Consider the following 57,671-nt stretch of genomic DNA (forward strand, 5'->3'; position numbering starts at 1 on the left):
CCCGCGCTGGGTCAGCGGCCTGCGGCCGGTGCGGGCCTGAGAGCTGCACCTGGCCCGGGGGCGGCGTCCGGCGGGCCGTACCGCTCGACGAGGTCCCGGAAGGACGCGGCGGCGACCGCCCGCGCGGCCGCACGGTCGCCGTCATGCCGGTCCCCTGCCGCGGACGCGAGGGACAGCTCCTCGGACACGAACCGCGAGAGCGGAACCGGCACCGCTCCCGCGCCCATCTCGCGCGAGACCGCCTTGCGCGCGACCAGGTCCGACGCCGCGCGCACCACGTCGTCCGGCACCTCACCCTCCACGAGCAGGGTGGCGAGGTCCATCGGCGGCACCGCGTCGTCCCGACGAACGCGCAACCATCGCGACGTCGCCGCGGGGCGCACGGCGTAGAAGACCTTCTTGAGCGGCACCTCGCGGTCCGTCCACCACCGGTCCCGCTGACCGAGCGCGACGTGCAGGTAGTGCCTCCGCAGCGCGTCGCGGTCGACCACCCGCCCCGCGAGCGCGAGCAGGTCGGCCCGGAACTCGGCGTCCCCCCGGTACACGATCGGCGACCGCAGCCACTCGAGCAGCGTCGCGTTGCCGCGCACGAGCAGGCGCACCGCCTTGATCAGGTCCCAGCCGTTCACGTCGAGCACCGCGTCCAGCGGCGTCTCGACGACGTCGCGCCGCGGCCACGGGTCCAGGTAGTCCGCCACCGGCCGCACGTAGACGAACCGGCAGTCGTAGTCCGAGTCCGGCGAAGGGAACCCCCAGGCACGGCTCCCGCTCTCCACCGCGAGCGGCATGGCGACCTGCTCGTCGCGCACGACCGCGTCCAGCCGTGCGTCGACCCGACGCACGACCGCAGGTTCCAGGGAGTCCGGCACGGCACGCATCCCGCGACGGTAGGGCCGCGACGAGCTCCGTGTCGCGCGCTTTCCGTGCCCGGCGACGCACCGGAGGCGACGGCCCGGGCCTCCTCCTCGGGGCGACCCGCCGGGGCGGCTCGACGACACTGCCGGACCGGGAGACGACCGACGGCGGCGCCCCCGGGAAGGGGCGCCGCCGTCGGGCTCTGCGCGAAGACGCGCCCTCACGGGCGCGACCGCGTCAGGCGCGCGTGTCGGAGTGGTCGCCGATCTTGTGCACGAGGATCGAGTTCGTCGTGCCCGGCTGGCCCACGGGGGCGCCGGAGACGACGACCACGAGGTCGCCGACCTCGGCGAGGCCGTTGGCCTGGAGGGTCGTGTCGACCTGGCCGACCATCGCGTCCGTGTTCTCCACCTCGGGCACCTGGTACGTCTGGGTGCCCCACGTGAGCGACAGGACGTTGCGCACGTGCTCGCGCGGCGTGAAGGCGAGCAGCGGGATGGACGAGCGCAGGCGCGACATGCGGCGCGCGGAGTCGCCCGACTGCGTGAACGTCGCGAGGTACTTCGCGCCCAGGATCTCGCCGATCTCGGCAGCGGCACGCGTGATGGCGCCACCGCGCGTGTGCGGGGTCGAGCCGAGCGGCGCGATGCGCTCGCGGCCGGCCTCCTCCGTCGCCTCGATGATGCGGGCCATCGTCTGGACCGTGAGGATCGGGTACTCGCCCACGCTGGTCTCGCCCGAGAGCATGACCGCGTCGGCGCCGTCGAGGACGGCGTTGGCGCAGTCGGACGCCTCGGCGCGCGTCGGGCGCGGCGAGTTCGTCATGGACTCGAGCACCTGCGTCGCGACGATGACGGGCTTGGCGTTGCGACGCGCGAGCTCGACGATGCGCTTCTGGACGAGCGGGACCTGCTCGAGCGGGAGCTCGACCGCGAGGTCGCCGCGGGCGACCATGACGCCGTCGAACGCGTCGACGATCTCGGCGAGGTTGTCGACGGCCTGCGGCTTCTCGATCTTGGCGACGACGGGGACCGTGCGGCCCTCCTCGTCCATGATCCGCTTGACGTCCTCGAAGTCCTTCGCGGACCGCACGAACGACAGCGCGATGATGTCGGCACCGAGCTTGAGCGCCCAGCGCAGGTCGTCCTGGTCCTTCTCGGACAGCGCCGGCACGGAGACGGCGACGCCCGGGAGGTTCAGGCCCTTGTTGTTCGACACCGGGCCGGCGACCTCGACGCGCGTCACGACGCGCGGGCCCTCGACGGCGGTGACGCGGACGAGCACCTTGCCGTCGTCGATGAGGATCGGGTCGCCGACGCGCGCGTCGCCGGGCAGGCCCTTGTGCGTCGTGGAGACGAGCTCCTTGGTGCCGACGACGTCCTCGGTCGTGATCGTGAAGGTGTCACCCTCCTCGAGCCAGTGCTTCTCGTCGCCCGCGAAGCGGCCCAGACGGATCTTCGGCCCCTGGAGGTCGACGAGGACCGCCACGGAGCGGCCCGACTCGGCGGCGGCCTCGCGCACGCCGTGGTAGACGGCCGCGTGCTCCTCGGCGCTGCCGTGGCTGCGGTTGATCCGCGCCACGTCCATGCCCGCGTCGACGAGCGCGCGGAGCTGCTCCTTCGACTCGGTCGCGGGTCCGATGGTGCAGACGATCTTTGCTCTGCGCATATCTCCAGCCTCTAGTCTTCCGACCGGCCGGGAGCCGGTCGTCGCGGGGTGCCCCTCCCTAGGATGCCCCGCTCATCGTCCCGGCGCCGGACACCCGACGTCGGGGTGCACGTCAAGCGCGCAAGGACACGGTGTTCGCGCGCACGGGCGCGGGCAGCTCGGTCCCTCCCTGAAGGTAGGCGTCGACGGAAGCCGCCGCCGCCCGACCCTCGGCGATCGCCCACACGATCAGCGACTGCCCACGACCCGCGTCGCCGGCCACGAAGACCCCCGGCAGCGACGACGCGAAGTCGTCGCCGCGCGCCACGAGGCCGCGGCTCGTGAGGTCCGTGCCGGCCTGGGTCGTGATGGTCGCCGTCTCCGGCCCGGTGAAGCCCATCGCGACGAGCACGAGGTCCGCGGGGATCTCGCGCTCGGTGCCCTCCTTGGGCACGCGACGGCCGTCGGGCAGGTACTCGGTCTCCGCGACGCGCAGCGCGCGCACGGCTCCGTCCTCGTCGCCCAGGAACTCGACGGTCGACGCGAGGAACTCGCGCTCGCCGCCCTCCTCGTGGGACGAGGACACCTCGAACAGGATCGGGTCCGTCGGCCACGGCTGGGTCGCGGACCGCTCGAGCGGCGGCTGCTTGCCGATCGCGAGCGTCGTCACGCTCGCCGCGCCCTGGCGCAGCGAGGTGCCGAGGCAGTCCGACCCGGTGTCGCCGCCACCGATGACGATGACGTGCTTGCCGGTGGCCGTGATCTGGTCGGCCACCTCGCGACCGGCCACGACGGCGTTCGCCTGGTGCAGGAAGTCCATGGCGAAGTGGATGCCGTCGAGCTCGCGACCGGGGATCGACAGGTCGCGCGGGACGGTCGCGCCCGTGGCGACCACGACGGCGTCGTACCGTGCGCGCAGGTCGTCCCACGTGATGTCGACGCCGATCTCGACGCCCGGGCGGAAGCGCGTTCCCTCGGCCTCCATCTGCGCGACGCGTCGGTCGATGTGCAGCTTCTCGAGCTTGAAGTCGGGGATGCCGTAGCGCAGCAGCCCGCCGATCGCGTCGTCCCGCTCGTACACGGCGACCGTGTGGCCGGCGCGCGTGAGCTGCTGCGCCGCGGCGAGCCCGGCGGGACCGGAACCCACGACGGCGACGGTCGACCCCGTGAGGCGCTGCGGCACCTGCGGCGTGACGTAGCCGCGGGCGAACGCCTCGTCGATGATCGAGACCTCGACGTTCTTGATGGTGACGGCCGGCTGGTTGATGCCGAGCACGCAGCTCGACTCGCACGGTGCCGGGCACACGCGACCGGTGAACTCCGGGAAGTTGTTCGTCTCGTGCAGGCGGTCGATCGCGTCCGCCCACTGGTCGCGGTAGACGAGGTCGTTCCACTCCGGGATGAGGTTGCCGAGCGGGCACCCCTGGTGGCAGAACGGGATGCCGCAGTCCATGCAGCGTCCCGCCTGCTCCTTGAGGAAGACCTGGCCCTCCTCGAGGTGCGCGTGCACGTCCTTCCAGTCCCGCAGGCGCACGGCCACCGGGCGGTTGGGCGGGAGCTCACGCTCCCGCACCTTCAGGAATCCGCGGGGGTCAGCCACGGGCCACCTCCAAGATCTGGTCCCACACACCCGGAGCCGCGGGGTCGAGCCCGGCCGACTCGGCCTTCTCGAGCGCCGAGCGCATGCGGGCGAAGTCGGTCGGCAGCACGCGCGTGAAGCGCTGGACAGCCGCGGGGAAGTCCTCGAGGAGCTCGGCCGCGAGCGGCGACCGGGTCTCCTCGTGGTGACGACGCACGAGCTGCTCGACGAGCGCCACCTCGGCGTCCTCGAGCGGGCTCAGACCGAGCTCGCCCGTCGCGAGCGCGCTCGTGTTCACGGCACCCTCCCGCAGGTCGAGCACGTACGCGGTGCCGCCGGACATGCCGGCGCCGAAGTTGCGCCCGGTCGGGCCGAGCACGACCACCGTGCCGCCCGTCATGTACTCGCAGCCGTGGTCGCCCACGCCCTCGACGACGAGGGTCGCGCCCGAGTTGCGGACGCCGAAGCGCTCCCCGACGCGACCGCGCAGGAAGATCTCGCCGGATGTCGCGCCGTAGCCGATGACGTTGCCCGCCACGACGTTGCTCGACCCGGTGAGGACCGCGTTGCGGTCCGGGCGCACGACGATCCGCCCGCCCGACAGGCCCTTGCCGACGTAGTCGTTCGCGTCGCCGAACAGGCGCAGCGTGACGCCGCGCGGGAGGAACGCGCCGAGCGACTGGCCGGCGGACCCGGTGAGGGTCACGTCGATCGTGTCGTCGGGCAGGCCCTCACCGCGGAACCGCTTGGTCACCTCGTGACCGAGCATCGTGCCCACGGTGCGGTTGACGTTGCGCACCGGCAGCGAGATCCGCACCGGCTCGCGCCGCTCGAGCGCGTCCTCGGCCAGCGCGACGAGCTGGTTGTCGAGCGCCTTCTCCAGGCCGTGGTCCTGCGTCGTGGTGTTCCGCAGCGACGCGCCCTCGACGGGGACGGGCTTCTCGAGGATGGGCGCGAGGTCGAGACCCTGCGCCTTCCAGTGGTCGATCGCCTGCCGCGTGTCGAGGTACTCGACGTGGCCGATCGCCTCCTCGATGCTCCGGAACCCGAGGCGCGCCAGGTACTCGCGCACCTCCTCCGCGATGAACTCGAAGAAGTTCACGACGAACTCCGGCTTACCCGTGAACCGCGCCCGCAGCTCGGGGTTCTGCGTCGCGACGCCGACCGGGCACGTGTCCAGGTGGCAGACGCGCATCATGACGCAGCCCGAGACGACCATGGGGGCGGTGGCGAAGCCGAACTCCTCGGCGCCGAGCAGCGCCGCCACGACGACGTCGCGGCCGGTCTTCATCTGGCCGTCGACCTGGACGACGATGCGGTCGCGCAGGTTGTTGAGCACGAGGGTCTGCTGGGTCTCGGCGAGGCCGATCTCCCACGGCGTGCCCGCGTGCTTGAGCGACGTCAGCGGGCTCGCGCCCGTGCCGCCGTCGTGGCCCGAGATGAGGACGACGTCCGCGTGCGCCTTGGACACGCCCGTCGCGACCGTCCCGACGCCGAACTCGGAGACGAGCTTGACGTGGATGCGCGCCGCCGGGTTCGCGTTCTTCGCGTCGTGGATGAGCTGCGCGAGGTCCTCGATCGAGTAGATGTCGTGGTGCGGCGGCGGCGAGATGAGCCCGACGCCCGGCGTCGAGTGCCGGGTCTTGGCGACCCACGGGTACACCTTGTGGCCCGGGAGCTGACCGCCCTCGCCGGGCTTGGCGCCCTGGGCGAGCTTGATCTGGATGTCGTCCGCGTTCGTCAGGTACTCGCTCGTGACGCCGAAGCGCCCCGACGCGATCTGCTTCACCTTGGAGCGACGCTCCGGGTCGTACAGGCGCTCCGGGTCCTCGCCGCCCTCGCCGGTGTTCGACCGGCCGCCCAGACGGTTCATCGCGATCGCGAGGGTCTCGTGCGCCTCCGCGGAGATCGACCCGTAGGACATGGCGCCCGTGTTGAAGCGCTTGACGATCTCGCTCACGGGCTCGACCTCGTCGAGCGGGACCGCGGGGCGCTCGCCCTCCCGCAGCGCGAGGAGGCCACGCAGCGTCATGAGCCGCGAGGACTGCTCGTCCACGCGGTGCGTGTACTGGCGGAAGATGTCGAACCGGCGCTCGCGCGTCGAGTGCTGGAGGCGGAACACCGTCTCCGGGTCGAACAGGTGCTCCTCGCTGTCCCGGCGCCACTGGTACTCGCCGCCCGTCGTGAGGCGCACGTGCGGGCGGTGGTTGCCGGACTTGGGGTACGCGTCGACGTGGCGCGCCGCGACCTCGGCCGCGACGACGTCGAGCCCGATGCCGCTGAGGCGCGACGTCGTGCCCGTGAAGAACGCCTGCACGAGGTCGTGGGACAGGCCGACCGCCTCGAAGACCTGGGCGCCGCGGTACGAGGAGATGGTCGAGATACCCATCTTGCTCATGACCTTGAGCACGCCCTTGCCGAGCCCCTTGATGAGGTTCGCGACGGCCTTCGCCGGGTCGACCGTGAGGTAGCCGCGGCGCGCGAGGTCCTCGACCGTCTCCATGGCGAGGTACGGGTTGACCGCGGCCGCGCCGTAGCCGATGAGCAGCGCGACGTGGTGCACCTCGCGCACGTCGCCGGCCTCGACGACGAGCGACACCTGGGTGCGCGTGTGACGGCGCAGCAGGTGGTGGTGCACCGCGCTCGACAGGAGCAGCGACGGGATCGGGGCGTGCTCGGCGTCCGAGTCGCGGTCCGACAGCACGATGAAGCTCGCGCCCGCGGCGACGTGCTCGTCGACCTCCGCGAAGATCTCCTCGAGCCGGGCGAGCAGCGACTCGCCGCCCCCCGCGACGCGGTACAGGCCCTTGATCGTCACGGCACGGAAGATGCCGGCGAGCTTCGGGTCCTTGTCGACGCGGATGATCTTGGCGAGCTGGTCGTTGTCGAGCACGGGGAACGGCAGCATGAGCTTGCGCGCGTGCTCGGGCGTGTCGACGAGCAGGTTCGGCTCCGGGCCGATCGCGCCGCCGATGGACGTGACGAGCTCCTCGCGGATCGCGTCGAGCGGCGGGTTCGTCACCTGCGCGAACATCTGCGTGAAGTAGTCGAACAGCAGGCGCGGCCGCTTCGCGAGGACGGCGATGGGCGTGTCCGTGCCCATCGCGCCCAGCGGCTCCGCCCCCGTGTTCGCCATCGGGGTGAGGATGACCTTGAGCTCCTCCTGCGTGTACCCGAAGGCGCGCTGGCGGCGCTCGACGGACGCGGGGCTGTGCGCGACGTGCTCGCGCTCGGGGAGCTGGTCGAGGTAGACCGCGTTCTCCGCGACCCACTGCGCGTACGGGCGCTGCGCGGCGAGCTGGGACTTGATCTCCTCGTCCTCGATGATCCGGCCCTGGCCGGTGTCGACGAGGAACATGCGTCCCGGCTCGAGGCGGCCCTTGCGGACGATCGTCGCGGGGTCGAGGTCGAGCACGCCCGCCTCGCTCGCCAGCACGACGAGGCCGTCCTCGGTCACCCAGTACCGCCCCGGGCGCAGACCGTTGCGGTCCAGGACCGCGCCGATCAGCGTCCCGTCGGTGAAGTTCAGGCACGCCGGGCCGTCCCACGGCTCCATGAGCGTCGAGTGGTACTCGTAGAACGCGCGCAGGTCCGGGTCCATGTCGGCGTGGTTCTCCCACGCCTCGGGGACCATCATGAGCACGGCGTGCGGCAGCGAGCGGCCCGACAGGTGCAGGAGCTCGAGCACCTCGTCGAAGCTCGCCGAGTCGCTCGAGCCCTCCGAGCACACCGGCAGGAGCGGCGCGAGGTCGCCGACGGCGTCGCTCGCGAGGGTGCCCTCGCGCGCCGCCATCCAGTTGCGGTTGCCGCGCACCGTGTTGATCTCGCCGTTGTGCGCGATCATCCGGAACGGCTGCGCGAGCGGCCACGACGGGAACGTGTTCGTCGAGAACCGCGAGTGCACGAGCGCGATCTCGCTCGCGTACCGCGGGTCGGACAGGTCGGGGAAGAACGGCTCGAGCTGCGCCGTCGTGAGCATGCCCTTGTACGTGAGGGTGCGTGCCGAGAGCGAGGCGAAGAACAGGCCGAGCTCGTTCTCCGCCCGCTTGCGCAGGCGGTAGGTGCGACGGTCGAGCTCGACGCCGGACAGCTCGCGCGCGGGGTCCGCGACGACGACCTGGCGGAACAGCGGCATGGACGCGCGGGCGCTCGGGCCGACGAGGTCGGCGGTCACGGGCACGTCGCGCCACGCGAGGACCTCGAGCTTCTCCTCGGCCGCGATCGCCTCGACGCCGCGGGCCGCCTCCGCGGCCGCTCCGGCGTCCTGCGGGAGGAAGGCCATGCCGATGGCGTAGTGCCCGGCGGGCGGGAGCTCCGCGTCGACCACGTCGCGCACGAACGCGTCGGGGATCTGCGTGAGGATCCCGGCGCCGTCGCCGCTGTTCTCCTCGGCGCCGACGGCGCCGCGGTGGTCGAGGTTGAGCAGGGCCGTCAGGCCCGCGTCAACGATGTCGCGTCCGGGCGTGCCGCGGAGCGTCGCCACGAAGGCGACGCCGCACGCGTCGTGCTCGGCGGCGGGGTCGTACAGACCGGATGCCGTGGGAGGGGCGGACAGGGCAGGTGCCCGGTGCGCGTCCCGATACTGCGGCGTGGTCATCAACACCGTCCTCACAGGCGCCCGACCGAGACGGCCGGGCTGGTTCCAGCTGGGGGATTCGGGACGTCGTCGGCCCTATGGACATGACAGAACCCACCGGGCGGTCGCCCGGCGGATTCGCCTATGAATGACGGATGCTCAGCGACCGGGGTCTGGTCGCGCGGCATCTGCCTGCTCGGACTCCTCCGAGTCGTCGGAGTCCTCGGTCGTCGAGGGGTCCTCGTCGTCGGTCGACTCCTCGACCGGCTCCTCGGACCCCGTGGTGGACGCCTCGTCCGGAGCGTCGAGGGACACCGTCTCCTCGCGCCCGGGGTGGCGACGCCCGACAACGATAAACGCAATCAACGCACCGACGCCGACCAGGATCGAGGTCCAGACGTTCAGCCGGAGGCCGAGGACGAGCTCGGCCTCGTCGATGCGCAGCATCTCGATCCACACCCGACCGAGCGTGTAGACGAAGACGTAGAGCCAGAATACCCGACCATGACCCAGCCGGAACCGACGGTCCAGGTAGATCAGGAGCAGGGCAGCACCGATGTTCCAGACCATCTCGTAGAGGAACGTCGGGTGGAACAGGGTGCCCGGCGGATAGCCCGCCGCGGCGGCCACGGAGTCGTCGACGCGCAGCCCCCAGGGCAGCGTCGTGGGCCCGCCGAAGAGCTCCTGGTTGAACCAGTTGCCGAGGCGGCCGACGGCCTGCGCGAGCAGCAGCCCGGGCGCGAGGGCGTCCGCGAACGCCGGGAAGCTCACGCGCTGGCGGCGGCACCCGATGTACGCGCCGACCGCACCCAGCGCGACAGCGCCCCAGATGCCGAGGCCGCCCTCCCAGACGTAGAGCGCGCGGACGGGGTCGCCGTTCGGGCCCCAGTACGGGTCCGGCGTCGAGAACACGTGGTACAGACGTCCGCCGACGATCCCGAACGGGACCGCCCAGAAGGCGATCTCCAGGACGTCGTCCGCCTCTCCCCCGCGCTCCACCCAGCGGCGCCGCGTGAGCCACAGGGCCACGGCGATGCCCGCGAGGATCGCGAGCGCGTAGGCCCGGATCGGGAACGGCCCGAGGTACCACGTGTGCTGCGGGGGGCTCGGGATCGCGGCGGGCAGGGCACCGGCGGCCTCCACGAGCTGCCCGACGGCGAGCGCGGCGCTCATGCGACCACCTCTCCGGACGTCGTCGTGGCGGCCGGGACGTCGCCGCCGGCCCTCTCCCGCCCGGAGCGCACGCCCGCGGCGAGCCCCGCCGCGACGACCTTCAGGGCGGCGATCCGCTCGTCCCACGGCGCGTCGGCGAGCAGGGGACGGACGAACGCGGAGCCGACGATGACGCCGTCGGCGTAGCGGCCCACCTCGGCGGCCTGCTCGGCCGTCGACACGCCGAGCCCGACGCACACGAGGTCGGCTCCTGCGGCGCGCGTGTCGGCGACGAGGCGTGCCGCCTGCGGCCCGACGGCCGCCCGCACTCCCGTGACGCCCATCGTCGAGGCGGCGTAGACGAACCCGCGCGACGCGCGCGCGGTGAGCTGCAGCCGCTCGGCCGTGGAGCTCGGCGCGACCAGGAAGACGCGGTCGAGCCCGTGCGCCTCCGAGGCGTCCAGCCAGGCACGGCCCTCGTCGGGGATGAGGTCGGGCGTGATGAGCCCGGCGCCCCCGGCGGCGGCGAGGTCGCGCGCGAACGCGTCGACGCCGTAGCGCAGGACCGGATTCCAGTACGTCATGACGAGCACGGGGACCCGCCCGCCGGTGCGCTCCGTGACGGCCGCGACGACGCGGAACACGTCCGCGACGCGGACGCCCGCGTCGAGCGCGGTCTGCGCGGCGGCCTGGATGACCGGGCCGTCCATCACCGGGTCGGTGTACGGGATGCCGAGCTCCAGCACGTCCACGCCCGACTCGACGAGCGCGAGCGCCGCCTCGATCGACCGGTCGACGGTCGGGAACCCGACCGGCAGGTAGCCCACGAGCCCGGCACGGCCCTCCGCGCGGAGCTCGAGCAGGCGACGCGCCGTGACCGACGTCGTCCCCGCCGTCGGCGCCCCGGGGGCGTCCTTGGTCTGCGCCGCGCTCACAGCTGTCCCTCCGTGCCCGTCGCCGTCTCGGCGATCGCGTCGTCGTCCACGAGGTCGAACCACCGGGCGGCGGTCGCGACGTCCTTGTCCCCGCGCCCCGAGAGGTTCACCAGGATCACGTGGTCCGTGCGGCCGGCCTCGGCCGCCCGGCGGCCCACCCGCAGCGCGCCCGCGAGCGCGTGCGCCGACTCGATCGCGGGGATGATGCCCTCCGTGCGGCACAGCAGCCGGAACGCGTCCATCGCCTCGGTGTCGGTCACGGGCTCGTAGGTCGCGCGACCGAGGTCGTGCAGCCACGAGTGCGCCGGGCCGACGCTCGGGTAGTCCAGCCCCGCCGACACGGAGTGGCTGGGCAGGGTCTGGCCGTCGTCGTCCTGGAGCAGGTACGAGCGAGCACCGTGCAGGACGCCCGGGGCGCCGCCGCTGAAGCGGGCCGCGTGCCGACCGGTCTCCACGCCCTCGCCCCCCGCCTCGAAGCCGTAGAGCTCGACCGCGTCGTCGTCGAGGAACGCGTTGAACAGGCCGAGCGCGTTGGACCCGCCGCCGACGCACGCCGCGAGCGCGTCCGGCAGGCGACCGATGCGGTCGAGGATCTGCGTGCGTGCCTCCTCGCCGATGACGCGGTGGAACTCGCGCACCATCTCGGGGAACGGGTGCGGTCCCGTGACCGTACCCAGGAGGTAGTGGGTCGTGTCGACGTTCGCGACCCAGTCGCGCAGCGCCTCGTTGATCGCGTCCTTGAGCGTGCGCAGCCCGATCGTCACCGGGACGACCTCCGCGCCGAGCAGGCGCATGCGGGCGACGTTGAGCGCCTGGCGCTGCGTGTCCTCCTCGCCCATGTACACGACGCACTCGAGGTCGAGCAGGGCCGCGGCCGTGGCCGTCGCGACGCCGTGCTGGCCCGCCCCGGTCTCGGCGATCACGCGCGTCTTGCCCATGCGCTTGACGAGCAGCGCCTGGCCGAGGACGTTGTTGATCTTGTGCGAGCCGGTGTGGTTGAGGTCCTCGCGCTTGAGGAAGACGCGCGAGCCGCCCGCGTGCTGGGCGAAGCGCGGCACCTCGGTGAGCGGACTGGGGCGCCCGGTGTACTCGCGCTGGAGACGCGCGAGCTCGTTGACGAACGCGGGGTCGTCGAGCGCCTTGCGGTACTCGGTCTCGAGCTCGTCCAGCGCGGCGATCAGCGCCTCGGGGACGAAGCGTCCGCCGAACTCGCCGAAGTAGGGACCCTCCTGGGTCGCGAGGGAGCGCGTCAGGTCGGCGCGCACGGAGTGCTCGGCGCTCCGGGGGGTGGTCGAAGGTGTCGAGTCGGGCACGGGGCCGGTCCTCCTGCGTGGTGGGGTGTGCTGGGCCGGGGCGCGGCGCCTGCGGCGTGACGGACGGGGCCGTCGTGCCTCAGGGCCGCACGGACCACAGCGACGGGTGCGACCCGGCCGCGACGAGGTCCGCGACGGACGAGCGCGGGGCGTCGTCGGTCACGAGCGCCTCGCCGACGAGCACCGCGTGCGCACCGGAACGGGCGTAGTCCATGACGTCGTGCGGGCCGCGCACGCCGGACTCGGCGACGCGGACGACCTCGTCCGGGATGGCGGGAGCGAGGCGCGCGAACGTCGTGCGGTCCACGTCGAGGGTCTTGAGGTCGCGCGAGTTCACGCCCACGACGCGCGCACCGGCGTCGAGCGCCCGCGAGACCTCGTCCAGCGTGTGCACCTCGACGAGGGCGGTCATGCCGAGCGAGTGGACGCGCTCGACGAGCGACGTGAGGACCGTCTGCTCGAGCGCGGCGACGATGAGGAGGACGATGTCGGCGCCGTGCGCCCGTGCCTCCCACACCTGGTACGGCGTCACGACGAAGTCCTTGCGGAGCACGGGGACGTCGACCCGGGCGCGCACCGCGTCGAGGTCGGCGAGGCTCCCGTTGAAGCGGCGCTGCTCGGTGAGCACGGAGATCGCGGCCGCGCCGCCCTTCTCGTACTCCCCCGCGAGCTCGGCCGGGTCGGAGATCGCGGCGAGCGCACCCTTGCTGGGGCTCGAGCGCTTCACCTCGGCGATGACCGCGACGGCGTCGTCCGCCTTGAGGCGGCTCACGACCTCGAGCGCCCCGGGGACACGGGCGGCACGTTCCTTCAGCTCGTCGAGCGAGGTCGCCGCCTGACGCACCGCGAGGTCCTCGCGCACGCCCGCGACGATGTCGTCCAGAACCGTCATCGTCCCACCACTCCCCGTGTCGTTCCCGCCCCCCGGCCGGGCCGGTCGGCCGTCGTGCACCCACAGGTTCGGCCGACCCGTTGACAGGGAGGTACCTGCCATCGTAGAGCCGCCCCCGAGTGACGATGACCACGGCCCAGCCCCCGAGACGACCGCCGCAAGGCTGCCCGACCGTCTCAGGCTGCCACCGGGCCGAGCCACGGGACGAGGGCGGGCACGTTCCGCAGGACGCCGAAGAGCACGAGGACACCCAGCGAGGCCCACGCGAGCCAGACCGGGAGACGGGGAGCCGGGCGCCCCCGCCAGGCTCGCACGAGCCACGTGGCCCACAGCGCCACGAGCAGCGGCGCGACGAGGACCCACAGGGGGTTCATCGACCAGGCGGCGGCGAGGTCGAGGTGGACGAGATCGTGCGTGGCGCGCAGGCCACCGCACCCCGGGCACGCGAGGCCGGTGAGCGCGAGGAGGGGACACGTGACGTAGTGCCCCGGGCGGTTCGGGTCGACGGCGCCGACGTAGGCCGTCGCCGCGGCGACCAGGACGCCCACCGCGAGCGGAGCCTGCGCCGCACGCGGGACCCGTCGACGTCGCACGGCCTCGGACGTCACGCGCTCACCCGTCAGTACTGGTCCGGGATCGTGCCGACCCAGGCGAAGAAGGCCGGGAAGAAGAGGAGAAGGAAGAGCACACCGACGACCGACAGGCCGATGGCGACCCAGCCGAGGATGATCCCCGCCGTCGCCATGCCGTCGTTGTCCGCCTGCCCCTCGGCGACCGCGCGCTTCGCGGCGTTGCCGACGATCACCGCCGGGATGCCCGTGAAGAAGCCGCAGCTCAGGACGAACGCGGCGATCCCCAGCACGAGCGACCAGATGGCGAGGCTGTTCTTGGGGTAGTACGGCGGCGCCCCGTAGGCGCCCGCCGGGTACTGCTGGCCGGGGTACGGCTGGCCCGGGTACTGCTGGCCGGGATATTGCTGGCCGGGGTACGGCGCGGCGGGGTGCTGCGGCTGCGCCGCGTAGGGCGCCCCTGCGGGGTCGCCCGCCGGGGGCTGCGGGCCGCCGGGCGCCGACGAGCCGTACGGCGCCTGCGACCCGTCCTGCGGGCCTGCGGGGTCATACGGGCCGGGTCCCGGCGGCTGCGTCACCGTGCCTGCTTCTGGCCGTAGCCCATGTTGCGCAGCACGAGGCCACCGACGAGTGCCACCGCCACGAGGCCCATGCCGACCCAGAAGAGCCAGACGCCGGACACCTGGGCCATGCCCGGGAGGAGGACACCGATCGCGGCCACGAGCGAGCCGACCATGATGCCGATCATGGTGAACCAGGCGGCGACGGTGTGCCCGTGGTTCGTGGGCGGAGCCGCGGGCGGCAGGTAGGCGATCTCGGTGGTCTGCTGGTTCTCGGCCATGAGGGTCGTGCCTTTCGTCAAGATGTGGTCAGAGCCTATCGGACCGTGCCGGTGCCCGTCCCCCGCACGGTCGTCGGTCGCGTCGGCAGGGGCGGGCGTCCGCGCTGCTCAGCGGTCCGTGGGGTCCTCGCCGCGGGACAGCGCGTCCCATGCGTCGTGGTCGGTGAGGTCGTCGGGCGAGGCCGGCTCCGTGGTGCCGGACGGGTCCGGCCGCCCTTCGGGCGCCGTCGTCGCCGCGGCCGCCGAGGCGGTGGGCGGCGTCGCACCGGTCGCGCGCTCGTGCCGCGTCGACGCGCCGACCCACGACCGCGAGCCGACGGCGACCCACACCACCGCGAGCACCGTGAGGACGCCGAGCGCCGCGGCGAGCCAGGGCGCGACGGTCAGGTCGACCGGGGCCGTGACCTCCGTGACCCCCGTCGCGTCCGCGACGGCCGAGCGCGCGCTCGGCTCCGGGTCGAGCGCGACGCCGAGCGCGGAGACGGTCGCGACGACGCCGCTCGCCGCGGCGACGGCGAGCACGACCCACCGGCCGACCCGGCCGACCAGCCCGAGGGCGAGCGCGGCGGCGACGAGCACGAGCGCGGACGCGCTCACCCCGGGCGCGGCCGACGTCCCGGCGACGGTCACCTCGACCTCCGGGTCGAGCGCCGTCGCGCCGGTCGTGCTCAGCCAGGTCGGCACGGCCGCCGCGAGGGTCGCGCCCCCGAGCAGGAGCAGGACCCAGATCGCGGTGCGCCGGCTCGGCCCGGCCGGCCGGCTCACGCCAGCCCCCGCAGCCGCGCGGCGACCTGGACGGCCCGCACCGCGGCGGCCGCCTTGTTGCGCGACTCCGCGTACTCCAGCGCCGGCACCGAGTCGGCGACGATGCCGCCGCCGGCCTGGACGCTCGCCCGACCGTCGCGGATCAGTGCCGTCCGGATCGCGATGGCCATGTCCATGTTCCCGTCGAAGTCGAAGTACCCCGCCGTCCCACCGTAGATCCCGCGCGACGCGGGCTCGAGCTCGTCGATGAGGGCGATCGCGCGAGGCTTGGGCGCGCCCGAGAGCGTGCCGGCCGGGAACGTCGCCCGGAACGCGTCGAGCGCGGTGGCGCCGTCGCGCAGCGTCCCGACGACCGTCGAGCACAGGTGCATGATGTGGCTGAACCGCTTGGTCGCCATGAACTCCACGACCTCGACCGACGTCGGCTCGCACACCTTGACGAGGTCGTTGCGCGACAGGTCCACGAGCATGATGTGCTCGGCGAGCTCCTTCGGGTCCTGCAGGAGCTCCTCCCCGAGCGCCACGTCCTCCTCCGGCGTCGCGCCACGCGGCCGCGAGCCGGCGATCGGGAACGTCGTGACCCGGCCGTCCTCGACCTTCACGAGCGTCTCCGGGCTCGACCCGACGACCGCGAAGTCCCGCCCGTCCGCGTCCGTGAGCTGGAAGTAGTACATGTACGGGCTCGGGTTGATCGTCCGCAGCGCGCGGTAGACGTCGAGCGGGTCCGCCGGGCAGTCGAGGTCCAGGCGCTGGGACAGCACCACCTGGAACACCTCGCCCTCGCGGATCGCGTCCTTGCCCGCGACGACCGACGCCTCGAACTCGTCGCGCGTCGAGCGGAACTCGAGCGCCGGCTCGGTGACGTCCGGCGCGACGACCGACGCGACGTGCGCGCCGCCGGCCACCAGACGCGCCTGCATCGCGTCCAGGCGCGCGACGGCGTCGGCGTAGGCCTCGTCGACGCGCTCGTCCGTGTCGTCGAAGTTGATCGCGTTGGCGACGAGCCACACGCTGCCCTCCGCGTGGTCGACGACCGCGAGGTCCGTCGCGAGGCACAGCGTGAGCTCGGGCACGCCCAGCTCGTCGGGCGCGTCCGACGGCAGGGTCGGCTCCCAGTGCCGGATGACGTCCCAGCCGATCGCGCCCGCGAGGCCGCCCGTGAGCGGCGGCAGGCCCTCGACCGCGGGCGTCCGCAGCACGTCGAGCGTCGCCTCGAGCACGTCCACGACGTCCCCCTCGAGGGGGACCCCGGCGGGGACGTCACCGGACCAGACCGCCCGGCCGTCGTGCGCCGTGAGCGTCGCGCGGGACGCGACGCCGACGAACGAGTACCGGGCCCAGCGCCCGTCCGACTCGGCCGACTCCAGGACGAACGTGCCCGGCCGTCCCTGCGCGAGGGTGCGGTACAACCCGACGGGTGTGACGTCGTCGGCCAGCAGGCGCCGCACCACCGGGACCACCCGTCGGGACGTGGCCAGCGCGCGGAACCCGTCGAGCACGGGCCACGTCGCGCCCCACGCGGGACCGCCCGCGGGGACGGTGGTGGTCTCGGCCGGGTAGACGGTCGCGCTCACTGGTTCTCCTCCTCAGGGTCGGGGTCGGGCGTGGCCGAGCGGTCGGCGGTGCCCGCGGGCAGGTCGCCCACGACGGCGCCCAGGTCTCCCCCGGCCTCGAAGCACGTCCGGGTTCCGGTGTGGCACGCGGCCCCCACCTGGTGGACGCGCACGAGCAGCGCGTCCCCGTCGCAGTCGAGGGCCACCGAGCGCACGACCTGCACGTGGCCCGAGGTGTCGCCCTTGCGCCAGTACTCCTGGCGGGACCGGCTCCAGAACGTCACGCGCCCGCTCGTCAGCGTCCGGTGGAGCGCCTCGTCGTCCATCCAGCCGAGCATGAGCACGTCACCCGTGTCGTGCTGCTGGACGATCGCGGCGACCAGGCCCGCGTCGTCGCGCTTGAGCCGCGCGGCGATCCCGGGGTCGAGCGCGGTGCGGTTCGCGGTGTCGGTCGTGGGTCCGGTCGTGGAGTCGGGCACCCGAGAATCCTGCCAGACGCCGGGGCGACCTCGATCCCCCGTCTCGCCCCCGTCCCACGCCCGTCGCGAGTCGCCGCACCAGCTCGGCCCGCGGCTCAGCGGGTCTGGGAGACCCAGGCGTCGTGCATGCGGGCGTAGACGCCGCCGGCGCGCGCGAGGTCGTCGTGGTGGCCCACCTCGACGACGTGGCCCGCGTCCACCACGACCACGAGGTCGGCCGCCTCGGCGGTGGAGAGCCGGTGGGCGATGGTCAGGGTGGAGCGGCCCGCGGTGAGGGACGCGAGCGCCCGGGCGATGCGGACCTCGGTCGCGGGGTCGACGGCGGACGTCGCCTCGTCGAGGACGAGCAGGTCGGCCTCGGCGAGGTAGGCCCGCACCAGGGCGACGAGCTGCCGCTCCCCGGCGGAGAGCGACTCGCCGCGCTGCCCGACCGGCGAGTCGAGCCCGTCGGGCAGGTCCGCGACCCAGTCGGTGAGCCCGAGCCGTTCGACGGCGGCCTCGATCCGGGCGCGGCGTGCGGCGTCGGGTTCCTGCTCGGCGTCGCCGCGCAGCCCGTACGCCACGTTGTCCGCGAGCGTGCCGTCGAAGAGGAAACCCTCCTGCGGCACGAGCACGACGCGCTCGCGCAGGGACGCCACGGCGAGGTCGCGCAGGTCGGTGCCGTCGAGCAGCACGCGCCCCGCGGTCGGGTCCATGAGCCGGGCGACGAGCTTGGCGATCGTCGTCTTCCCGGAACCGGTCGCGCCCACGACGGCGACGGACGCCCGCGCCGGGAGGTCGAGGTCGACGTCGTGCAGCACCTCCGGGCCGTCGGGGTAGGCGAACCGGACGCCCTCGAGCCGCACGTGGGCGGGGCCGCGCGGGCTGCGCGCCCCCGCGTCGCCCTTGTCGACCACCTCGACGGGCGTCTCCAGGACCGCGAGGACCCGTCGCCACCCGGCGACGGCGTTCTGGAGCTCGTTGAGGATCTCGGTCGCCATCTGGACGGGGCCCGTGAAGAGCTGGACGAGGAAGAGGAACGCGAGGAGCTGGCCGACCGAGATGTCGCCGGCCACCCCGAGGTACGACCCGACGACCACGACGACGGCGAGCACGAGGTTCGCGACGAGCACGCCGCTCGAGAAGACGACGGCGACGAGCTTCTGCGCCCGGACCATGGCGCGCCGGGTCGCGTCGACCGCGGCGTCGATGCGCCGCGCGGTGCGGGCGCCCGCGCCGTACGCGCGGATCGTCTCGGCGCCGACGATCGACTCGGAGATCGCGCCGAGCATCCCGCCGACGCGCGCCCGGACCTGCGTGTACGCGTCGTTGACGCGCGCCTGCGCGGGGCGCAGGACGAGGAACAGCGGGACGAAGCACGCCCAGACCACGAGCGTGAGCTGCCACGAGTAGACGGCCATGAGGACCGTCGCGACGCCGATCTGCAGCACCGAGACGAGCAGCATGATGCCGCCCCACTGGACGAAGAGCGAGATGGTGTCGACGTCGCTCGTCACGCGCGAGACGAGCGACCCGCGCCGCTCGGTGTTCTGCGTGAGCACGGACAGGTCGTGCACGTGCCGGAACGCCCGCACGCGCAGGCCGGCGAGGCCCGCCTCGGTCGAGCGGAACAGCCGGACGTTGACGAAGGCCGAGCAGAGGCCCGCGAGGACGATGACGACCGCGGCCGCGCCGACGAGCACGGCCACGCGGGTCGTGTCCGGCCCGCCGTCGGCGAGCACGCCGGTGTCGACGGTCTGCTGGACGGTCACCGGGACGACGACGCGGCCCAGCGCGGCCGCGACCGCGAGCCCGAGCGTGATCCAGATCCCGTCGAGGATCTGCGGCGAGACCTGGACGCCTCGGCGCAGGGTGGCGAGGACGCCCAGCGAGCTCGCGGAGGCGATACGGGCGTCGGCGGCACGGCCGGGCGCGCCGGGAGCGGGCGCCGCGCGCACCGCGTCGGTGCGCTCGCTCTGCGTGGTGGTCCGGCTCATTCCTCCAGTGCCCCCGTCTCGACGTGCCGCACGACGTCGTCCTCCTCGATCTCTTCCTGCCGCTCGAGGTCGTCCTCCCGACGGTCCCCGTCGTACCCGTCCCGGCCGTCCTCGGCCGCCTCCCGCGCGGTGTCGTCCGTGGCGTCCGCGCGTTCCTGCTCGCGCCGCTCGGCCTCGCGCGCGTAGGCGGTCGCGAGCTCGCGGTACCCGGCGTCGCGCGCGAGCAGCTCGTCGTGCGTCCCGACGTCGACCACACGGCCGGACTCCACGTGCACGACGACGTCAGCGAGCGCGACGCTCGACATGCGGTAGGCCACCATGACGACGGTCGGGCGGTCCGCCCCCTCGCGGGCGAGACCCGCGAGGATCTGCTGCTCGACGCGCGGGTCGACCGCGGACGTCGCGTCGTCGAGGACGAGCAGTCGCGGGCGGCGCACGAGGGCGCGCGCGATGGCGAGCCGCTGGCGCTGGCCACCGGACAGGTTCGCCCCGCGCTCCCCCAGCGGCGCGTCCAGACCCTCCGGCAGGCGCGCGACGACGTCGTCGACCCGCGCCAGGCGCAGCGCCTCCCAGACCTGGTCGTCGGCCGGGCCCGGGTCGCCGTCGTCGACGAGCGTGACGTTCGCCCGCACGGAGTCCTCGAAGACGAACGCCTGCTGGGCCACGAGCGCGACCTGGGACGTCAGGTCGGTCTCGCGCACCTCGCGCACGTCGGTGCCGTCGAGCACGACGCGTCCGCGCGTGGGGTCGGAGAGCCGGGCGAGCAGCGACACGAGCGTCGTCTTGCCCGCGCCCGTGGGGCCGACGACCGCGACCGTGGTCCCGGGATCGACCCGGAGGTCGATCTCGTCGAGCAGGGTGATCACGCGCCCGCCCGCGCGGACGTCCACGCCGACGCCCTCGAGGTGAACGCCCAGACCGGAGCCCCCGCCGGGGAGGCCGCCGGTCCCGGGGCGCAGCAACCCGCCGGCGTCGACGACGCGGCTGATGCGCTCGTACCCGACGAGAGCGCGCGGGAGCTCGCCGAGCACCCACCCGAACGCCCGGACGGGCACGGCCATGACCGTGAGGAGGTAGGCGGCCGTGACGATGTCGCCCGCCGCGACGCCGCCCGAGGTGAGCCGGACGGTCCCGACGGCCAGCACGAGGAGCGTGCCGAGCGACGGCAGGAGCTCGATGACCGGGTCGAAGAACGCCCGGACGACACCGACGCGCACGTTCGCGGCGCGCAGCTCGTCGGTGCGCTCGGCGAAGCGCCGCTCCTCGCGGTCCGCCGTCCCGAGCGACGTGACGAGCAGCGCGGCCTCGAAGCTCTCGTGCGCGACGTCCGAGACCTCGGCCCGGAGCTGCTGCGCGCGCGTGATCGCGGGCGACATGTAGCGCTGGAACACGACGTTCACCGCGATCGCGACCGGGATGACGACGAGCGCGGCGCACGCGAGCCAGACGTCCACGCGGAAGAGCATCACCGCGGCGACGCCGATCATGACGACGACACCGAGCGCGAACGGGAGCGGGTTGAACACGCCCGTCGCCGCCTCGACGTCGGAGTTCGCGTTGGAGAGGAGCTGCCCCGCGGGGTGCGAGCGGTGCCACGACATGGGCAGGCGCAGGTACTGACGCGTCACCGCCGTGCGGTGCCGGGCCTGGAGCGCAGCGTAGCCGTTGCCCGCGAAGATGCGGCGAGCGGCCACGCTCGCCGCGAGCGAGACGGCGATCCCCGCGAGGACGAGGCCCGCGACCCAGATGCGGCCGCGCGCTGCCTCGTCGCCGGCGAGCGCGGGGACGACGACCTCGTCCGTCGCGGTGCCGATCGCGCTGCTCACGGCGACGGTGAGCGCCCCGAAGAGCGCGGAGGACCCGATGGCCAGCGCGTACGTGCGCGGCTCGTCACGGATGCCGCGGCCCATGAGGGCGAGCGACCGGCGCACGCGCGACCCGGTCAGGGCGTGCGGCCGCCGGACGCTCGGCTCGTCGGGGAGCTGGTCCTGGGGCAGGTCGGGCCGGTCCGTCGGGGCCGGCAGGTCGGTCGGGGCGGGCTGGGCGTCGGCGCCGGTGGGGCGCGTCCTGCTGCCGGGCACGGGACGGTCCTCGTCTTTCGTTCAGGGAGTTGCACGATCTTCTCATGCAGCCCTGACGGGGCCCGACGGTATTCCCGGCGCGACCGGGCCGGGCCCCGCACGCCCGCGCGCGGTCCGCTCAGCGCACCTCGACGCCCTGCGCGCGCATCGCGTCCTTGACCTGGGCGACCGTCAGGGCGCCGAAGTGGAAGACGCTCGCGGCGAGCACGGCGTCGGCCCCGGCGCGCGCCGCGGCCACGAAGTGCTCGGGCGTCCCGGCGCCCCCGCTCGCGACGAGCGGGACCCGGACCTCGGAGCGCACCGCGGCGAGCATCTCGAGGTCGAAGCCCGCGGTCGTGCCGTCGGCGTCCATGGAGTTGAGGAGGATCTCGCCGGCCCCGAGCCCCGCGGCGCGCGCGGCCCACTCCACGGCGTCGATGCCCGTCCCCCGGCGCCCGCCGTGGGTCGTGACCTCGTACCCGGACTCCGTGCGCACGTCGCCCGTCGTGCGCCGCGCGTCGACGGACAGGACGAGCACCTGGCTCCCGAAGCGGTCGGCGATCTCGGCGATGAGCTCGGGGCGGGCGATCGCCGCCGTGTTCACCCCCACCTTGTCCGCGCCGGCGCGCAGGAGGCGGTCCACGTCCTCCGCCGAGCGCACGCCGCCGCCGACGGTGAGCGGGACGAAGACCTGCTCCGCGGTGCGCCGCACGACGTCGTACGTCGTCTCCCGGTCGCCCGAGGACGCCGAGACGTCGAGGAACGTCAGCTCGTCCGCGCCCTCGGCGTCGTACCGGGAGGCGAGCTCGACGGGGTCGCCCGCGTCGCGCAGGTTCTCGAAGTTCACGCCCTTGACGACGCGTCCCGCGTCGACGTCGAGGCACGGGATCACGCGGATCGCGACGGTCATGAGGACTCTCCTTGGTCGGCCGGCGCGTCGCCGGTCGTGTCGGTGCCGGTGCCGTCGGCGCCGCGCTCGGCGGCCTCCTCCGCGGTCACCGGGAACTGGGCGTCGAGGATGTCCACGACGTAGACGAGCGTCTCGCCCGCGAGCGGGTTGGCCGTCTCGCCGTAGGCGAGGTCGGGCGGGACGACGAGCAGCACCTGGCTCCCCACGGACTGCTCCAGCAGGCCCTGCTCCCATCCCTCGATGACCTCGCCGATCCCGATCATGATGGACAGCGGCGCGGTGCCGTCCGTCCACGTCGAGTCGAAGACCTCGCCGTCGGACCAGCGCACTCCCGTGTACCGGACCGTGACCACCTGGCCGACCTCGACCTGGCGTCCGTCACCGCGGACCAGCGGCTGGACGACGAGCCCCGCGGGCGCGGCCGTCTCGGGCGGGATCGTGGGGCTCGGCGCACCGTCCTCGGCGAGCGTCACGGTCGGCAGGCCCTCGACGGGATCGACCGCCTCGCCCGACGCACGGGTCGGGAGCACGTCCACGACCAGCGCGACGGGGACGCCGTCGTCCTCCTCGAGCCGCAGGAGGCGGGCTCCCACCCGCTGGCCGCGCAGGAGGTCGCGCAGGTCGCGCCCGATCGACTCGTCGGTGAGCGCGCGCCAGCGCGGCGCGTCGGTGTACGTGTTCTGGAGGACCGTCCCGTCGCTCACGTCCTGCGCGTAGAGGTTGAGCAGGAGCGGACCGCCGTCGACGAGCTCGGCCCCGGCGCCCGGCCACACGACCTCCGAGGTCGCCTCGGGGACGTCGAGCGGGGCACGGTACTGGAGCTCGGGCGGCGCTCCCGACGATCCGATCACCGTGAGGTCGGTGTTCAGCGGCGTCGGCGTCGCGTCCTCCGGCTCCGTGCACGCGGCGAGCACGAGGGTCGCGACGAGCGCCACGAGCAGCGCGAGCGCCGCCCGGACCGCGGGCGCACGACCACGGACGGGCCGAGCACCCCGCACGGGGCGCCCGGCCGCGAGGGCCAGGTTCGTCACATCACGTCCCGCGTCACATCGACTCGATGAGGCGTTCCACGCGCTCGTCGACGTTCCGGAACGGGTCCTTGCACAGGACCGTGCGCTGCGCCTGGTCGTTGAGCTTCAGATGCACCCAGTCGACCGTGTAGTCCCGGCGCGCCTCCTGCGCGGCGCGCACGAAGTCGCCGCGCAGCTTGGCGCGCGTCGTCTGCGGCGGGACCGCCGTCGACTCGAACACCTCGAGGTCCGTCGTGACGCGCTCGACCATCCCGCGCGCGGCGAGAAGGTTGTACAACCCCTCGGTGCGCGAGATGTCGTGGTACGCGAGGTCGAGGCGCGCGATCCGGGGGTCGTCGAGCTCGAGCCCGTGCTTGGCCTGGTAGCGCTGGATCAGCCGGTACTTGATGACCCAGTCGAGCTCGCGGTCGACGAGCGAGAGGTCGCCCGTCTCGAGCGCACGCAGCCCTCGCTCCCACAGGTCGAGGACCTGCTTGACGACCGGCGTCGGCGAGACGTCCTGCTCGACGAACTCCTTGACGCGCTGGAGGTACTCGCCCTGGAGGTCGATCGCGGTGACCGTGCGACCGCTCGCGAGCTGGACGGGCTGCTTGCCGGTCATGTCGTGGCTGATCTCGCGGATCGACCGGATCGGGTTCTCGAGCGCCAGGTCGCGCATGGGCACGCCCGCCTCGACCATGCGCAGGATGAGGTCGGTCGAGCCGACCTTGAGCATCGTCGTCGTCTCCGCCATGGACGAGTCACCGACGATGACGTGCAGGCGCCGGTAGCTCTCGGCGTCGGCGTGCGGCTCGTCGCGCGTGTTGATGATCGGGCGGGACCGCGTCGTCGCGCTGGAGACCGCCTCCCAGATGTGGTCGGCGCGCTGCGACAGGCAGTACACCGCGCCGCGCGGCGTCGCGAGGACCTTGCCCGCACCCGTGAGCACCTGGCGGGTGATGAGGAACGGGACGAGCACGTCGGACAGGCGCGAGAAGTCGCCCTGGCGCCGCACGAGGTAGTTCTCGTGGCACCCGTACGAGTTGCCCGCCGAGTCGGTGTTGTTCTTGAAGAGGTGGATGCGCCCGGGCAGGCCCTCGTGCTCGAGGCGCTGCTGCGCGTCGGCGACGAGGCCCTCCAGGATCCGCTCCCCGCCGCGGTCGTACGCGACGAGCTGGTGCACGTCGTCGCACTCGGCCGTCGCGTACTCCGGGTGCGAGCCGACATCGAGGTACAGGCGCGACCCGTTGCGCAGGAACACGTTGGACGAGCGCCCCCACGCGACCACCTTGCGAAACAGGTAGCGCGCCACCTCGTCCGCAGACAGCCCCCGGCCGTCGTCGGACGCGCACGTCACGCCGTACTCGGTCTCCAGCCCGAAGATCCTGCGGTCCATCGCGCTCCTACCCCTCGTCCGTCGCGGGGCCGGCGCCCGTCGCGTCGGCCGCGTCGTCGGAGGCGGCGTCGGCGGCCGCCGGGCCGTCGCCGTCCGCGAGGAGCTCCTCGAGCGCGCTCCCCGAGATGCGGCGGAACGCGCGCCGTGGGCGCGTACGGTCCAGGACGGCGACCTCGAGCTGCGCGGCCGGGATGGTCCGCACCTCCTCCCCGTCGCCGCCCGCACCGAGCGCGCGCACGGCGAGCCGCAGCACCTCGGCCAGGCCGAGGCCGGGCTGCCACGCGTCCCGGAGCACGCGGCCGAGCTGGTCGGCCTGCCCACCCATGACGACGACGCCCTGCTCGTCGGCGACGGAGCCGTCGTAGGAGATCCGGTAGAGCTGGTCCTGCGCCGAGGTGCGCCCGACCTCCGCGACGACGAGCTCGACCTCGAGCGGCTTGGACTCCGTGGTGAACACCGTGCCGAGCGTCTGGGCGTACGCGTTCGCGAGCCCGCGCGCGTTGACGTCGGTACGGTCGTAGGAGTACCCGCGCAGGTCCGCGTAGCGCACCCCCGCGACCCGCAGGTTCTCGAACTCGTTGTACTTGCCGACCGCGGCGAACGCGATGCGGTCGTAGATCTCCGAGATCTTGTGCAGCGCGCGCGACGGGTTCTCCGTGGCGAACGCGATCCCGTCCTCGTACGCGAGGACGACGACGGACCGGCCGCGCGCGATGCCCTTGCGCGCGAAGTCCGCCCGGTCCTTCATGAGCTGCTCGGGCGAGACGTAGAAGGGCATGTTCACTCGGCGTCACCTCCCGACGCGGGGCCCTGCGACAGGTCGTGCGGCTGGTCGTGCGGGACGGCCTCGGCGTTCGTCACCGCGGGCCGACGACGCGGCACGCCCGAGCCGGACCGCTCGGCCACGATCTGCTCGACGACGGCCGCGAGATCGTCGTCGGGGACGCGCTCGTACCCGGCCTGCGTCACGACCGCGACGACCGGCCAGATGCGACGCACCGGGTCGGGGCCGCCGGTGGCCGAGTCGTCGTCCGCCGCGTCGTACAAGGCCTCGACCGCGACGCGTACGGACGTGTCCCGGTCGAGCTCGGTGCGCCACAGCTTCTTCAGCGAGCTCCGCGCGAACACCGACCCGGAACCCACCGAGTGGTAGGCGCGCTCCTCGTACCGGCCGCCGGTCACGTCGTAGGAGAAGATGCGCCCGCCGCCGCGGTCGAGGTCGAACCCGGCGAACAGCGGGACCACCGCGAGCCCCTGCATCGCGAGGCCGAGGTTCTGCCGGATCATCGTCGACAGGCGGTTCGCCTTGCCGTCCAGCGAGAGCAGCGAGCCCTCGATCTTCTCGTAGTGCTCGAGCTCGAGCTGGAACAGGCGCACGAGCTCGACCGCGATGCCCGCGGTCCCCGCGATCCCGACCGCCGAGAACTCGTCCGCCGGGAAGACCTTCTCGATCTCGCGGTTCGCGATCATCGAGCCCATCGTCGCGCGGCGGTCCCCCGCCATGACGACACCGCCCGCGACGCCCTCGGCGCCGAACGTCAGCGCCACGATCGTCGTCGCGTGCGGCGCGTCGGGCGCGACGCCCGCGGACGGGTGCCCGGCGACGCGGCGCGACGGCAGCAGGTCCGGGGCGTGCCCGGACAGGAAGTCCAGGAACGACGACGACCCGGGGGTCGTGAACGCGTCGGGCAGGCGCCCTGGCTGGTCCGTGCTCATCGGGTTGCCGTCACCCTTCCTACTCGCCGCCCTTCTGGACGAAGCCCCGGACGAAGGACTCCGCGTTCGTCTCCAGCACCTCGTCGATCTCCTCGAGGAGCGCGTCGACCTCCGCGTCGCGCGACTGCGCCTGCGGCGCGACCGGGACCTCGGGGCCCTCGGGCTCGTCGTCGGGACGCCGGTCCTCGTGGGACGCGTGGGTGCGTTCGGTACCCGCCATGGCTGCCTCCTCGTCCGTCGGCGCGATGCCGCGCCGACGCTCTGTCCGTTCCGACCCGGTCCGGGCTCGCGCCCTTCCCGGCCCTGCTCGCACGCGGCGCCCGTTCCGCGAGGGGCGGGGCGCCGTCGTACGTCCAGCCTAGTCGCCGCGACTCACGACGGGCCTGCCAGACCCGCCAGGAGCGCCGCCGCGTCCGGGCTCGCGTCGAGCAGCGCACCGATGTGCGCCCGCGTCCCCCGCAGCGGGTCCATCATCGGGACCCGCTGGAGCGACGGCGCGCCCGGCACGTCGAAGATCACGGAGTCCCAGCTCGCGGCCGAGACCTGGTCGCCGTAGCGCGCCATGACCTCGCCGCGGAAGAACGCCCGCGTGTCCTCCGGGGCGTGGTGCACGGCCGCCCCGACCTCGCGCTCGGTGACGACCCGGTCGACCGCGCCCGCCGCGAGGAGCCGGTGGTAGATGCCGCGCTCCGGGCGCACGTCGGACCACTGGAGGTCCATCGCCGCCAGCCGCGGGTGGCCCCACTCGAGACCGTCGCGCTCGCGCAGGCGGTCGAGGAGGCGCAGCTTCGCGACCCACTCGACGTCGCGCGCGCACGCGTCGCGATCCGTCCCGAGGCGGTCGAGCACGGAGGCCCACCGGTCGAGCACGTCGCGCGTGGGCGCGTCGACGCCGTCCGTGCCGGCGAGCCGCTCCGACGCCTCCGCTGCGACCGCGAGGTACTCGTGCTGGACCTCCAGCGCGGTCAGCTCGCGCCCGTCGGCGAGGGCGAGCCGACGCGTGAGGTCCAGGTCGCGGCTGACCCGCTGCACGTCCGCGACCGGGTCCGCCAGCCGCAGGCCCGCGAGCCGCGCCCGCACCTGCGGGCCCAGCTCCTCGAGGTGCTCGACGACGAACAGCACGAGCGACGTCGTGCCCGTCTTGAGGTACGTCGCGGTCTCGAGCATGTTCGCGTCGCCGATGATGAGGTGCAGCCGGCGCCAGCGCTGCCGGTCGGCGTGGGGCTCGTCGCGCGTGTTGACGATCGGGCGGCGCAGCGTGGTCTCCAGCCCGACCTCGGCCTCCACGTAGTCCGCGCGCTGCGAGATCTGGAAGCCGTGCTCCTCGCCCGTCGGGCCGAGGCCGACTCGCCCGGAGCCGGCGAACACCTGCCGGGTCACGAGGAACGGCGTGAGCATCTCGACGAGCACCCCGAAGGGGACCTCCCGGTCCACGAGGAAGTTCTCGTGCGTGCCGTAGCTCGCGCCCTTGCCGTCGACGTTGTTCTTGTAGAGCACGACGGACCCGCCCGGCACCTGGTCCAGCTCGCGCGACGCCGCGAGCATCACACGCTCGCCCGCCACGTCCCAGCACACGACGTCGTGCGGCACCGTGACCTCGGGCGACGAGTACTCCGGGTGCGCGTGGTCGACGTACAGCCGGGCACCGTTCGTGAGGATCACGTTCGCCGCGCTCGGGTCGTCGTACTCCTCCGTCGTGGGGCGCGCGACCTCCTGGAGCGAGCCCTCGGGCGTCGCTCCCCCGGCAGGCTCCGCCACCGGCCCCGACGGCGCGGGCCGGGTCGGGTCGTCGGTGAGCAACGACGGGTGGGCCGACGCCCGCGGGACGTGGAAGCCTCGCGCGTCCTGGAGCGGGTCCTCGTCGTCGTAGTCCCAGCGCGCCCGGCCCCGGGCGCCGTCGCTGCGCGCGGCGAGCGCCCGGTAGGTGGTGACGACCTGGCTCGACATCAGCATCGGGTTCGCCATCGGCTTCCCCGGCTGCAGGACGCCGTACTCGGTCTCGATCCCCATGACCCGTCGAACGCTCACGCGCTCACCCTATGTCGGTCCGCCGACGCCGCGCGGTCCGTGTCCACCGACGACGACACGCCCTCCCGCGGAGCGGCGAGACCCCGCCGGTGCGGCGCCCCGCGCGTGCGGGTCGCCGTCCGGACGGGGTCTCGAGGCGTCGGTCGGGTGGTCCTACAGGTACTGACCGGTGTTCGTGACGGTGTCGATGGTGCGCGGGGAGCCGCCCTCGCCCTTCTTCTGGACGATCGTGCGGATGAAGACGATGCGCTCGCCCTTCTTGCCGCTGATGCGCGCCCAGTCGTCCGGGTTGGTGGTGTTGGGCAGGTCCTCGTTCTCCTTGAACTCGTCGACGCACGCCGAGAGCAGGTGGTCGACGCGGATACCGCGCTGACCGGTGGCGAGGAAGTCCTTGATCGCGGACTTCTTGGCCCGGTCGACGACGTTCTGGATCATCGCGCCCGAGTTGAAGTCCTTGAAGTACAGGACCTCCTTGTCGCCGCTCGCGTAGGTGACCTCGAGGAACTGGTTCTCGTCCTCCTCGGAGTACATCCGCTCGACCACGGACCGGATCATCGCGTCGAGGGCCTCGCGCTGGTTGCCGCCGTGCTCGGCGAGGTCGGCGGCGTGGATGGGCAGGTCCTCGGTGAGGTACTTCGCGAAGATCTCCTTGGCGCCCTCGGCGTCGGGCCGCTCGATCTTGATCTTCACGTCGAGGCGGCCGGGCCGCAGGATCGCGGGGTCGATCATGTCCTCACGGTTGGACGCGCCGATGACGATGACGTTGTCGAGCCGCTCCACGCCGTCGATCTCGGCGAGGAGCTGGGGCACGATCGTCGTCTCGACGTCGGACGACAGGCCGGTGCCGCGCGTGCGGAACAGCGACTCCATCTCGTCGAAGAACACGACGACCGGGGTGCCCTGGGACGCCTTCTCCCGCGCGCGGGCGAAGATCAGGCGGATGTGCCGCTCGGTCTCGCCCACGTACTTGTTGAGCAGCTCGGGGCCCTTGACGTTGAGGAAGTAGCTGCGCGCCGCGCCCGACCCGTCCTCAATCTGCTCGCCGCGCGCCCGCGCGACGGTGTGCGCGAGCGAGTTCGCGACGGCCTTGGCGATGAGCGTCTTGCCGCACCCGGGCGGGCCGTACAGGAGGACGCCCTTGGGCGGGTGCAGCCCGTGCTCGCGGAAGAGGTCGGGGTGCGTGAACGGCAGCTCGACCGCGTCGCGGATCTGCTCGATCTGCGGACCGAGGCCACCGATGTCCTCGTACTCGATGTCCGGGACCTCCTCGAGGACGAGCTCCTCGACCTCGGACTTGGGGATCACCTCGAACACGAACCCGCTGCGCGTGTCGATCGTCAGCGAGTCCCCGACGCGCAGCGACGTGTGCGCGACGGAGCCCGCGAGGCGCACGACGCGCTCCTCGTCGGCGCGGCCCACGACGAGCACGCGGTCGGCGTCGAGGATCTCCTTGGCCGTGACGATCTCGCCCGTGCGCTCGTACCCGCCGGCCGCGACGACGGTCATCGCCTCGTTGAGCTTGACCTCCTGGCCGGGGCGCAGCCGCTCCACGTCCAGGCTCGGGCTGGCTCCGACGTGCATCTTGCGCCCGGCGGCGGACACGTCGACCGACCCGTCCGGGTGCGCGGCGAGGAACACCGCGTACGTGCCGGGAGGCTTGGCGAGGTCGTCGATCTGCCGCTTGAGGTCGAGGATCTGGTCCCGCGCAGCTCTCAGCGCCTCGGCGAGCCTCTCGTTCTTCGCGGACAGCAGCGCGAGCTCTCGCGCGCTGCTCTGCGGGGCCTCGTCGCTACGACCGAATGTCTCGCTCATCGGGTGTTCCCCTCTCGCCGGCGGCTCGCCCGACCGCGTGCTGGACGGCGGACGGAGGACCCGTGAGGGCACCCGTGCCGACCACCGTCCGGCGGTCGGGTGTAGACCTTAGGCACAATCCTCGCCCGAGCACACGGACGACACCCAGCGTGAGACGACCGGGTCCCGATCGTTACCGGACCGTCATGCCTCCGACACGTCGGACGAGTGCTCGTCCTGGGAGGAGCCAGGGGCGGCGGCCTGCTCCGGGCCCTGGCCCACGTCGCGTCGCACGCGGCGGATCTTCTTCTCCGAGACCGGACGCTCGCCGAGCTCCTCGGGCGACCACTGCTCGGCGTCGGTCGGGTACGCGCCCTTGGCGGGGCGGCGCTTGCGCTCGGGCGGCGCGACGCCGTCGGCCAGACGGCGCGCGGTGAGCAGGAAGCCCGTGTGGCCGATCATGCGGTGCTGCGGGCGCACGGCCAGGCCCTCGAGGTGCCAGCCCCGCACCATGGACTCCCACGCGACCGGCTCGGCGTAGCGCCCGTCGGCGCGCAGGTCCTCCGCGAGGCGCGAGAGCTGCGTCGTCGTGGCGACGTAGCAGACGAGCACGCCGCCGGGGACGAGCGCGCGGGCCACGACGTCGAGGTTCTCCCACGGCGCGAGCATGTCGAGGACGACGCGGTCGACCGTGCCGTCCCCGACGACGGTGGGCAGCACGTCGGCGAGGTCGCCGACGGACAGCGTCCAGGCGGGGTGCGCGCCCCCGAAGAAGGTCTCGACGTTGCCGCGCGCGATGGCCGCGAAGTCGTCACGGCGCTCGATCGAGTGCAGCTCGCCCGCGTCGCCGACAGCACGCAGGAGCGACATCGTCAGGGCGCCCGAGCCGACGCCTGCCTCGACGACGCGCGCGCCGGGGAAGATGTCCGCCATCGCGACGATCTGCCCTGCGTCCTTGGGGTAGACGACCGCCGCACCGCGCGGCATCGACAGCACGTAGTCCGCGAGCAGCGGGCGCAGCGCGAGGTACTCGATCTCGGCCGTGTTGCGGATCACGCTCCCCTCGGGCTGCCCGATGAGGTCGTCGTGGCGCAGGTAGCCCTTGTGCGTGTGGAACGTCGCGCCCGGCGCGAGCGTGATGGTGTGCAGGCGTCCCCGGGGGTCCGTGAGCTGCACCTTGTCGCCCACTCGCAGCGGGCCGCGGCGCTCGTCCGCGCCCGTCGCTCCCGGTCGGTCCGTGGTGGTGCCCGCAGGCGCGGGAGCGCCGTCCGGTCCGGAGGGCGTCGTCTGGGGGCCGGGCGTGGCGGCGGGCTCGGAGGTCACGGGCGACCATCCTACGGGCCGGTTCGCGGCGCACCGCGGCGAGCCACCGGACCCGTTCCTCCGCCCGCGCCGTCGCGCCGGGTCAGCGACCGCGCTGCGCGTCCCGCAGCGCGGCCACGACGCGGGCGACCTCGAGCGCCCCGACGACCCGGCCGCCGTCGGTCACGACGACGACGGCGCCGTCCCGCCCGACCCGCGCCAGCACGGCGAGCATGTCCTGGCCCTGGAGGTGGGCGTCGATCGTCGTGCCCGCGGGCAGCGGGACGGCGACGGCGCCCACGGGCGTCGTCTCGGCGGCGTCGGGCGGCACAGCCGACGCGGCGGCGGGGTCCGCGTACCCGACGGGGCGTCCCGTCCCGTCGACGAGGACGGCGAGGACGTGCGGGCCTCCCGCGAGAGCCACCGCACGGCCCACGGCCCCGACCGTCGCCGCGGACGGCACGGCGACGGCGGGCCGCGCGAGACCGCGCACGGAGAGCCCGGAGACGGCCTCGCGCGAACGCCCCACCGTGATCGCCTGCCCGGCGCCGCTCCAGAGGAAGGCGCCGATGAGCGCGGCCCACGCGACGGTCCACAGGTCGGGCTGGCGCCCGACGGTCAGCGGCCACACCAGGGCCCACGCGACGACGCCGACGGCGACCGCACGCCCGACCCAGCCCGCCGCGACCGTGCCCTTGGTGCGCGAGCCCGTCGCGGCCCACACGGCCGACTCGAGGATCTGGCCGCCGTCGAGCGGCAGCCCGGGCAGCAGGTTGAAGAACCCGACGAAGGCGTTGGAGAACGCCCCGGCGTACAGGAGCAGCGCGGGCACGGAGAACGTCGGCTGTGCCTGGAAGGTCACCCAGAACACGACCGCGAGCGCCAGGTTGGTCAGCGGGCCGACCACGGAGATGAGGAAGCCGTCGAGCGGGCGCGCGGACGTCCCCGAGTAGGCGGTGTGCCCGCCCCACAGCGTGACGGCGAGCTCGGTGACATGCTGCCCGCGCGCCCGCGCGACGAGCGCGTGCGCCACCTCGTGCAGGAACACGGAGGCGAACAGCAGGAGCACGAACGCGAACGAGACGAGGTACACCTCGTTGCCCAGGTGCGGCGCGAGCCGCCGCACCGTGGGGACGAACAGCACCGTGAGGATCGCCGCGGCCAGGAACCACGACGGCGTGAGGATGACCGGCGCGCCGACGATGCGGCCGATGACCCAGCCCTTCGTGCGCGGGCCGGCCGGGGCGGGCGTTCGGGGGGTTCGGGGCTCAGGTCCGTCCACCCCGGAAGCCTATGCGGTCCCGGGCTCCCCCCGGCGACGGCGCACGAGCGGGCCGACGGTCAACCGGTCCCTCGGAGGACGACGGCGGAACCGGACGAGCACCTAGGCCGCGTCGTCGGCCATGAGGTCGACGACCTCGCCGGAGACGAGCCGGGCGAGCAGGTCGAGGTCGACGAGCTCGAGCGACGGCGTCCGGCTCAGCCCGGGGGCGGGGAGCACGGGGACGACCGCCTCGACGCCCAACGTCGCGGCGCCCGCGGCGCGGGCGGACGCGATGCCTGCGGGCGAGTCCTCGATCGCGACGCAGCGCGTGACGTCGACACCCAGCCGCTCGGCCGCGAGCAGGTAGGGCTCGGGGTCGGGCTTGCCGCGCTCGACCTCGTCCCCGCACACGAGCACCTGGAACGCGTCGTCCGGCGCGAGCTCGGCGACCGGCGCGGCGAGCTCGCGGTACGACATCGTGACGAGCGCGCACGGCACGCCCGCCTCGCGCAGCGCCGTGAGCAGCTCGCGCGCGCCGGGCTGCCACGGGACCTCGGCCCGCACCTGCTCGATGACGCGCCCCATGAGGAACGCGACGATGTCGTCGATCGGCAGATCGACGCCCCCGCGGTCCCGGATGATCCGCGCGGACTCGCGCAGCGGGTTGCCGACGAGGGACATGGCGTCCTCGTGCGTCCACGTGCCCCCGTGCGCGTCGACGAGCTCGTGCTCCGCCGCGATCCAGTAGGGCTCGGTGTCGACGAGCGTCCCGTCCATGTCCCACAGGACGGCCTGCGGGAGGGCGGGATCGGTGGCGGGGCGCGGGGACGTCACGGCATGGCTCCAAGGACGAGGGGTGGGGTCCGGGCGGAGCACGACACGGTGCACCCGGCCACTCCACCCTACGTGGGGCTACGCCACGCGCGAACCCGCTCCGCCGCGGTCGGGCCCGGCCGCATAGGCTGGGGCGATGACCGAGAACGCGACCGAGGGCACCCGGCAGACCGTGATGATCGCGGCGTTCGAGGGCTGGAACGACGCGGGGAGCGCCGCCACGGCCGCCCTCCAGCACCTGCACGAGGTGTGGGGCGCGGAGGACGTGGACGAGCTCGATCCCGAGGAGTACCACGACTTCCAGGTGAACCGCCCCGTCGTCACGACCGACGACGACGGGCTCCGCGAGATCACGTGGCCGACGACGACGATCGCGTCCGCGGTCCTGTCGCCGGGCGGGCGCCGGGTCGTGCTCGTGCACGGCATCGAGCCGTCGATGCGGTGGCGCCGGTACTGCCGCGAGCTGCTCGACATCGCGGAGGAGCACGACGTGCGCACGGTCGTCACGCTCGGCGCGCTGCTCGCGGACGTGCCGCACACGCGGCCCATCCCGATGACGGCGACGTCGGAGAGCGTCGGGCTCCAGGCCGTGCTCGACGTCGAGCCGAGCACGTACGAGGGGCCGACGGGCATCGTCGGCGTGCTCCAGCACGCCGCCGCCGAGCGCGGGCTCCAGTCGGTGTCGCTGTGGGCGGCGGTGCCGCACTACGTGGCGCACCCGCCGTCCCCGAAGGCGACGCTCGCGATCCTGGCGCGCATCGAGGAGCTCCTCTCGGAGCCGATCCCGCTCGGGGACCTGCCCGAGGACGCCGAGGCGTGGCAGCACGGTGTCGACGAGCTCGCCGCGGAGGACGCCGAGATCGCAGAGTACGTCCAGCAGCTCGAGGAGGCGAAGGACACCGCGGAGCTGCCCGAGGCGAGCGGCGAGGCGATCGCGCGCGAGTTCGAGCGCTACCTGCGCCGTCGCGACCGCGGCAACCCGGGCAAGGGGCCGACGGTCTGACGCACCCGCGTCGCCGCGGGCGTGCGGCGGCGCGTCAGAGTCGCACGCCGAGCAGCGCGTTGACCGCGCGCGCGACGACGCCCGGTGCGCCCTCGACGTCGCCGGACGTGTCGCGCCCGGGACGCAGCGACTCCGCGGCCCAGGCGTCGACGGCCGCGAGCGCCGCGGGCGCGTCGAGGTCGTCGGCGAGGGCGGCGCGCACGGCGGCGAGCGTCGCGGTGGCGTCGGGACCGCCGTTGCCGGAGACGGCGTCGCGCCAGGTCTCCAGGCGGCGCGCGCCGGCGGGCAGGTCGTCGTCGGTCCACTCCCACTCGCCGCGGTAGTGGTGCGCGAGGAGCGCGAGGCGGATCGCCATGGGGTCGACGCCCGTGGCCCGCAGCTTCGAGACGAGCACGAGGTTGCCGCGCGACTTGCTCATCTTCTCACCGTCGTACGCGACGAGGCCGGCGTGGACGTGGGCGCGGGGCGCGCCGCCGCCCGAGAGCATGCGGTCGTGCGAGGACGACATCTCGTGGTGCGGGAAGAGCAGGTCCGCTCCCCCGCCCTGCACGTCGAACGGCAGGCCGAGCCCGTCGCGCGAGATCACGGCGCACTCGACGTGCCAGCCGGGCCGCCCGGTGCCGAGCGTGCCGCCGTCCCACGCGGGCTCGCCCGGGCGCTCACGGCGCCACAGGAGCGGGTCCAGCGCGTCCTTCTTGCCCTCGCGGTCGGGGTCGCCCCCGCGCTCGGCGAAGAGGTGCTGCATGACGTCGCGCGCGAGGCGCGAGACCGAGCCGAACGCGGGGTCGGCCGAGAGGTCGGCGTAGACGTCGCCGAGCCCCGGGTCGGTGCCACCCGCGCCGGGCTCGACCGGCACGCGGTAGGCGAGCCCGGCGTCGAGGAGCTGGGTGACCGCCTCCACGACGGCGGGGATCGTCTCGACCGCGCCCTCGTAGACGTCGGGCGGGACGACGCCGAGCGCTGTCATGTCCTCAGCGAAGAGCGCCGTCTGGTCGACCGCGAGCGCGCGCCAGTCGACGCCGGTCGCGGCGGCACGCTCGAGCAGCGGGTCGTCCACGTCGGTGACGTTCGACGCGTACCGCACGCGCTGGCCGGCGTCCGTCCACGCGCGCACGAGCAGGTCGAACGCGACGTAGGTGGCCGCGTGGCCGATGTGGGTCGCGTCGTACGGCGTGATGCCGCACACGTAGAGGGTGGCGTCCTCGCCCGAGGCCGCGACGACGAGCTCGCGGGTCGTCGAGTCGTGCACCCGGACCGGGAGGCCTCGTCCGGGGAGCTCGGGGATCTGCGGGGCGGGCCAGCTGTGCACGCGTCAACCTTAGCCGTCGGGACGTCGGCACCGGACCGTCGTCCGGAGGGCGGGCACCGTGCACACGCGGCCCCGGCGGCGTTCCTGCGCGCCCGGGCAGGTCCGTGCCGGGCGCGGGACAATGCGGACGTGACGAAGCCCACCGACCCCCGCGTCGACTCCCCGCGGGGCGGGTCGAGCGACGACGGCCCGCTGCTCCCCGACGACCGCGTGCTGGCGGCGTGGACCGTCGGGCCGGGGGCGGCCGGGGTGCGCGAGGTCGACCCCGGCACGCTCGGGGACGCGCACGCCGGGGACCACGCGTCCCGGGACCACGACGACAGCGACCGCGAGGACGGCGACCGCGAGGACGGCGACCGGGGGGACGGCCCGGTCGCGCGGGGCCCGGCGACGTGGGCACGGGTCGCCGACCTCGACGCCGTGCTCGACGCCGCGGCCCGGGTCTCGGCCGGCCCCGGGCCGACGCGCCACGAGCTGTCCCGGCACGCGCACCACCCGCTGGCGCACGTGCGCCGCCTCGCGGCCGACTGGCTCCTGCTCGTCACGCCGACGGCGTGGTTCACGGAGGCGGACCGCCAGGTGCGCACCGGCCAGTTCGCCGCGCTGCTCGGGCCGGCGACCGTCGTCACCGCCGAGGACGGGGACGCCGACGTGCACGCGACCATGCTCGACAAGCTCGCCGCCCCGGGCGGCCCGCGGGGCACGCCCGTCCAACGGATCGTGTCCGCCGCCGTCCTGGCGATCGTGGGCGGGGCGTCGCAGGTCGAGCTCGGCCTGGGAGACGCGGTCGCGGACACGGAGAGGGTCGTGTTCGACGAGCAGCGCGAGGACCCGGTCGAGCGCATCTACGACCTCAAGCGAGAGATCACCGAGGCGCGGCGCGCGCTCATGCCCGTCTCCGCCGAGCTGCCGGAGCTGCTCGACCCCGACGTCCCGGACCACCTCGCGGTCGACCGGCGCATGCTCGAGCGCGTGGTGACCACCGTGGAGCGGATCGACCGTCACCTCGACGCGCACGACGACCTGCTCTCGGACATGCTCCAGGTCCACATGTCCCAGGTGTCGGTGCGCCAGAACGAGGACATGCGCAAGATCTCGGCCTGGGCCGCGATCCTCGTCTACCCGACGATCGTCGCGGGTGTGTACGGCATGAACTTCCGGAACATGCCCGAGCTGCACTGGGCGTTCGGCTACCCGTTCGCGCTCGGCCTCATGGCCGCCGGCTGCCTGGTGCTCTACCGCGTGTTCAAGCGCGTCGGCTGGCTCTGAGCGCGCGTCACGGGGTGGACGCGGCGGTCCCGCCGGGCTCGAGCACGCCGGTGAGCAGGAGCAGCACGACGAGCGCCGCGAGCACCAGGCGGTAGACCACGAACGGCGTGTAGCTGAACGTCGAGACGATCTTGAGGAACGCGATGATGACGAAGTAGCCGACCACGAACGCGACGAGCGTGGCGATGAGCGTCGCGCCCGCGCCGGGCGCGCCGGGCGCCGGCTCGTCCGCGGACTTGAAGAGCTGGTAGAACCCCGAGCCCATGACGGCGGGGATCGCGAGCAGGAACGAGTAGCGCGCCGCGGCCTCGCGCGTGAAGCCCATGAGGAGGCCCGCCGTGATCGTGCCGCCGGACCGGGAGACGCCCGGGACGAGCGCGAGCGCCTGCGCGAACCCGAACGCGACGGCCTGACCGGGCGAGAGTTCGCGCAGCGTGCGTCGCTTGGCGCCGATCCGGTCCGCCCAGCCGAGCAGGAGCGCGAAGACCGCGAGCATGAGCGCGGTGAGGTAGAGGTTGCGGAACGTGTTCTCGATCGCGTCCTGGAACAGCAGACCGAGCACGACGATCGGGATCGAGCCGAGGGCGATGTACCACGCCATCGCGGCGTCGTGGTCGTGCCGACCGAGGCGCGCCTTCCAGTCCGTCCCGTGGTCGCCACGCACCGAGCGCCACCACGCCGCGCAGATCCGCGCGATGTCGCGACGGAAGTACAGGAGGACCGCCGTCTCGGTCCCGATCTGGGTGATCGCCGTGAAGGCGGCCCCCGGGTCCTGCGAGCCGATGAGCTCGCCCACGATGCGCAGGTGCGCGCTCGAGGAGATCGGGAGGAACTCGGTCAGGCCCTGGACGAGGCCGAGGAGGACGGCTTCCCACGCGTTCACGAGCGGCCACGATACCCGCTCGGGCAGGCCATCCCAGCACCTCGTCGGCCGGTCGGCGCCACCAGGTGAACCTCGGGCGACGGGCGCGTGAACACCGCCCTACGGACCAGGCCGGCAGTCCCGGGGCGGAGGGTGAACCTCGCCGCTCCCCGGCGTCCGCCGCGCGCCCCGACGGTCGCGCGGCAGGGTCCGCCGGTACCCTCGGCTCCCATGGAACACCGCCACCTCGGCAGCACCGGACTGCGCGTGTCCGAGCTCGGACTCGGCACCATGACGTGGGCCCGGGACACGGACGAGCTCGACGCCGCCGAGCAGCTGCGCGACTTCGTCGACGCGGGCGGGACCCTCGTCGACACCGCCGCCTCGTACGCCGACGGGGACGCCGAGTCGCTGCTCGGGTCGCTGCTGGGGGCGAAGGTCGACCGGCGCGACGTCCTCCTGTGCACCAAGGCCGGTGTGCGCCGCACGTCACAGGGTCCGCTCGTCGACGCCTCCCGCGGGGCGCTCCTCGACTCGCTGGACGACTCGCTGTCGCGCCTGGGTACGGACCACGTCGACCTGTTCCTCGTGCACGCGCCCGACCCGAGCACCCCGTTCACGGAGACGCTCTCGGCGCTGCGCCACGCCGTGACGTCCGGGCGCGCACGCTACGTCGGCCTGTCCAACCACCCCGCGTGGGCGACCGCGCGCGCCGCGACGCTGCTCGGTGGCGCCGACGACGTGGGCCTCGCCGCGGTCGAGCTCGAGTACTCGCTGCTCCAGCGCGGCGCGGAGCGCGAGGTCGTGCCGGCGGCCGAGGCGCTCGGGCTCGGGCTGCTCGCCTGGTCGCCGCTCGGGCGGGGCGTGCTCACGGGCAAGTACCGCCGCTCGCTCCCCGCGGACTCGCGCGGCGCGTCGCCGCACCTGTCCGCGTTCGTCGAGCCCTACCTGGACCAGTCCTCGTCCGGGATCGTCGAGGCCGTCGTCACCGCGGCCGACGGGCTGGGCCGCGCCCCGCTCGACGTCGCGCTGTCGTGGCTCCTCGGCCGCCCCACCGTGGCGAGCGCGATCGTCGGCGCGCGGACCCCCGCCCAGCTCCGGACGTCGCTCGCCGCGACGGACCTCGAGCTCCCCGACGCCGTCCGTGCGGCGCTCGACGACGTGAGCGACCTGGAGGTCGGCTACCCCGAGCGGTGGTGACGCCGGCGCGTCAGCGCGCTCCGTCGGTCTCCAGCTCGCCGGAGAGCACGTCGTCGTCGAGGGTGTCGTCGAGGTCGTCGACCTCGTCCTCCTCCTCGTCGTCCTCGTCGTCCTCGTCGTCGTCCTCCTCCGCGAGGTAGAACGGCGTCGCCTCCCCGTGGACCTGGCCGAGGGCCTCGTCGTAGACCTCGAAGGCGTCCGCGAGCACGTAGTAGGCGTCGTCGACGGAGGGGTCGTCCTCCCCGCGGCGTGCGGCGACGGCGTTGTAGTGGGCCTCGAGCGCGGCGATGAACCGGTCGAGCGCGGCACGCGGGTCAGCGGTCATACCCTGACGGTAGCGCCGAGAGGGGCACAATGGCACTCGTTAGCCGGGCAGGTTCGCCTCGACCGGCCGACGACCGAGACAGGCGAGAGAGGACGGTGGCACGTGGAGGAGAGGCCGACGTCACGTCGGCGGTCCGGATGGGCCGCGCACGGCGGGCAGTACGAGTACCGCGTCCTGACGATCGACCGCTCCACGAGCCGGTCGGACGCGAGCAGGCTGCTCACCGACGAGGCCGAGTACGGGCGCTGGGAGCTGGCCCGCACGCGGCTCTACGTCGGGGGCGAGCGCCGCGTCTGGCTGCGTCGCAAGATCATCCGGGTCAGCTCGACCCTGTGACCCCGGGACCATGAGGAGTCCTGGGGGCGCGCCATCGGGCGTCTTCACGAAGTCGCGCGCCGGCGCGCCCCGGGGGTTCTTCGACTGCGAGGCCGCAGGGCTCTCCTGGCTCGCCGTCGAGGGCGGGCCCCGCGTCGCCCGGGTCCTCGGCGTGAGCCCGACTCGCCTCGACCTCGAACGCGTCCTGCCTGCCGCGCCGACGCCCGAGGCGGCGGAGGCGTTCGGCCGGGCGCTCGCCGTCGTGCACGACGCCGGCGCCCCCGCGTGGGGTGCGCCACCGCCGGGCTGGACGGGCGACGGGTTCTTCGGGCCGCTCGACGACCCGCTGCCGATGCCGACGGGCGCCTGGCCCGACTGGCCGACCTTCTACGCCGAGGCACGCCTGCTCCCGGTCGCGCGGCAGGGCCGGGACCGCGGCGCCCTCGATGCCGACGACGCCCGCCTCCTCGAACGGCTGGGCGACCGCCTCGCGGACCTCGCCCGACCCGCGCTCGACGACTCCCCCGCGCGCGTGCACGGCGACCTGTGGTCGGGGAACGTGCTGTGGTCCCCGCTCGATCCCGGCCCGGGCGGGCGTCCGGGCCGCCGTCCGGGCGCTGTCGAGGCGGTGCTCATCGACCCCGCCGCGCACGGCGGGCACCGCGAGGCCGACCTGGCGATGCTCGCGCTGTTCGGCGCCCCCTACCTCGACGAGATCGTCGCGGGGTACGACGCCGCGCACCCGCTCGCGCGCGGGTGGCGCCGCCGGGTCGCGCTGCACCAGGTGTACCCGGTCGCGGTGCACGCGGTGCTGTTCGGCGGCGGCTACCGCGCGCAGCTCCGCTCGTCGGTCAGGGCGCTGCTGGGCGACGTCTGAGCCGTCGACCCGGACGGCGTCAGCAGGTGCGCAGCAGGCGGTCCAGGACGCGTACGCCGAACCGCAGCGAGTCGACCGGGACACGCTCGTCGACCCCGTGGAACATGCCGGAGAAGTCGAGGTCGCCGGGCAGGCGCAGCGGCGCGAAGCCGTAGCCCGTGATGCCCAGGCGCGCGAGCGACTTGTTGTCCGTGCCGCCGGAGAGCGTGTACGGCAGCACGGTCGCCTCGGGGTCCTCCGCGAGCAGCGAGTCGACCATCGCGTCGACCAGGTCGCCCTCGAACGGCACCTCGAGCGCGATGTCGCGATGGATCTCCTCGACCCGCACGTGCTCGCCCGCGAGCGCGCGCAGCGTCGCGAACCCCTCCTCCTCGTGCCCGGGGAGCAGTCGCGCGTCGATCGCCGCCTCCGCCCGACCCGGGATGACGTTCGCCTTGTAGCCCGCGGTGAGCTGCGTCGGGTTGGACGTGTGGCGCACCGTCGCCCCGACGAACCGCGACGCGGGGCCGAGCGCGGCGACGAGCGCCGCGACCGACGACGGGTCCTCCGGGTCGTACCGGAGCCCGGTGAGGTCCGCGACGCCCCGGAGCAGCTTGTCGACCGTCGGCGTGAGCGTGTTCGGCCAGTGGTGGGCCCCGATGCGCGCGACCGCCTCCGCGAGCCGCGTCACCGCGTTGTCGTCGTTCACCTGCGACCCGTGGCCCGCGCGGCCCTCCGCGACGAGGCGCAGCCACGCGATGCCCTTCTCGGCCGTCTGGAGCAGGTACGCGCGTCGCCCGCCGACCTCGACCGAGAAGCCGCCGACCTCGCTGATCGCCTCGGTCGCGCCCTCGAACAGCTCGGGCCGGTGGTCGACGGCGTAGCGCGCCCCGTACACGCCCCCCGCCTCCTCGTCGGCGAAGAACGCGACGACGACGTCACGCGCCGGCTTGCGCCCCTCGCGCGCCATCTGGCGCACGACCGCGAGGATCATCGCGTCCATGTCCTTCATGTCGACGGCGCCGCGGCCCCACAGCAGGCCGTCGATCTCCTCGCCCGCGAACGGGTCGACCGACCAGTCCGCGGCCTGCGCCGGCACGACGTCGAGGTGCCCGTGGAGCACGAGCGCCGGCCGCGTCGGGTCCGCGCCCTCCAGGCGCACGACGACGCTCGCCCGGCCGGGCTCCGACTCGAACAGCTCCGGCTCGAGCCCGACCTCGTGCAGCAGCCCCATGACGTACTCCGCCGCGCGCCGCTCCCCCGGCCCGGTCCCGTCGCCGAAGTTCGAGGTGTCGATCCGCAGCAGCTCGCGGCAGATCCGCACGACCTCGTCCTCCGCCCGCGGCACCGTGCCGGAGGGGACGTCGACGGTCGCCGGGGTACGGGCGCTGGCCAGGGAGTCCGGGTGCGGAGCGGTCATGGCGACACGCTACCCGTCGCCGTGGGCCCGGCCGACCGCCCCGGCCGCCCGCTCACATCCCGGACATCACCGAGCGAGAACCCCGGTGGGCCGAGGCAGAGCCGTGGTCTCGCGAGGTAGAGCCCTGGTCACGCGAGGTAGAGCCCGGGTCACGCGAGGCAGAGCCCCGGTCACGCGAGGTAGAACCATGATCCACCGAGGTAGGACGCTGCCCGGTCGGGGTAGGACCGTGGTCCTGTCCGACGGCGGCCGGTCGCCCGTCGCGGTCGGGCCACCGTTGCGGCTGGGTCACCGTCCGAGGTGGTCGGACCCGCCGAGGGCGTGCGGGGCGCCCGGGACTGGACCCGAGCGGCGCGGACCGGGCAGGCACCCGGACGCACCAGACGAACGGGACGCGTCAAGATCACCTGCTCGCCGCCAGGGCGCGGCACCAAGGTGCAGCCGTGAGCGCCGCCGCCGGTGCGACGCGAGAGACGTGGGCCGCAAACGTGAGTCGCGAGACCGACGGCCAGGCGGGCAGAAGCCCGGGTGAGCAACGACCAGGGCGAGACGACGCCGGGCGGGGTGGGTGGTGGTGCCGCGTCGTGGCGGGCCTGGCAGGAGCCGCGAGGAATGAGCGGCGGATGGTCGACGCGGCACCACCACCCACCCCGCCCACCCCACCCAGCCCCACGCCGTCGGGCACGGTGACCACGGCTCTACCTCGCGCAACCACAGCTCTACCTCGCGAGACCACGGCTCTACCTCGCGAGACCAGGGCTCTACCTCGCGTGACCACCGTTCTCGCTCGGCGCGTCAGTGGTCGGGGCCGTGCTTCCCGTCCGGTGCGAGGGTGTGGCGGGGGCCGGTGCCGTCGCCCGGGAGCGCGTCGGCGTCGTGGTCCTGGTGGGCGCGGCCGTCGGGGACGTCGATGCGGGACGGCGCCTGCTCGCCCGGGGCGACGACGACGAGCTGGCCCATCATGCCGCGGTCCTCGTGCGTGAGGAGATGGCAGTGGAACATGTAGGGGGTGGTCGGGTCGGTGGCGCCCTCGGCGGCGTCGAACCGGACGAGCAGGCGCGTCACGCGCCCCGGCTGCACGTAGACCGTGTCCTGCCACCCGGCGAGGTCCGGTCCGGGCGGCCGGCCGGCGACGTCGAGGACGCGGAGCTGGACGTCGTGCACGTGGAAGTTGTGCGGGGTGTCGTCGAGCCCGGTGACCTCCCACACCTCGGTCTCGCCGACCGTGACGACCTCGTCGATCCGCGCCATGTCCATGGAGCGTCCGTTGATCGCGGCCCCGGCGAGCTGGAAGCGGCGGGTGCGCACGGCGTCGGACTCGTCGAGCGCGTCCGCGGGGTCGGCGGCGCCGAGCGTACCGGGGACGTCGGGGCTCGGTTCGAGCCTGCCGGCCGCGCGGAGCTCGAGGAGGTCGAGGGTGTCGTCGCCGCCCGAGAAGCGCTCGAACAGCGGGTTGACGCCCAGCTCGGGCGGGAAGCTGCGCAGGACCGCGCGCTGTCCCGGGTCCATGGTCACGACGACCTCCGCCCGGTCGCCCGGGGAGAGGCGCACGCGTTCGACCGTCTGCGGGGCGGGGAGCAGCCCGCCGTCGGTCCCGACGAGCTGGACCGTGCCGCCGTCGGCGAGGCCGACGTCGTAGACGCGCGAGTCGGAGCCGTTGAGCAGGCGCAGGCGCACGCGCTCGGTCGTGACGTCGAGGTAGGGGCCCGGGGTGCCGTTGACGAGCACCGTGTCGCCGAGCGGGCCGACCGGCGACAGGAAGGAGACGGCGTCGTCGAGCCGCCCGTCGGCGTGGAAGCTCTTGTCCTGGAGGATCACCGGGACGTCGTCGACGCCGTACTCGTGCGGCAGGTCGGCCGCCGGGCCGTCGGCGGCGGCAGGGTCGTCGAGGAGGAACATCCCCGCGAGCCCGCGGTACACCTGGCTCGCGGTCTGGCCGTGCAGGTGCGGGTGGTACCAGAGCGTCGCGGCGGGCTGGTCGATCGTCCACGTGGGCGACCACGTCTCGCCCGGCTCGACCATCTGGTGGGGGCCGCCGTCCATCGCGGGTGGTAGGTGCATGCCGTGCCAGTGGAGCGTCGTCGTCTCGTCGAGGGAGTTCGTCACGTCGACGCGCACGCGCTCGCCGCGGGCGGCGCGCAGGGTCGGGCCCAGGTAGTCGCCGTTCAGCCCGATCGTCGGCGTGGGGGCGGCCGCGCCGAGGTCGGCGACGCCCTCACGCGCCTCGAGCTCGAAGACGCGCACGCCGTCCTCCACGCGCGACTCCGCGAGCGGCGGGACGGCGAGCGGCCGCGTGAACTCGACGGCTCCTGCCGTGCTCGTCGCGGCGCGCGCCCACGCGACGCCCACGACCGCGGCGACGGCCCCGACGAACAGGACGACGACGAGCCCGAGCACGAGGAGGACGCGGGCGAGCGGGCCGCGGCGCCGTCGGGGGCGACCCCCCGAAGGTCCGGCGGGCGCTCCGGGTGCCGGCGGCACGGCGGGAGGCGGGGTGGTGCGGGTGGTCGTCATCGGGTCTTCTCCAGGGTGGACGACGGCGGTCGGCGGGTGCGGTCCGACGGCGGCCCGGCGGTGCGGGCGACGCTGTCGACGCTAGGGACCGGGTGGTGCCGGGCGCGTCCGCTCGGAAGCGTACGCGCGCCCGGAACCGACCCCGAGCACGCGGGGTCGCGGCTCGGGGTGGTGCCCGGGACGCGGCGGTCTCGGAGTCGGGGTGGCGTGGGAAGGCGGGGTGGCGCGAGGAGACGTGGCGGCGCGACGAGGCGTGGTGGCGCGGGGAGCCGTCGGCTGGTCGGCCTCAACGGCGTCGGGCCGCGAGGAGACCGAGCGCCACGGCCCCCGCGAGCGCGCCCCAGGCCGCGTTGGTGAGCAGCATCGGGACGATCGCGACCGGGTGCGCGACGGGGCCCTGGAGCTCGCCGGTGAGGATCGGCGACAGCACGGCGCTGACGACCAGGGCGAGGACGCCGTAGGCGAGCCCGACGGCCACACCGGTCGCGAGCGGGTGCGCCGGGCGTGCGACGACGATCGCGACGACCCACACGACCGTGAGCACGAGGGTCGTGAGCAGGGGCGCGGCGGGCCGGCCGATCGCGTCGTCGAGGCCGGTGACGCTCAGGAGCGGTCGGACGAGCGCGAGCGCGCCGAGCCCGAGGACGAGCGGCCAGCTCAGCGAGCGGACGACCTGGCCGAGCGCGGGCCGGGCAGCGGGTGGGGTCGGGCGGTCGGGTCCGGGACCGGGAGTCGGGTTCATGCCCTCGACGCTAGGGAGCGGCGGTGCGGCGCCGCGTCCGCCCCGGCGCGCGACGCGGTGCGTCGTCCCGCGCCCCGCGCGTACGCGTCTCGACGTAGTCGACCCTGACGCGGACCCGCCCCGCGACGGACGCGCGTCGGGGTGGGTCTTCCTAGACTCGGTGAGCGTGACGTCCCCCGACATCCCGCACGACCAGCCCCCCGGGCCGCCGTCCGCGACCCGGCCGTCGCGCCCGTCGCCGCCGCCGTGGCTCGTCGACGCCCTGCTGGGGTTCGCCGTGCTCGACGTCGTCGCGTTCGCCATCGCGGCCGACGTCGGGGGCACGCGGGCCGACCCGTGGGTCGCGTACCCGATCGCCCTCGTGCTGGGGCTGCTGGTGCTCGGCCGGCGTCGCTTCCCCGTCGGGGTCCTCGTCGCGACCGCGCTCGTCATCTGCGCGTACTACACGCTCGACCTGCCCGCGATCGGCCTCGCCCTGCCCGTCTCGGTCGCCCTGTACTCGGCGGCCGTCGCGGGCCGGCTCGGGTGGGCCGTCGGGGTCGCGGCGGCGCTCGTCGTCGCCTCGACGTACTTCCGGCTCGCCGAGGGCGACGACGTCCGGTACGTCGTCGGCTACGAGCTGGCGACGACGGTGGCGCTCATGGCCGCGGCGATCGCCCTCGGGCACGGGTCGTTCGTCCGCCGGCAGCGCGACGAGCAGCGGCGCCACGCCGACGCGCTGCGCGACCAGACGCTCGAGCTCGAGGCCGCCGACCGGCTCGCGCACGACCGGGAGGCCGTCGCCCGGGACCTGCACGACGTCGTCGGGCACCACCTCGCCGTCGTCTCCCTGCACGCGAACGTCGCCCGCGAGGCCCTGGACGACGTGGACGCCGCCGGTGCGGCGGGGGCCGCCGCGCTCGCGACCGCACGGGCCGAGCTCGAGCTCGTCCGGACGGCGACGACGACCGCCCTGGCGGACCTGCGCGCCACGGTGCGCGCGCTGCGCGGGGCGGCCGCGCCCGCGGGGCTCGCGGACCAGGCGCGCATCGACCGGCTCGTGGACCTCGCGCGCACGGCTCGGGCGGCCGGGCTCGACGTCGCCCTGGACGTCGACCTGCCGTCAGGGACGGCCGACGGCACCGCCGCGGGTGCCGCGGCGTACCGGGTCGTCCAGGAAGGCCTGACCAACGTCCTGCGCCACGCCGGTGCGCGCGCCGCCGTCGTCCGCGTGGCGCTGGAGCGTTCGCCCGGTGCACCGGGCGACGTGCTCGCGGTCGAGGTGCGCGACGACGGCCACGGGGCACGGGGCGCGGGTGACGCCGCCGACCGTGGCGGGTTCGGGCTGCGCGGCCTGTGCGAGCGCGTCGCGGTCCTGGGCGGCACGGTCGAGACCGACACGCCCGACGGCGGCGGGTTCCGGCTGCGGGCGCGCGTGCCGGTCACGCCCGGCGACGGGGTGCGCGGGACGGCTTCCGTGCGGGCCCCGCGGTCCTCCGGCGGGGGTGCCGCGTGATCCGCGTCGTGCTGGTCGACGACCAGCCCCTCGTGCGGACGGGCATCCGCGCGCTGCTCGAGCGCGCGGACGACGTCGTGGTCGTCGGCGAGGCGGCCGACGGTCGCGAGGGCGTCGCGCTGGTGCGCCGCGCGCGCCCCGACGTCGTCCTCATGGACCTCCAGATGCCCGTGCTCGACGGGATCGCGGCCACGCGTCAGATCGTCGGCGACCCGGGCCTCGGCTCGGGGCAGCCGGACGGCGCGACGAGCGCGCCGGGCGCGGACGGTGCCGCGCCCGGACCGCGCGTCGTGGTCCTCACGACGTTCGACGACGACGCGAACCTCTTCGCCGCGCTGCGTGCCGGGGCGTCGGGCTTCCTGCTCAAGGACGCGAGCCCGGACGAGCTGCGCGGCGCGGTCCGCACGGCCGCCGCGGGCGACGCGCTGCTCTCCCCCGCGGTGACCGCGCGCGTCGTCGCGCAGGCCGTCGACGCGGGGAGGCGCGACGACGCGCTCGCCGCCGCGGTCGCGGACCGGCTCACGGACCGCGAGCGCGAGGTGCTCGCGCACGTCGGCCGCGGCCTGACGAACGACGAGATCGGCGCGGCCCTGTTCATGAGCCCGGCGACGGCCCGCACGCACGTGGGCCGCATCCTCGCCAAGCTGGGGGTGCGGGACCGGGCCGGTCTCGTCGTCGTCGCCTACGAGACCGGCCTGGTCCGCCCGGGCACCCCGCCCAGGTAGAGCCGAGGTCCGCGAGGTAGAGGCGTGGTCATGACCAGGGCTCTACCTCGCGCTACCACGGCTCTATCTCGCGACGGGAGGGGCCCACACCTCAGGCGTCGAGACCGCGGCGCGCGAGGAGCGGCGCGATGTCGGCGTCGCGGCCGCGCAGCTCGCGGAACGACCGCAGCGGGTCCTGGGAGCCGCCGCGCGCGAGCAGCACGCGGCGGAAGCGCTCGCCGTTCTCGCGCGACAGGCCGCCGTTCTCGCGGTACCACTCGACGGTGTCGGCGTCGAGCACCTCGGACCAGATGTAGGAGTAGTACCCGGCCGCGTACCCGCCGCCGAACACGTGGTTGTAGTACGTGGTGCGGTAGCGCGGCGGGACCGGCGCGAACGCGACGCCCGCCGCGTCGAGCGCGGCCGCCTCGAAGGGCACGACGTCCGCCTCGGACGACGGCACGCCGTCGGGCCCCACCTGATGCCAGGCCTGGTCGAGCAGCGCCGCGGCGAGGTACTCGGTCGTCCCGAAGCCCTCGTTGAACTGGCGCGAGGCGAGCATCGTGTCCACCCACTCGGCCGGCATCGGCTCGCCCGTGACGTGGTGCACCGCATAGGAGCGCAGGATCGACGGCTCCCACGCCCACATCTCGTTGACCTGCGAGGGGTACTCGACGAAGTCGCGCGGCACCTCGGTGCCGGACTGCGACGGGTAGCGCACGTCGGAGAACAGGCCGTGCAGCGCGTGCCCGAACTCGTGGAACAGCGTGATGACCTCGTCCCACACGAGCAGCGTGGGCTGGCCCGCCGGCGGCTTGACGATGTTGAGGTTGTTCACGACGACCGGCTTCTGCCCGAGCAGGTGGTTCTGGTCGACGAGGTTGTTCATCCACGCCCCGCCGCGCTTGGACTCGCGCGTGTACCAGTCGGCGAGGAAGAGGCCAAGACCCTGGCCCGGCTCGCCCGGCGTCTCGGCGTCGAAGACCTCGAACACCCGCACGTCCGGGTGGTAGCCGACGAGGTCGTGGCGCTCGGCGAACGAGACCCCGAACAGCTGGCCCGCGGCCCGGAACACGCCGTCGTGCACGACGCGCTCGAGCTCGAGGTAGGGGCGCAGGAGGGCGTCGTCGAGCGCGTACCGGTCCTTGCGCACGCGCTCGGCGTAGAACGACCAGTCGGACGCGCGCAGCGTCGCACCCGGCTCGTCGGCCCGCAGCGCGGCCTCGAGGTCGGCGGCCTCGCGCCGCGCGTTCGCGACGGCCGCCGGGGCCAGCCGCGAGAGCATCGCGTCGACGGCCTCGGTCGTCTTCGCGGTCGCGTCCTCCGCGACGTACGCGGCGTGGTGCTCGTACCCGAGCAGGCGCGCGCGCTCGGCACGCAGGCGCACGGTCTCCAGCACGATCTCGCGCGTGTCGTGGTCGTCGCCGGTCGCCCCGCGCGACTCCGACGCCTGCTGCACGCGCTCGCGCACGTCGCGGCGCGCGAGCGAGGCGAGGACGCCCTGCTGGGTGGGGAGCTGCATCTCCAGGAGCCACGCTCCCTCGTGGCCGCGCGACGCCGCGGCGGCCGCCGCCCCCGCGAGGGCGTCCTCGGCGAGGCCGTCGAGCTCGGCGCGGTCGGTGACGAGCACGCTCGCCGCGTTCGCTCCGGCGAGCAGCTTGCGGCCGAACGCGGCCTCGAGCGTGGTCAGGCGGCCGTTCAGCTCGCGCAGGCGCGCCTGCTGCTCGGCGTCGAGCTCGACGCCCGAGCGGCGGAACCGGACGAGCAGCGTGTGCAGCAGCCACGCGGCGTCGGGCTCGAGGGTCTGCTCCCCGGCGTCGACCGCGGCCTGGAGCGCGCGGGCGCGCGCGTAGAGGCGCGCGTCCATGTAGATCGCGTCGTGGTGCGCCGCGAGCTCGGGCGCGAACTCCTCCTCGATCTGCTCCAGCCCGGGCGTCGCGTCGGCCGAGAGCTGGTTGTAGAACGCGTTCAGCACGCGCGCCAGGTCGCGACCCGACCGCTCGAGCGCCGCGAGGACGTTCGCCTCGGTCGGGAGCGCGTCGTCGGTCGCGACCGCCTCGATCGCGGCACGCTGGGCCGCCGTCGCGGCGCGCAGCGCGGGGAGGTAGTGCTCCTCGCGGATCGCGTCGTAGTCGGGCAGCTCGTACGGCAGCGCGGAGGCCGCGGCGAACGGGTTGGCGGGATCGAGGTCGATCAGGGCGGAGGCGACAGCGGGCGCGGAGGTGGGCGCGGGCGCGTCGGTGCGCGTCGTGGGCTCGGAGGTCATGGTGCCCATCTTGGCCCCGCGGCGGGCGCGACGGAAACGCATTCGCGGACGCTGTGGGTCACCGGGTGGGCGGTTCGTCAGGCGGCGCGGCCCGACGACGGCGCGTCCGCCGGCCACGGCTCGTTCGGCTCGCGCGGGTCCTCGGGCAGGAGCGTGCCGAGCCACGCGTCGCGCCGCTCGCCGCGCTGGAGCGCGAACCCGCGCACCGTGCCCTCGACCCGGAAGCCGAGCCGCCAGGCGGTGCGCCGCGAGGGCCAGTTGCCGACGTACGCCTGCCAGAAGAGCCGCGCGAGGCCCGCGCCCTCCGCGTCGAACGCCCAGTCGACGACGAGCCGGCACGCCGAGGTCATGAGACCGCGGCCCCGCGCCTCGGGAGCGGTCCAGTAGCCGATCTCGGCCGAGCGTCGCCCCTCGGGCGCGTCGTCGAGGCTCAGGCCGATCATGCCGAGGAGCCGCCCGACGCCGTCGGGGCCGGGGATGCCCGACGGGCCGGCGCTCTCGCGCACCCCCCACGTGAGGACGTCCCCGCGCTCCCACCCGGGACCCACGTACTCCTGGACGAACTGCACCGCGTCCTCGCGCGCGTACGGCGACGGCACGACCGTCCACGCGGCGACCTCCGGGTCCTGGCACGCGGCCGTGATCGCGTCGACGTCGTCGGGGGTCGGGGTGGACAGGTGGACGCGACCGTCGTCGAGGGCGAAGGGATGCACCGCCCGAGCCTGGCACGTCCCGCCGCGCGTCGTCACCCGCTTTCGCCCGCGTCGTCCACGACGCCCGGTCTCCGACGGACGCGGCCGGTCACGGACGCAGGGCGTCCTCAGCCGGCGTCCACGGCAGGTGGTGCGCCGCCGCGACGGCCTCGTTGAGGAGGACTCCGCGGTGGGTGGACGCTCCCGCTCGGAGGATCGGGACGTCCCGCACCGCGTCCACGCCTCCGTCCGCGAGCGCCGTGAGGTAGGGCAGGGTCGCGCTCGTCAGCGCGAGCGTGCTCGTCACGGGGACGGCGCCCGGCATGTTCGCGACGCAGTAGAACGTCGTGCCGTGCACGGCGAAGGTCGGGTCGTCGTGGGTCGTGGGACGGGAGCCCTCGAAGCACCCGCCCTGGTCGACCGCGACGTCCACGAGGACCGCGCCGGAGCGCATGCGCGCGACGAGGTCGTCGGTGACGAGCCGCGGGGCACGCGCGCCCGCCACGAGCACGGCTCCGACGACGAGATCGGCCTCGAGCACCTCGCGCTCGATCGCATACGCGCTCGACACGACGGTGCGCACGTGGCCGGAGAACTCCTGGTCGACGGCGCGCAGCACGGGCAGCGACAGGTCGACGACGGTGACCTCGGCGCGCATGCCGACGGCGATCTCGGCCGCGTTGCGGCCCGCGGTCCCGCCCCCGAGGACGACGACGCGTCCGGGCCGCGTGCCCGGCACCCCGCCGAGGAGGACGCCGCGGCCGCCCGCGGGCCGCTGGAGGAGCCAGGAGCCGACCTGGGTCGCCATGCGCCCGGCGACCTCGCTCATGGGCGCGAGCAGCGGGAGCGTGCCGTCGGGCGCCTGCGCCGTCTCGTACGCGACGGACGTCGTGCCCGCGTCGAGCAGGGCACGCGTGCAGTCGCCGTCGGCCGCGAGGTGCAGGTAGGCGAAGAGCAGGAGGTCGTCGCGCAGGAGCGCGTACTCGCTCGCGACCGGCTCCTTGACCTTGCAGACGAGCTCGGCCTCGCCCCACACCTCCTCTGCGGTCGGCACGATGCACGCGCCGGCACGCTCGAACTCGGCGTCGGGCAGGTGGGAGCCGGTCCCGGCCCCGGACTGGACGAGCACGTCGTGCCCGGACCGCACGAGGTGGTGGGCGCCGGCGGGGGTGAGCGCGACGCGGTCCTCGTGGTTCTTGACCTCGGTGGGTATGCCGATCCTCATGGTCCAGTGTGGTCGCACCACCCCGCTCCGCGCAGGGTGGCAGGATCTTGTCGGAGCGTGTCCTTCCAGCCGCTCGTTCCGGGAGCGCCGTGCGGCCAGGGTAGAGCGCGTGAACACGACACCTCTCGCGACGCCGCGCACCGCCACGGACCACGGCGCGACGACGAGCGACGCTCTCTCGCGCGAGCACCCGCCGTCGGGCACCCTGGGTCTCGCGCGCGGCAGCGCCCTGTACGTGGCGAGCGTGCTCGGCACGGGCGTGCTCGCGCTCCCCGGGCTCGCCACGCGCGCCGCCGGACCCGCGTCCGTCCTCGCCGTCGCCCTGGTGCTCGTCGCGAGCATCCCGCTCGCCGGCACGTTCGCGGCGCTCGCCGCGCGGCACCCGGACCGGGGCGGCGTCGCGAGCGCGGTGCGCGCGGCTCTCGGCCCGACGGCGGCCCGCGCCACGGGCTACTGGTTCTATCTCGGCGTGTGCGTCGGCGTCCCCGTCGTGGCAGTGCTCGGCGCGGAGTACGTCGTCGCGGTCGTGGGCGCGGACCGCGGCGTCGTCCCCGTCGTGGCCGTCGCGCTCGTCGTCGTGCCGGCGGTCGCCGTGGCGCTCGGGATCCGCGTGGCCGGCGCCGTGCAGCTCGGGCTCACGTCCCTGCTGCTCGCCGCCGTCGTCGTGGTGGTCGCGGTGGCGGCGCCCGCCGCGACCACCGAGCGGTTCACGCCGTTCCTCAGCGAGGGGTGGTCCGGCGTCGGCTCCGCGGTGAGCCTGTTCGTCTGGGCGTTCGCGGGCTGGGAGGTCGGCACGCACGTCTCGGCCGACTTCCGCGACCCGCGCCGCACCATCCCCGCCGCGACGGGCGTCGCGCTCGTCGTCGTCGGCGTCGCCTACCTCGCCCTGCAGGTCGCCACGGTCGGCGTGCTCGGCACCGGGGCCGGCTCCGGCACCGTCGCGCTGCTGGACCTCGCGCGCACGGGCGCGCCCGCTGCGGGGCCCGTGGTGGTCGGCGTCGTGGCGGCGATCGTCACGTCCGGCGTGCTCACCGCCTACCTCGCGGCGTTCGCCAACCTCGGCCAGGCGCTCGCACGCGACGGCGACCTGCCGCGCCCGCTCGCCGCGCTCTCCGGCCGCGCGGGCGTCCCGCGGCGCGCGCTCGCCGTCACCCTCGTGCTCAGCGCGGGCTACCTCGCGCTGCTCGTCGCCACCGGCCTCGACCTCGAGCCGTTCGTCCGGGTGCACACGAGCTGCATGGTGGCGGTGTACGCGCTCGGGATGCTCGCCGCGCTGCGGCTGCTCCCCCGCCGCACCGTCGGCTGGTGGCTCGCCGCCGTCGCGACCGTCCTCACGGGCGTCCTGCTCGTCCTGGCCGGCGCGTCGCTCGTCGCCCCGGCCCTCCTCGCCGTCGGTGCCGTCACGGTCACGCTCGTGCGGCGCCGGCACGCCACGTCCTGAGCGCGCCGGCGGGCCACGAGAATCGCCCTCCCTGCCCGTTCCCCGCCGCGGCGCCGTCCGCTACGGTCGACGGCATGCCCACGTGGACGGACCCGGGCCCGGTGGAGTTCGACGCCGTCGTGATCGCCGCCGGGACGCGCTCGGGAGCGTTCGTCGCGCTCCCGTACGACGCCGTCGACCTGTTCGGCACGCGCGGCCGGGTCCCCGTCGTCGCCGAGGTCGACGACGTGCGGTACCGCGCCTCGCTCGTCGCCTACGGCGGCCCGCACCTGCTCGCCGTCCTCCGGTCGGTGCGTGCCACGACCGGCAAGGGCGTCGGGGACACCGTGCACGTCTCCGTCCGGCTCGCCGCGGAGGTCTCGGCGGTCCCCCGGTAGGTCCGACGCCGCCCGGATCCCGCGGGGTCGTGCGGATCAGCCGGCGGCGTCCTCGGCCGTGCCCGCCGACCCGGGCAAGGCATCACCGAGCGCGATCTCCTTCGCCGTCGGCAGCTCCTCCTCCATGGGAGGGTCCTTGTGCCGCAGGTGCGAGAACACCGACCACGCGACGGCGACCAGCGGCACGGAGACGACCGCCCCGAGTATCCCCGCGAGCAGCGTCCCGGCGGTCACCGCGATCGCCACGACGACCGGGTGCAGCGACACCTGCTTGCCCATGACGAGCGGCTGGAGGATGTGGCCCTCGAACTGCCCGATGAGGGCGATGCCGATCGTCACCGCGAGCGCGATCCACAGGCCCTTCGCGGCGAGCGCGACGATCGCCGCGATGATCATCGCGAGCGGCGCGCCGATGATCGGGATGAACGCGCCGATGAAGACGAGCACCGCGAGCGGCGCGGCGAGCGGCACGCCGAGGATCCCGAGGAAGATGCCCGCGAGGATGCCGTCCGTCAGGGCGATGATCACGGTCCCGCGCGCGTAGCCCGAGAACGTGTACCAGCCCGCGCCGCCCGCGATCTTCCAGCTGTCGCGCGAGCGTGACGGCAGCTGGTTGAGGAACCACGTCCACATGTCCTTGCCCTTGGCCAGGAAGAACACGGTGCAGAAGATCGCGAGGGCGATCGCGGCGAACGCCTCGAACACCGAGCCGGCGCTCGCGGCCGCCTGGCTCGCGATGTCGCCGCCGTGCTCGGTCAGCCACTGCCGACCGTTCTCGATCCAGCTGTTGACGTCGTCCGCGGTGATCGTCACCGGCAGCGGGCCGTTCTCGAGGAACTCGAAGATCTGGTCGATGCCGTTGCTGAACTGGTCCGCGAGGCTCTGCCACTGGCCCGCGACCGAGGTGATGACGTACGTCAGCAGCCCAGCGATGAACAGCAACGCGGAGAAGATCGCCAGCCCCGTCGCCAGCCCTCGGGGCATGACCTTCGCGTAGAAGTCGGTGACGGGCCGCAGGACCGACGTGATGACGAGGGCGAGGAAGACGGCGACGAAGACGAGCTGCACCTGCGCCGTCGCGAAGAAGATGAGCGCGACCGCCGCGACGATCATGAGCAGGCGCCACGACCAGCCCGCCGTCGTGCGCAACCACGCGGGCACCGACTCGTCGTACCCGACGACCGACGGGTTGCGTCGCGCCCCGGCGACCTTCCGCGCCGCGCTCGACGCCCCCGCGAGATGCTTCACCGACGCTGCCGAACGGTCCGAGCCGGAGCCCGGTCGTGGGGTGGGGACCGCTGCCGCCGGTCGCTGCTCGTCCGTCACACGTGCCTCCGCCCGGTCGTGGCCCTCATCCGCCCAGTCTGCCCCAGGTCGTCCCCCCACGCCGGGTTGCCGCACCGGGCCGTCGTCCCACGTCGGCCCGGTGCCGACCGGCGACCGCGATGTGAGGACCACGCCCGAACCGTGCTATGTTTTTCCCCGCACCGGAACGGCGGAAACGCCGGGAAGGTCCACTCGTCCGGGTGGCGGAATGGCAGACGCGCTAGCTTGAGGTGCTAGTGCCCTTTATCGGGCGTGGGGGTTCAAGTCCCCCTCCGGACACTCTGTGAACGGCCCCTGCACTGCGGAGACGCAGGGCGGGGGCCGTCCTCGTTCGCCGCCCGCCGGTGGCACCTCGCGCACCCACCCGTGCCGGCCGGCCGGCCACGAGCGTGTCGAAGAGCCAGGTCGCCTCCGGAGCCGCCGCGGGTTCGCGCACCGTCTGGCGGCCCGACCGGTACGTCCGCTCGGACGCGGCGGCCGTGCTGCCCGCGTCCTGCCGCGACCCGTCGGCACGCCCGACGTTCGAGAGTCGTCCAACGCCTCGGGGCTCCCTGCGGGTCGGGTACCGGCCTTCCGGCGTCCGGAACCCCGGAGTACGCACCCGTGCAGGCGGGACCTTCGACCCTGGGGCCAGGACCGCGGCCGCAGAATCCTGAAGGCATCGACGACGATCGGAGCCCTCATGAATCGCCTGGTGATCCTCGGGGCCGGCACCGCAGGGACGATGGCGGCCAACCGTCTACGACGCCGCCTGCCGCGCGACTGGTCCGTCACCCTCGTCGACCGCGACGACATGCATCTGTACCAGCCAGGCCTGTTGCTCCTCCCCTTCGGTGTCTACGAGCCGCACGACCTGCTACGGCCTCGTGACCGCTTCCTGCGCGACGGCGTCGAGCTCGTCCTCGCGGAGGTCGAGCGCGTCGACGCCGACGCCTCGCACGTCCGTCTCCGCGACGGCCGCAGCCTGGGGTACGACCTGCTCGTGATCGCGACCGGTACCTCGCCGCGTCCCGACCAGACCCCCGGCATGACGGGCGCAGCGTGGCGAGGCAGCATCTTCGACTTCTTCACGCTCGACGGCGCGCTCGCGCTGCGAGACGCGCTCGCCCGATGGCCCGGCGGCCGGCTCGTCGTCCACGTCACCGAGATGCCGATCAAGTGCCCGGTCGCCCCGCTCGAGTTCTCGTTCCTCGCCGACGCGTTCTTCGCCGAGCGCGGGACGCGCAGCAGGGTCGACCTCACCTATGCGACGCCGCTCGAGGGGGCCTTCACCAAGCCGGTCGCCTCGGAGCACCTGGGCGCGATGCTCGCCGAGCGGGACATCGCCGTGGAACCGGACTTCGTCGTCGACCATATCGACCCGGACTCGCGGCTCCTCGTGTCCGTGGACGACCGCGAGATCCCGTTCGACCTGCTCGTGACCGTGCCACTGAACATGGGCGACGAGCTCGTCGCGCGCTCAGGTCTGGGTGACGAGCTCAACTACGTGCCCGTGGACAGGTACACCCTGCAGTCTCGCGCGCACGCCGACGTGTTCGCGATCGGGGATGCCAACGACATCCCCGCCTCGAAGGCCGGGTCGGTGGCGCACTTCTCCATGGACGGCTTCGTGGAGAACGTCGTCGACCACGTCCGCGGGCGGCCCATGACGCACCGGTTCGACGGCCACGCCAACTGCTTCGTGGAGTCGGGACACGGCAAGGGCCTGCTCATCGACTTCAACTACGACACCGAACCGCTGCCCGGGGTCTATCCGTACCCGCGGATCGGCCCGCTCAGCCTGCTCAAGGAGACCCGCGCCAACCACCTGGGAAAGCTCGCGTTCCGGCACCTGTACTGGAACGTGCTGCTCCCCGGACGGTCGATGCCCGTCCCGTCCCTGATGTCCATGGCCGGCAAGGAGACTGCCGGCACCCCGGGGAGGTAACCGTGCCCACGATCCAGATCCACGACAAGACCGTCCACGTCGACGACGAGGGATTCCTCACCGAGTTCGGCGAGTGGGACGAAGACGTCGCGCGCGTCCTGGCGCAGCAGATCGGCGTCGAGATGTCCGACCGGCACTGGGACGTCGTGCGCTTCCTGCGCCAGGACTACGCCGAACGTGGCGAGACCGCGACCACCCGGCGCGTGGGCGTCGTCGGCCACGTCCCCGTCAAGGAGCAGTTCGCGCTGTTCCCGAAGAAGCCCGGCAAGAAGATGGCCTACGTCGCCGGGCTGCCCAAGCCGCACGGCTGCGTCTGAGAGGTCACCATGACCACCACCGACCGTCCCTCCGTCGCCCTCGTCCCGAACTTCGACGACGACGACGCGGCGGGCCGCAAGCTCGCCATCATCTGTTCCAAGGGCAATCTCGACATGGCCTACCCGGGCCTGATCCTCGGCAACGCCGCGCTCGGCGAGGGCGTCGAGACCCACCTGTTCTTCACGTTCTGGGGCTTCGACATGATCATGCGCTCGCGCGCGGACGACCTGTCGTTCTCCCCGGTCGCGAACACCGCGATGCATCTGCCGATCAAGGACGTGCGCCTCCCGCAGGCGCTCGCACCGGTGCCCGGGATCAGCGCCATGACGACCCGCATGATGAAGAAGCAGATGGAGGATCTCGGCATCCCCCCGGTACCGGAGTTCCTCGACCAGATCGTCGCCGCCGGCGGCCACCTGTGGGCCTGTCGGCTCACGGCCGAGATGCAGAAGCTCGACGCCTCCGACTTCCGCGAGGACATCGAGGGCGTGATCAGCGCCGCCGACTTCATCGACAAGACGGCGGGCGCGCAGCTGCTGTTCATCTGAGCCCGCCGGTCGCGGAAGCGAGGTCGACGCCGTGCGCCGCTGGATCGTGCTCTGCGCCACGGCCGAGGCGGTCGGGATGACGGCCTCGGCCGCC

At 74.1% G+C, this 57,671-nt stretch carries 51 protein-coding genes and 1 tRNA gene (2 of these 52 cut by a window edge); 15 read left to right on the top strand and 37 right to left on the bottom strand.

The annotated features are described in order from the left end of the window. Positions 1-40: the final stretch of a glycosyltransferase gene (locus tag CCE02nite_RS01835; RefSeq protein ID WP_141387650.1), read on the top strand. 1,289 nt of this gene lie to the left of the window's left edge; only the last 40 of its 1,329 coding nucleotides appear in the window; its start codon lies off the left edge, out of view; it ends in the stop codon at positions 38-40. Here CCE02nite_RS01835 and CCE02nite_RS01840 read toward each other — a convergent pair. The 27 genes from CCE02nite_RS01840 to CCE02nite_RS01970 form a co-directional block, all read right to left on the bottom strand. After that, positions 12-878 carry a nucleotidyltransferase domain-containing protein gene (locus CCE02nite_RS01840; RefSeq protein WP_141387652.1) on the bottom strand — a complete coding sequence of 289 codons (867 nt, stop codon included), beginning with the start codon at positions 876-878 and terminating at the stop codon, positions 12-14. The two genes, CCE02nite_RS01835 and CCE02nite_RS01840, sit on opposite strands and share 29 nt — an antisense overlap. Positions 879-1,092: 214 nt before the next feature. Continuing rightward, positions 1,093-2,523, bottom strand: coding sequence for a pyruvate kinase (pyk, locus tag CCE02nite_RS01845; protein ID WP_141387654.1), 1,431 nt, complete (start codon positions 2,521-2,523; stop codon positions 1,093-1,095). Between the two features lie 112 nt (positions 2,524-2,635). After that, positions 2,636-4,102 (bottom strand): glutamate synthase subunit beta, encoded by a 1,467-nt coding sequence (locus CCE02nite_RS01850; protein WP_141387656.1) that lies wholly within the window; start codon positions 4,100-4,102, stop codon positions 2,636-2,638. Beyond that, positions 4,095-8,678: a glutamate synthase large subunit gene (gene gltB / locus CCE02nite_RS01855; protein ID WP_141387658.1), complete on the bottom strand. Its 4,584-nt coding sequence runs from the start codon at positions 8,676-8,678 to the stop codon at positions 4,095-4,097. The genes CCE02nite_RS01850 and gltB overlap by 8 nt, the downstream gene beginning before the upstream one ends. A 138-nt stretch (positions 8,679-8,816) precedes the next feature. Next, a complete protein-coding gene (lgt, locus tag CCE02nite_RS01860; RefSeq protein WP_141387660.1) occupies positions 8,817-9,830 on the bottom strand; it encodes a prolipoprotein diacylglyceryl transferase in 1,014 nt (337 codons plus the stop codon). Beyond that, positions 9,827-10,744: a tryptophan synthase subunit alpha gene (trpA, locus tag CCE02nite_RS01865; RefSeq protein ID WP_141387662.1), complete on the bottom strand. Its 918-nt coding sequence runs from the start codon at positions 10,742-10,744 to the stop codon at positions 9,827-9,829. The genes lgt and trpA overlap by 4 nt, the downstream gene beginning before the upstream one ends. Then, positions 10,741-12,009: a tryptophan synthase subunit beta gene (gene trpB / locus CCE02nite_RS01870; protein ID WP_255318595.1), complete on the bottom strand. Its 1,269-nt coding sequence runs from the start codon at positions 12,007-12,009 to the stop codon at positions 10,741-10,743. The genes trpA and trpB overlap by 4 nt, the downstream gene beginning before the upstream one ends. A 127-nt stretch (positions 12,010-12,136) precedes the next feature. Next, positions 12,137-12,949, bottom strand: a complete 813-nt coding sequence (trpC, locus tag CCE02nite_RS01875) for an indole-3-glycerol phosphate synthase TrpC (protein WP_047232843.1) — start codon at positions 12,947-12,949, stop codon at positions 12,137-12,139. Positions 12,950-13,125: 176 nt separating this feature from the next. Continuing rightward, positions 13,126-13,557: a DUF2752 domain-containing protein gene (locus CCE02nite_RS01880; RefSeq protein ID WP_141387666.1), complete on the bottom strand. Its 432-nt coding sequence runs from the start codon at positions 13,555-13,557 to the stop codon at positions 13,126-13,128. Positions 13,558-13,568: 11 nt separating this feature from the next. Further along, on the bottom strand, positions 13,569-14,096 hold the full coding sequence (locus tag CCE02nite_RS01885; protein ID WP_141387668.1) for a DUF4190 domain-containing protein: 528 nt from the start codon (positions 14,094-14,096) through the stop codon (positions 13,569-13,571). After that, a complete protein-coding gene (locus tag CCE02nite_RS01890; protein ID WP_255318576.1) occupies positions 14,093-14,380 on the bottom strand; it encodes an HGxxPAAW family protein in 288 nt (95 codons plus the stop codon). The genes CCE02nite_RS01885 and CCE02nite_RS01890 overlap by 4 nt, the downstream gene beginning before the upstream one ends. Positions 14,381-14,467: 87 nt before the next feature. Then, on the bottom strand, positions 14,468-15,124 hold the full coding sequence (locus CCE02nite_RS01895; protein WP_141387670.1) for a Trp biosynthesis-associated membrane protein: 657 nt from the start codon (positions 15,122-15,124) through the stop codon (positions 14,468-14,470). Then, entirely contained in the window at positions 15,121-16,698 is a 1,578-nt protein-coding gene (locus CCE02nite_RS01900) for an anthranilate synthase component I (protein WP_141387672.1), read from the bottom strand. The genes CCE02nite_RS01895 and CCE02nite_RS01900 overlap by 4 nt, the downstream gene beginning before the upstream one ends. Then, positions 16,695-17,156, bottom strand: a complete 462-nt coding sequence (gene hisI / locus CCE02nite_RS01905) for a phosphoribosyl-AMP cyclohydrolase (RefSeq protein WP_141387674.1) — start codon at positions 17,154-17,156, stop codon at positions 16,695-16,697. Before hisI ends, CCE02nite_RS01900 begins: the two co-directional genes overlap by 4 nt. Positions 17,157-17,251: 95 nt before the next feature. Then, the gene (locus CCE02nite_RS01910; RefSeq protein WP_141387676.1) at positions 17,252-19,132 is read right to left on the bottom strand and encodes an ABC transporter ATP-binding protein; all 1,881 of its coding nucleotides are present in this window, start codon (positions 19,130-19,132) and stop codon (positions 17,252-17,254) included. Beyond that, complete coding sequence (locus CCE02nite_RS01915; RefSeq protein ID WP_141387976.1) at positions 19,129-21,042, bottom strand: ABC transporter ATP-binding protein; 1,914 nt, start codon at positions 21,040-21,042, stop codon at positions 19,129-19,131. Before CCE02nite_RS01915 ends, CCE02nite_RS01910 begins: the two co-directional genes overlap by 4 nt. 289 nt (positions 21,043-21,331) lie before the next feature. Beyond that, a complete protein-coding gene (gene hisF / locus CCE02nite_RS01920) occupies positions 21,332-22,102 on the bottom strand; it encodes an imidazole glycerol phosphate synthase subunit HisF (protein WP_141387678.1) in 771 nt (256 codons plus the stop codon). Further along, entirely contained in the window at positions 22,099-23,133 is a 1,035-nt protein-coding gene (locus CCE02nite_RS01925) for an FKBP-type peptidyl-prolyl cis-trans isomerase (protein ID WP_255318577.1), read from the bottom strand. Before CCE02nite_RS01925 ends, hisF begins: the two co-directional genes overlap by 4 nt. A 13-nt stretch (positions 23,134-23,146) precedes the next feature. Next, positions 23,147-24,508: a Pup--protein ligase gene (gene pafA / locus CCE02nite_RS01930; protein WP_141387680.1), complete on the bottom strand. Its 1,362-nt coding sequence runs from the start codon at positions 24,506-24,508 to the stop codon at positions 23,147-23,149. A gap of 7 nt (positions 24,509-24,515) precedes the next feature. Further along, entirely contained in the window at positions 24,516-25,292 is a 777-nt protein-coding gene (gene prcA, locus CCE02nite_RS01935) for a proteasome subunit alpha (protein WP_141387682.1), read from the bottom strand. Then, a complete protein-coding gene (gene prcB / locus CCE02nite_RS01940) occupies positions 25,289-26,224 on the bottom strand; it encodes a proteasome subunit beta (RefSeq protein ID WP_141387684.1) in 936 nt (311 codons plus the stop codon). The genes prcA and prcB overlap by 4 nt, the downstream gene beginning before the upstream one ends. Before the next feature lie 19 nt (positions 26,225-26,243). Further along, on the bottom strand, positions 26,244-26,444 hold the full coding sequence (locus tag CCE02nite_RS01945; protein WP_047232853.1) for a ubiquitin-like protein Pup: 201 nt from the start codon (positions 26,442-26,444) through the stop codon (positions 26,244-26,246). Positions 26,445-26,596: 152 nt separating this feature from the next. Continuing rightward, complete coding sequence (gene dop / locus CCE02nite_RS01950; RefSeq protein ID WP_141387980.1) at positions 26,597-28,234, bottom strand: depupylase/deamidase Dop; 1,638 nt, start codon at positions 28,232-28,234, stop codon at positions 26,597-26,599. A gap of 171 nt (positions 28,235-28,405) precedes the next feature. Then, on the bottom strand, positions 28,406-30,064 hold the full coding sequence (gene arc / locus CCE02nite_RS01955) for a proteasome ATPase (protein WP_141387686.1): 1,659 nt from the start codon (positions 30,062-30,064) through the stop codon (positions 28,406-28,408). 183 nt (positions 30,065-30,247) lie between these two features. Continuing rightward, positions 30,248-31,366: a tRNA (adenine-N1)-methyltransferase gene (locus CCE02nite_RS01960; protein ID WP_141387688.1), complete on the bottom strand. Its 1,119-nt coding sequence runs from the start codon at positions 31,364-31,366 to the stop codon at positions 30,248-30,250. Between the two features lie 82 nt (positions 31,367-31,448). Next, a complete protein-coding gene (locus CCE02nite_RS01965; protein WP_141387690.1) occupies positions 31,449-32,627 on the bottom strand; it encodes a site-2 protease family protein in 1,179 nt (392 codons plus the stop codon). A gap of 102 nt (positions 32,628-32,729) precedes the next feature. Further along, positions 32,730-33,443, bottom strand: coding sequence for an HAD family hydrolase (locus CCE02nite_RS01970; protein WP_141387692.1), 714 nt, complete (start codon positions 33,441-33,443; stop codon positions 32,730-32,732). A 136-nt stretch (positions 33,444-33,579) separates the two neighbouring features. On the opposite strand from CCE02nite_RS01970, the gene CCE02nite_RS01975 reads away from it, so the two are divergent. Then, the gene (locus CCE02nite_RS01975) at positions 33,580-34,446 is read left to right on the top strand and encodes a PAC2 family protein (protein ID WP_047232858.1); all 867 of its coding nucleotides are present in this window, start codon (positions 33,580-33,582) and stop codon (positions 34,444-34,446) included. A 34-nt stretch (positions 34,447-34,480) separates the two neighbouring features. Here CCE02nite_RS01975 and mshC read toward each other — a convergent pair whose 3' ends face one another. After that, positions 34,481-35,755: a cysteine--1-D-myo-inosityl 2-amino-2-deoxy-alpha-D-glucopyranoside ligase gene (gene mshC / locus CCE02nite_RS01980; RefSeq protein WP_141387694.1), complete on the bottom strand. Its 1,275-nt coding sequence runs from the start codon at positions 35,753-35,755 to the stop codon at positions 34,481-34,483. A gap of 129 nt (positions 35,756-35,884) precedes the next feature. On the opposite strand from mshC, the gene CCE02nite_RS01985 reads away from it, so the two are divergent. After that, positions 35,885-37,024 (top strand): magnesium and cobalt transport protein CorA, encoded by a 1,140-nt coding sequence (locus CCE02nite_RS01985; RefSeq protein ID WP_170227180.1) that lies wholly within the window; start codon positions 35,885-35,887, stop codon positions 37,022-37,024. A gap of 7 nt (positions 37,025-37,031) precedes the next feature. Here the strand turns inward: CCE02nite_RS01985 and CCE02nite_RS01990 are convergent, their stop codons facing one another. After that, positions 37,032-37,907: an undecaprenyl-diphosphate phosphatase gene (locus CCE02nite_RS01990; RefSeq protein WP_053370741.1), complete on the bottom strand. Its 876-nt coding sequence runs from the start codon at positions 37,905-37,907 to the stop codon at positions 37,032-37,034. Positions 37,908-38,117: 210 nt separating this feature from the next. Between CCE02nite_RS01990 and CCE02nite_RS01995 the strand changes: the two genes are divergently transcribed. After that, the gene (locus CCE02nite_RS01995) at positions 38,118-39,086 is read left to right on the top strand and encodes an aldo/keto reductase (RefSeq protein ID WP_141387698.1); all 969 of its coding nucleotides are present in this window, start codon (positions 38,118-38,120) and stop codon (positions 39,084-39,086) included. Between the two features lie 10 nt (positions 39,087-39,096). On the opposite strand, the gene CCE02nite_RS02000 is transcribed toward CCE02nite_RS01995, so the two are convergent. After that, complete coding sequence (locus tag CCE02nite_RS02000; protein WP_141387700.1) at positions 39,097-39,411, bottom strand: primosomal protein; 315 nt, start codon at positions 39,409-39,411, stop codon at positions 39,097-39,099. A 102-nt stretch (positions 39,412-39,513) separates the two neighbouring features. Here CCE02nite_RS02000 and CCE02nite_RS02005 point away from each other — a divergent pair, with 102 nt between their 5' ends. Together CCE02nite_RS02005 and CCE02nite_RS02010 are read left to right on the top strand one after the other, a co-directional pair. Continuing rightward, entirely contained in the window at positions 39,514-39,747 is a 234-nt protein-coding gene (locus CCE02nite_RS02005; protein WP_009861400.1) for a DUF5703 family protein, read from the top strand. Between the two features lie 10 nt (positions 39,748-39,757). Next, complete coding sequence (locus tag CCE02nite_RS02010; RefSeq protein WP_141387702.1) at positions 39,758-40,603, top strand: fructosamine kinase family protein; 846 nt, start codon at positions 39,758-39,760, stop codon at positions 40,601-40,603. Positions 40,604-40,622: 19 nt separating this feature from the next. On the opposite strand, the gene CCE02nite_RS02015 is transcribed toward CCE02nite_RS02010, so the two are convergent. From CCE02nite_RS02015 to CCE02nite_RS02025, 3 genes are all read right to left on the bottom strand, one after another. After that, positions 40,623-42,002: a M20/M25/M40 family metallo-hydrolase gene (locus CCE02nite_RS02015; RefSeq protein ID WP_141387704.1), complete on the bottom strand. Its 1,380-nt coding sequence runs from the start codon at positions 42,000-42,002 to the stop codon at positions 40,623-40,625. Positions 42,003-42,797: 795 nt separating this feature from the next. Beyond that, entirely contained in the window at positions 42,798-44,516 is a 1,719-nt protein-coding gene (locus tag CCE02nite_RS02020) for a multicopper oxidase family protein (RefSeq protein ID WP_141387706.1), read from the bottom strand. A 286-nt stretch (positions 44,517-44,802) separates the two neighbouring features. Beyond that, positions 44,803-45,258, bottom strand: a complete 456-nt coding sequence (locus CCE02nite_RS02025; protein ID WP_218027003.1) for a hypothetical protein — start codon at positions 45,256-45,258, stop codon at positions 44,803-44,805. Between the two features lie 166 nt (positions 45,259-45,424). Between CCE02nite_RS02025 and CCE02nite_RS02030 the strand changes: the two genes are divergently transcribed. Next, on the top strand, positions 45,425-46,753 hold the full coding sequence (locus CCE02nite_RS02030) for a sensor histidine kinase (protein WP_218027004.1): 1,329 nt from the start codon (positions 45,425-45,427) through the stop codon (positions 46,751-46,753). Next, positions 46,750-47,478: a response regulator gene (locus CCE02nite_RS02035; RefSeq protein WP_141387710.1), complete on the top strand. Its 729-nt coding sequence runs from the start codon at positions 46,750-46,752 to the stop codon at positions 47,476-47,478. Before CCE02nite_RS02030 ends, CCE02nite_RS02035 begins: the two co-directional genes overlap by 4 nt. A 91-nt stretch (positions 47,479-47,569) precedes the next feature. Here the strand turns inward: CCE02nite_RS02035 and CCE02nite_RS02040 are convergent, their stop codons facing one another. From CCE02nite_RS02040 to ald, 3 genes are all read right to left on the bottom strand, one after another. Continuing rightward, complete coding sequence (locus CCE02nite_RS02040; protein WP_141387712.1) at positions 47,570-49,723, bottom strand: M3 family metallopeptidase; 2,154 nt, start codon at positions 49,721-49,723, stop codon at positions 47,570-47,572. 77 nt (positions 49,724-49,800) lie between these two features. Continuing rightward, complete coding sequence (locus CCE02nite_RS02045; RefSeq protein WP_141387714.1) at positions 49,801-50,436, bottom strand: GNAT family N-acetyltransferase; 636 nt, start codon at positions 50,434-50,436, stop codon at positions 49,801-49,803. Positions 50,437-50,524: 88 nt separating this feature from the next. Then, positions 50,525-51,640, bottom strand: a complete 1,116-nt coding sequence (gene ald / locus CCE02nite_RS02050; protein ID WP_141387716.1) for an alanine dehydrogenase — start codon at positions 51,638-51,640, stop codon at positions 50,525-50,527. Positions 51,641-51,749: 109 nt separating this feature from the next. Here ald and CCE02nite_RS02055 point away from each other — a divergent pair, with 109 nt between their 5' ends. Next, positions 51,750-53,081: an APC family permease gene (locus tag CCE02nite_RS02055; protein WP_255318578.1), complete on the top strand. Its 1,332-nt coding sequence runs from the start codon at positions 51,750-51,752 to the stop codon at positions 53,079-53,081. A 74-nt stretch (positions 53,082-53,155) separates the two neighbouring features. Then, entirely contained in the window at positions 53,156-53,458 is a 303-nt protein-coding gene (locus CCE02nite_RS02060; RefSeq protein ID WP_082379867.1) for a DUF1905 domain-containing protein, read from the top strand. A gap of 36 nt (positions 53,459-53,494) precedes the next feature. On the opposite strand, the gene CCE02nite_RS02065 is transcribed toward CCE02nite_RS02060, so the two are convergent. Continuing rightward, the gene (locus CCE02nite_RS02065; protein ID WP_141387720.1) at positions 53,495-54,706 is read right to left on the bottom strand and encodes an AI-2E family transporter; all 1,212 of its coding nucleotides are present in this window, start codon (positions 54,704-54,706) and stop codon (positions 53,495-53,497) included. A 272-nt stretch (positions 54,707-54,978) separates the two neighbouring features. Here CCE02nite_RS02065 and CCE02nite_RS02070 point away from each other — a divergent pair. From CCE02nite_RS02070 to CCE02nite_RS20860, 5 genes are all read left to right on the top strand, one after another. Then, positions 54,979-55,063: transfer RNA gene (locus CCE02nite_RS02070), tRNA-Leu, on the top strand. Between the two features lie 403 nt (positions 55,064-55,466). Next, complete coding sequence (gene sqr, locus CCE02nite_RS02075) at positions 55,467-56,711, top strand: type III sulfide quinone reductase, selenoprotein subtype (protein ID WP_141387722.1); 1,245 nt, start codon at positions 55,467-55,469, stop codon at positions 56,709-56,711. Positions 56,712-56,713: 2 nt separating this feature from the next. Beyond that, a complete protein-coding gene (locus CCE02nite_RS02080; protein ID WP_141387723.1) occupies positions 56,714-57,028 on the top strand; it encodes a TusE/DsrC/DsvC family sulfur relay protein in 315 nt (104 codons plus the stop codon). 9 nt (positions 57,029-57,037) lie between these two features. Further along, positions 57,038-57,577 (top strand): DsrE/DsrF/DrsH-like family protein, encoded by a 540-nt coding sequence (locus CCE02nite_RS02085; protein ID WP_141387725.1) that lies wholly within the window; start codon positions 57,038-57,040, stop codon positions 57,575-57,577. A 31-nt stretch (positions 57,578-57,608) separates the two neighbouring features. Then, on the top strand, positions 57,609-57,671 hold the beginning of the coding sequence (locus CCE02nite_RS20860; RefSeq protein ID WP_170227181.1) for a hypothetical protein. It continues 615 nt past the right edge of the window; only the first 63 of its 678 coding nucleotides appear in the window; its start codon is at positions 57,609-57,611; its stop codon lies off the right edge, out of view.

Origin of the sequence: Cellulosimicrobium cellulans (assembly GCF_006539945.1) — a bacterium.
In the GTDB taxonomy this organism is placed as follows: Bacteria; Actinomycetota; Actinomycetes; order Actinomycetales; family Cellulomonadaceae; genus Cellulosimicrobium; species Cellulosimicrobium cellulans.

Excerpts from the sequence above, each read along its gene's own strand:
- CCE02nite_RS01840 (WP_141387652.1), bottom strand. The coding sequence starts at position 878 with ATGCGTGCCGTGCCGGACTCCCTGGAACCTGCGGTCGTGCGTCGGGTC.
- pyk (WP_141387654.1), bottom strand. The coding sequence starts at position 2,523 with ATGCGCAGAGCAAAGATCGTCTGCACCATCGGACCCGCGACCGAGTCG.
- gltB (WP_141387658.1), bottom strand. The coding sequence starts at position 8,678 with ATGACCACGCCGCAGTATCGGGACGCGCACCGGGCACCTGCCCTGTCC.
- lgt (WP_141387660.1), bottom strand. The coding sequence starts at position 9,830 with ATGAGCGCCGCGCTCGCCGTCGGGCAGCTCGTGGAGGCCGCCGGTGCC.
- trpC (WP_047232843.1), bottom strand. The coding sequence starts at position 12,949 with ATGACGGTTCTGGACGACATCGTCGCGGGCGTGCGCGAGGACCTCGCG.
- CCE02nite_RS01910 (WP_141387676.1), bottom strand. The coding sequence starts at position 19,132 with ATGAGCCGGACCACCACGCAGAGCGAGCGCACCGACGCGGTGCGCGCG.
- CCE02nite_RS01915 (WP_141387976.1), bottom strand. The coding sequence starts at position 21,042 with ATGGGCCGCGGCATCCGTGACGAGCCGCGCACGTACGCGCTGGCCATC.
- hisF (WP_141387678.1), bottom strand. The coding sequence starts at position 22,102 with ATGACCGTCGCGATCCGCGTGATCCCGTGCCTCGACGTCGACGCGGGA.
- pafA (WP_141387680.1), bottom strand. The coding sequence starts at position 24,508 with ATGGACCGCAGGATCTTCGGGCTGGAGACCGAGTACGGCGTGACGTGC.
- prcB (WP_141387684.1), bottom strand. The coding sequence starts at position 26,224 with ATGAGCACGGACCAGCCAGGGCGCCTGCCCGACGCGTTCACGACCCCC.
- CCE02nite_RS01945 (WP_047232853.1), bottom strand. The coding sequence starts at position 26,444 with ATGGCGGGTACCGAACGCACCCACGCGTCCCACGAGGACCGGCGTCCC.
- dop (WP_141387980.1), bottom strand. The coding sequence starts at position 28,234 with ATGGGGATCGAGACCGAGTACGGCGTCCTGCAGCCGGGGAAGCCGATG.
- arc (WP_141387686.1), bottom strand. The coding sequence starts at position 30,064 with ATGAGCGAGACATTCGGTCGTAGCGACGAGGCCCCGCAGAGCAGCGCG.
- CCE02nite_RS01975 (WP_047232858.1), top strand. The coding sequence starts at position 33,580 with ATGACCGAGAACGCGACCGAGGGCACCCGGCAGACCGTGATGATCGCG.
- CCE02nite_RS01995 (WP_141387698.1), top strand. The coding sequence starts at position 38,118 with ATGGAACACCGCCACCTCGGCAGCACCGGACTGCGCGTGTCCGAGCTC.
- CCE02nite_RS02000 (WP_141387700.1), bottom strand. The coding sequence starts at position 39,411 with ATGACCGCTGACCCGCGTGCCGCGCTCGACCGGTTCATCGCCGCGCTC.
- CCE02nite_RS02010 (WP_141387702.1), top strand. The coding sequence starts at position 39,758 with ATGAGGAGTCCTGGGGGCGCGCCATCGGGCGTCTTCACGAAGTCGCGC.
- CCE02nite_RS02015 (WP_141387704.1), bottom strand. The coding sequence starts at position 42,002 with ATGACCGCTCCGCACCCGGACTCCCTGGCCAGCGCCCGTACCCCGGCG.
- CCE02nite_RS02020 (WP_141387706.1), bottom strand. The coding sequence starts at position 44,516 with ATGACGACCACCCGCACCACCCCGCCTCCCGCCGTGCCGCCGGCACCC.
- CCE02nite_RS02025 (WP_218027003.1), bottom strand. The coding sequence starts at position 45,258 with ATGAACCCGACTCCCGGTCCCGGACCCGACCGCCCGACCCCACCCGCT.
- CCE02nite_RS02040 (WP_141387712.1), bottom strand. The coding sequence starts at position 49,723 with ATGACCTCCGAGCCCACGACGCGCACCGACGCGCCCGCGCCCACCTCC.
- ald (WP_141387716.1), bottom strand. The coding sequence starts at position 51,640 with ATGAGGATCGGCATACCCACCGAGGTCAAGAACCACGAGGACCGCGTC.
- CCE02nite_RS02060 (WP_082379867.1), top strand. The coding sequence starts at position 53,156 with ATGCCCACGTGGACGGACCCGGGCCCGGTGGAGTTCGACGCCGTCGTG.
- sqr (WP_141387722.1), top strand. The coding sequence starts at position 55,467 with ATGAATCGCCTGGTGATCCTCGGGGCCGGCACCGCAGGGACGATGGCG.
- CCE02nite_RS02085 (WP_141387725.1), top strand. The coding sequence starts at position 57,038 with ATGACCACCACCGACCGTCCCTCCGTCGCCCTCGTCCCGAACTTCGAC.